58 protein-coding genes and 3 tRNA genes (2 of these 61 running past the window's edge) are annotated in these 57,216 nt (G+C 43.0%); 42 read left to right on the top strand and 19 right to left on the bottom strand.

Annotated features, from left to right (window positions below; translation table 11 throughout):
• On the bottom strand, positions 1-1,037 hold the 5' portion of the coding sequence (rsgA, locus tag J6836_RS15885) for a small ribosomal subunit biogenesis GTPase RsgA (RefSeq protein WP_219244930.1). Its footprint begins 16 nt before the window's first position; 1,037 of the gene's 1,053 nt are visible here — the first part of the coding sequence; its start codon is at positions 1,035-1,037; its stop codon lies beyond the left edge, outside the window.
• Positions 1,038-1,141: 104 nt separating this feature from the next.
• Here rsgA and orn point away from each other — a divergent pair, with 104 nt between their 5' ends.
• The 6 genes from orn to J6836_RS15855 all read left to right on the top strand — a co-directional run bounded on the left by orn (position 1,142) and on the right by J6836_RS15855 (position 2,882).
• Positions 1,142-1,687, top strand: coding sequence for an oligoribonuclease (gene orn, locus J6836_RS15880; RefSeq protein ID WP_219244929.1), 546 nt, complete (start codon positions 1,142-1,144; stop codon positions 1,685-1,687).
• 126 nt (positions 1,688-1,813) lie between these two features.
• Positions 1,814-2,068: a type II toxin-antitoxin system RelB/DinJ family antitoxin gene (locus J6836_RS15875; protein WP_219249535.1), complete on the top strand. Its 255-nt coding sequence runs from the start codon at positions 1,814-1,816 to the stop codon at positions 2,066-2,068.
• On the top strand, positions 2,058-2,348 hold the full coding sequence (locus J6836_RS15870; protein WP_219244928.1) for a type II toxin-antitoxin system RelE family toxin: 291 nt from the start codon (positions 2,058-2,060) through the stop codon (positions 2,346-2,348). Before J6836_RS15875 ends, J6836_RS15870 begins: the two co-directional genes overlap by 11 nt.
• 224 nt (positions 2,349-2,572) lie before the next feature.
• Positions 2,573-2,648, top strand: a tRNA-Gly gene (locus J6836_RS15865).
• A 40-nt stretch (positions 2,649-2,688) separates the two neighbouring features.
• Positions 2,689-2,764, top strand: a tRNA-Gly gene (locus J6836_RS15860).
• A 42-nt stretch (positions 2,765-2,806) separates the two neighbouring features.
• Positions 2,807-2,882 (top strand) — tRNA-Gly (locus J6836_RS15855).
• Between the two features lie 696 nt (positions 2,883-3,578).
• On the opposite strand, the gene queG is transcribed toward J6836_RS15855, so the two are convergent.
• Positions 3,579-4,760 (bottom strand): tRNA epoxyqueuosine(34) reductase QueG, encoded by a 1,182-nt coding sequence (queG, locus tag J6836_RS15850; protein ID WP_219244927.1) that lies wholly within the window; start codon positions 4,758-4,760, stop codon positions 3,579-3,581.
• Between the two features lie 279 nt (positions 4,761-5,039).
• On the opposite strand from queG, the gene tsaE reads away from it, so the two are divergent.
• The 16 genes from tsaE to rplI all read left to right on the top strand — a co-directional run bounded on the left by tsaE (position 5,040) and on the right by rplI (position 21,095).
• Positions 5,040-5,504 carry a tRNA (adenosine(37)-N6)-threonylcarbamoyltransferase complex ATPase subunit type 1 TsaE gene (gene tsaE / locus J6836_RS15845; protein WP_219244926.1) on the top strand — a complete coding sequence of 155 codons (465 nt, stop codon included), beginning with the start codon at positions 5,040-5,042 and terminating at the stop codon, positions 5,502-5,504.
• Positions 5,505-5,518: 14 nt separating this feature from the next.
• The gene (gene amiB / locus J6836_RS15840; RefSeq protein WP_219244925.1) at positions 5,519-6,811 is read left to right on the top strand and encodes an N-acetylmuramoyl-L-alanine amidase AmiB; all 1,293 of its coding nucleotides are present in this window, start codon (positions 5,519-5,521) and stop codon (positions 6,809-6,811) included.
• Between the two features lie 11 nt (positions 6,812-6,822).
• On the top strand, positions 6,823-8,772 hold the full coding sequence (gene mutL, locus J6836_RS15835; RefSeq protein ID WP_219244924.1) for a DNA mismatch repair endonuclease MutL: 1,950 nt from the start codon (positions 6,823-6,825) through the stop codon (positions 8,770-8,772).
• Positions 8,765-9,706 (top strand): tRNA (adenosine(37)-N6)-dimethylallyltransferase MiaA, encoded by a 942-nt coding sequence (gene miaA, locus J6836_RS15830; RefSeq protein WP_219244923.1) that lies wholly within the window; start codon positions 8,765-8,767, stop codon positions 9,704-9,706. The genes mutL and miaA overlap by 8 nt, the downstream gene beginning before the upstream one ends.
• Before the next feature lie 107 nt (positions 9,707-9,813).
• On the top strand, positions 9,814-10,110 hold the full coding sequence (gene hfq, locus J6836_RS15825) for an RNA chaperone Hfq (RefSeq protein ID WP_219244922.1): 297 nt from the start codon (positions 9,814-9,816) through the stop codon (positions 10,108-10,110).
• Positions 10,111-10,201: 91 nt separating this feature from the next.
• On the top strand, positions 10,202-11,482 hold the full coding sequence (gene hflX, locus J6836_RS15820; RefSeq protein ID WP_219244921.1) for a ribosome rescue GTPase HflX: 1,281 nt from the start codon (positions 10,202-10,204) through the stop codon (positions 11,480-11,482).
• Positions 11,483-11,597: 115 nt separating this feature from the next.
• Positions 11,598-12,806 (top strand): FtsH protease activity modulator HflK, encoded by a 1,209-nt coding sequence (hflK, locus tag J6836_RS15815; RefSeq protein ID WP_219244920.1) that lies wholly within the window; start codon positions 11,598-11,600, stop codon positions 12,804-12,806.
• Between the two features lie 2 nt (positions 12,807-12,808).
• The gene (hflC, locus tag J6836_RS15810; RefSeq protein WP_219244919.1) at positions 12,809-13,810 is read left to right on the top strand and encodes a protease modulator HflC; all 1,002 of its coding nucleotides are present in this window, start codon (positions 12,809-12,811) and stop codon (positions 13,808-13,810) included.
• 284 nt (positions 13,811-14,094) lie between these two features.
• Positions 14,095-15,396 carry an adenylosuccinate synthase gene (locus J6836_RS15805; RefSeq protein ID WP_219244918.1) on the top strand — a complete coding sequence of 434 codons (1,302 nt, stop codon included), beginning with the start codon at positions 14,095-14,097 and terminating at the stop codon, positions 15,394-15,396.
• A 333-nt stretch (positions 15,397-15,729) separates the two neighbouring features.
• Positions 15,730-16,152 (top strand): nitric oxide-sensing transcriptional repressor NsrR, encoded by a 423-nt coding sequence (gene nsrR / locus J6836_RS15800; protein ID WP_219244917.1) that lies wholly within the window; start codon positions 15,730-15,732, stop codon positions 16,150-16,152.
• Positions 16,153-16,194: 42 nt separating this feature from the next.
• Positions 16,195-18,663 (top strand): ribonuclease R, encoded by a 2,469-nt coding sequence (gene rnr / locus J6836_RS15795; RefSeq protein WP_219244916.1) that lies wholly within the window; start codon positions 16,195-16,197, stop codon positions 18,661-18,663.
• Between the two features lie 86 nt (positions 18,664-18,749).
• The gene (gene rlmB / locus J6836_RS15790; protein WP_219244915.1) at positions 18,750-19,499 is read left to right on the top strand and encodes a 23S rRNA (guanosine(2251)-2'-O)-methyltransferase RlmB; all 750 of its coding nucleotides are present in this window, start codon (positions 18,750-18,752) and stop codon (positions 19,497-19,499) included.
• A 154-nt stretch (positions 19,500-19,653) separates the two neighbouring features.
• Entirely contained in the window at positions 19,654-20,049 is a 396-nt protein-coding gene (gene rpsF / locus J6836_RS15785; protein ID WP_219249534.1) for a 30S ribosomal protein S6, read from the top strand.
• Between the two features lie 8 nt (positions 20,050-20,057).
• Complete coding sequence (gene priB / locus J6836_RS15780) at positions 20,058-20,375, top strand: primosomal replication protein N (protein WP_219244914.1); 318 nt, start codon at positions 20,058-20,060, stop codon at positions 20,373-20,375.
• Between the two features lie 4 nt (positions 20,376-20,379).
• Complete coding sequence (gene rpsR, locus J6836_RS15775; protein ID WP_000135199.1) at positions 20,380-20,607, top strand: 30S ribosomal protein S18; 228 nt, start codon at positions 20,380-20,382, stop codon at positions 20,605-20,607.
• Positions 20,608-20,645: 38 nt separating this feature from the next.
• Positions 20,646-21,095, top strand: a complete 450-nt coding sequence (gene rplI / locus J6836_RS15770) for a 50S ribosomal protein L9 (protein ID WP_206083173.1) — start codon at positions 20,646-20,648, stop codon at positions 21,093-21,095.
• Positions 21,096-21,206: 111 nt separating this feature from the next.
• Here the strand turns inward: rplI and J6836_RS15765 are convergent, their stop codons facing one another.
• The gene (locus tag J6836_RS15765) at positions 21,207-21,794 is read right to left on the bottom strand and encodes a LysM-like peptidoglycan-binding domain-containing protein (protein ID WP_219244913.1); all 588 of its coding nucleotides are present in this window, start codon (positions 21,792-21,794) and stop codon (positions 21,207-21,209) included.
• 220 nt (positions 21,795-22,014) lie between these two features.
• Between J6836_RS15765 and J6836_RS15760 the strand changes: the two genes are divergently transcribed.
• Entirely contained in the window at positions 22,015-22,635 is a 621-nt protein-coding gene (locus J6836_RS15760; RefSeq protein WP_219244912.1) for a peptidylprolyl isomerase, read from the top strand.
• A gap of 127 nt (positions 22,636-22,762) precedes the next feature.
• Complete coding sequence (gene cysQ / locus J6836_RS15755) at positions 22,763-23,503, top strand: 3'(2'),5'-bisphosphate nucleotidase CysQ (RefSeq protein WP_219244911.1); 741 nt, start codon at positions 22,763-22,765, stop codon at positions 23,501-23,503.
• Positions 23,504-23,547: 44 nt separating this feature from the next.
• Here the strand turns inward: cysQ and mqo are convergent, their stop codons facing one another.
• The 4 genes from mqo to J6836_RS15735 all read right to left on the bottom strand — a co-directional run bounded on the left by mqo (position 23,548) and on the right by J6836_RS15735 (position 26,931).
• The gene (mqo, locus tag J6836_RS15750) at positions 23,548-25,041 is read right to left on the bottom strand and encodes a malate dehydrogenase (quinone) (RefSeq protein ID WP_219244910.1); all 1,494 of its coding nucleotides are present in this window, start codon (positions 25,039-25,041) and stop codon (positions 23,548-23,550) included.
• Positions 25,042-25,051: 10 nt separating this feature from the next.
• Positions 25,052-25,441 (bottom strand): hypothetical protein, encoded by a 390-nt coding sequence (locus J6836_RS15745; protein WP_219244909.1) that lies wholly within the window; start codon positions 25,439-25,441, stop codon positions 25,052-25,054.
• Positions 25,442-25,805: 364 nt separating this feature from the next.
• Entirely contained in the window at positions 25,806-26,396 is a 591-nt protein-coding gene (locus tag J6836_RS15740; RefSeq protein ID WP_219244908.1) for an NUDIX domain-containing protein, read from the bottom strand.
• 130 nt (positions 26,397-26,526) lie between these two features.
• The gene (locus tag J6836_RS15735; protein ID WP_219244907.1) at positions 26,527-26,931 is read right to left on the bottom strand and encodes a YgiW/YdeI family stress tolerance OB fold protein; all 405 of its coding nucleotides are present in this window, start codon (positions 26,929-26,931) and stop codon (positions 26,527-26,529) included.
• A gap of 177 nt (positions 26,932-27,108) precedes the next feature.
• Between J6836_RS15735 and qseB the strand changes: the two genes are divergently transcribed.
• Positions 27,109-27,774, top strand: coding sequence for a quorum sensing response regulator transcription factor QseB (gene qseB, locus J6836_RS15730; RefSeq protein WP_219244906.1), 666 nt, complete (start codon positions 27,109-27,111; stop codon positions 27,772-27,774).
• Positions 27,771-29,123: a quorum sensing histidine kinase QseC gene (gene qseC, locus J6836_RS15725; RefSeq protein ID WP_219244905.1), complete on the top strand. Its 1,353-nt coding sequence runs from the start codon at positions 27,771-27,773 to the stop codon at positions 29,121-29,123. Before qseB ends, qseC begins: the two co-directional genes overlap by 4 nt.
• Before the next feature lie 157 nt (positions 29,124-29,280).
• On the opposite strand, the gene J6836_RS15720 is transcribed toward qseC, so the two are convergent.
• Complete coding sequence (locus tag J6836_RS15720) at positions 29,281-29,838, bottom strand: YtfJ family protein (protein WP_219244904.1); 558 nt, start codon at positions 29,836-29,838, stop codon at positions 29,281-29,283.
• Positions 29,839-30,134: 296 nt separating this feature from the next.
• On the opposite strand from J6836_RS15720, the gene J6836_RS15715 reads away from it, so the two are divergent.
• Positions 30,135-30,341, top strand: coding sequence for a DUF1107 domain-containing protein (locus tag J6836_RS15715; protein ID WP_219244903.1), 207 nt, complete (start codon positions 30,135-30,137; stop codon positions 30,339-30,341).
• 77 nt (positions 30,342-30,418) lie between these two features.
• On the opposite strand, the gene J6836_RS15710 is transcribed toward J6836_RS15715, so the two are convergent.
• Positions 30,419-31,786 carry a hemolysin family protein gene (locus J6836_RS15710; protein WP_219244902.1) on the bottom strand — a complete coding sequence of 456 codons (1,368 nt, stop codon included), beginning with the start codon at positions 31,784-31,786 and terminating at the stop codon, positions 30,419-30,421.
• A gap of 433 nt (positions 31,787-32,219) precedes the next feature.
• Complete coding sequence (gene msrA / locus J6836_RS15705; protein ID WP_219244901.1) at positions 32,220-32,861, bottom strand: peptide-methionine (S)-S-oxide reductase MsrA; 642 nt, start codon at positions 32,859-32,861, stop codon at positions 32,220-32,222.
• A gap of 133 nt (positions 32,862-32,994) precedes the next feature.
• Between msrA and tamA the strand changes: the two genes are divergently transcribed.
• Genes tamA through J6836_RS15690 form a run of 3 tightly spaced genes read left to right on the top strand, consistent with a single transcriptional unit; the run spans position 32,995 to position 38,861 of the window.
• Positions 32,995-34,737, top strand: coding sequence for an autotransporter assembly complex protein TamA (gene tamA / locus J6836_RS15700; protein WP_255586244.1), 1,743 nt, complete (start codon positions 32,995-32,997; stop codon positions 34,735-34,737).
• Positions 34,734-38,510: an autotransporter assembly complex protein TamB gene (gene tamB / locus J6836_RS15695; RefSeq protein ID WP_219244899.1), complete on the top strand. Its 3,777-nt coding sequence runs from the start codon at positions 34,734-34,736 to the stop codon at positions 38,508-38,510. Before tamA ends, tamB begins: the two co-directional genes overlap by 4 nt.
• 3 nt (positions 38,511-38,513) lie before the next feature.
• Positions 38,514-38,861, top strand: a complete 348-nt coding sequence (locus tag J6836_RS15690) for a gamma-glutamylcyclotransferase family protein (protein ID WP_206083200.1) — start codon at positions 38,514-38,516, stop codon at positions 38,859-38,861.
• 127 nt (positions 38,862-38,988) lie between these two features.
• Here the strand turns inward: J6836_RS15690 and ppa are convergent, their stop codons facing one another.
• Both ppa and fbp read right to left on the bottom strand, forming a co-directional pair.
• The gene (ppa, locus tag J6836_RS15685; protein ID WP_219244898.1) at positions 38,989-39,519 is read right to left on the bottom strand and encodes an inorganic diphosphatase; all 531 of its coding nucleotides are present in this window, start codon (positions 39,517-39,519) and stop codon (positions 38,989-38,991) included.
• Positions 39,520-39,730: 211 nt separating this feature from the next.
• Entirely contained in the window at positions 39,731-40,738 is a 1,008-nt protein-coding gene (fbp, locus tag J6836_RS15680; protein WP_047756321.1) for a class 1 fructose-bisphosphatase, read from the bottom strand.
• 165 nt (positions 40,739-40,903) lie between these two features.
• On the opposite strand from fbp, the gene mpl reads away from it, so the two are divergent.
• Positions 40,904-42,286, top strand: coding sequence for a UDP-N-acetylmuramate:L-alanyl-gamma-D-glutamyl-meso-diaminopimelate ligase (mpl, locus tag J6836_RS15675; protein ID WP_219244897.1), 1,383 nt, complete (start codon positions 40,904-40,906; stop codon positions 42,284-42,286).
• A 41-nt stretch (positions 42,287-42,327) separates the two neighbouring features.
• Here the strand turns inward: mpl and J6836_RS15670 are convergent, their stop codons facing one another.
• A complete protein-coding gene (locus J6836_RS15670; RefSeq protein ID WP_219244896.1) occupies positions 42,328-42,750 on the bottom strand; it encodes a DUF6122 family protein in 423 nt (140 codons plus the stop codon).
• Between the two features lie 87 nt (positions 42,751-42,837).
• On the bottom strand, positions 42,838-43,308 hold the full coding sequence (argR, locus tag J6836_RS15665) for a transcriptional regulator ArgR (protein ID WP_219244895.1): 471 nt from the start codon (positions 43,306-43,308) through the stop codon (positions 42,838-42,840).
• A 495-nt stretch (positions 43,309-43,803) separates the two neighbouring features.
• On the opposite strand from argR, the gene mdh reads away from it, so the two are divergent.
• Entirely contained in the window at positions 43,804-44,754 is a 951-nt protein-coding gene (gene mdh, locus J6836_RS15660) for a malate dehydrogenase (RefSeq protein WP_219244894.1), read from the top strand.
• Positions 44,755-44,830: 76 nt separating this feature from the next.
• Here the strand turns inward: mdh and J6836_RS15655 are convergent, their stop codons facing one another.
• Entirely contained in the window at positions 44,831-45,805 is a 975-nt protein-coding gene (locus J6836_RS15655) for a LysR family transcriptional regulator (RefSeq protein WP_219244893.1), read from the bottom strand.
• 172 nt (positions 45,806-45,977) lie between these two features.
• Here J6836_RS15655 and J6836_RS15650 point away from each other — a divergent pair, with 172 nt between their 5' ends.
• The gene (locus J6836_RS15650; RefSeq protein WP_219244892.1) at positions 45,978-47,264 is read left to right on the top strand and encodes an amino acid permease; all 1,287 of its coding nucleotides are present in this window, start codon (positions 45,978-45,980) and stop codon (positions 47,262-47,264) included.
• Positions 47,265-47,289: 25 nt separating this feature from the next.
• Positions 47,290-48,462, top strand: a complete 1,173-nt coding sequence (gene metC / locus J6836_RS15645) for a cystathionine beta-lyase (protein ID WP_219244891.1) — start codon at positions 47,290-47,292, stop codon at positions 48,460-48,462.
• 88 nt (positions 48,463-48,550) lie between these two features.
• On the opposite strand, the gene J6836_RS15640 is transcribed toward metC, so the two are convergent.
• Positions 48,551-48,823, bottom strand: a complete 273-nt coding sequence (locus tag J6836_RS15640) for a helix-turn-helix domain-containing protein (RefSeq protein WP_219244890.1) — start codon at positions 48,821-48,823, stop codon at positions 48,551-48,553.
• A 514-nt stretch (positions 48,824-49,337) separates the two neighbouring features.
• On the opposite strand from J6836_RS15640, the gene J6836_RS15635 reads away from it, so the two are divergent.
• Both J6836_RS15635 and J6836_RS15630 read left to right on the top strand, forming a co-directional pair.
• Positions 49,338-49,700, top strand: a complete 363-nt coding sequence (locus J6836_RS15635) for a DNA-binding protein (protein ID WP_219244889.1) — start codon at positions 49,338-49,340, stop codon at positions 49,698-49,700.
• A 119-nt stretch (positions 49,701-49,819) separates the two neighbouring features.
• Positions 49,820-50,182, top strand: coding sequence for a DNA-binding protein (locus J6836_RS15630; protein WP_219244888.1), 363 nt, complete (start codon positions 49,820-49,822; stop codon positions 50,180-50,182).
• A 34-nt stretch (positions 50,183-50,216) separates the two neighbouring features.
• Here J6836_RS15630 and ispB read toward each other — a convergent pair whose 3' ends face one another.
• Positions 50,217-51,188: an octaprenyl diphosphate synthase gene (gene ispB / locus J6836_RS15625; RefSeq protein ID WP_219244887.1), complete on the bottom strand. Its 972-nt coding sequence runs from the start codon at positions 51,186-51,188 to the stop codon at positions 50,217-50,219.
• A gap of 335 nt (positions 51,189-51,523) precedes the next feature.
• Here ispB and rplU point away from each other — a divergent pair, with 335 nt between their 5' ends.
• From rplU to cgtA, 3 genes are all read left to right on the top strand, one after another.
• The gene (rplU, locus tag J6836_RS15620) at positions 51,524-51,832 is read left to right on the top strand and encodes a 50S ribosomal protein L21 (RefSeq protein WP_004905925.1); all 309 of its coding nucleotides are present in this window, start codon (positions 51,524-51,526) and stop codon (positions 51,830-51,832) included.
• 19 nt (positions 51,833-51,851) lie between these two features.
• Complete coding sequence (gene rpmA / locus J6836_RS15615) at positions 51,852-52,109, top strand: 50S ribosomal protein L27 (protein WP_219244886.1); 258 nt, start codon at positions 51,852-51,854, stop codon at positions 52,107-52,109.
• Between the two features lie 164 nt (positions 52,110-52,273).
• Entirely contained in the window at positions 52,274-53,449 is a 1,176-nt protein-coding gene (gene cgtA, locus J6836_RS15610) for an Obg family GTPase CgtA (RefSeq protein ID WP_219244885.1), read from the top strand.
• A 60-nt stretch (positions 53,450-53,509) separates the two neighbouring features.
• Here cgtA and dacB read toward each other — a convergent pair whose 3' ends face one another.
• A complete protein-coding gene (dacB, locus tag J6836_RS15605) occupies positions 53,510-54,958 on the bottom strand; it encodes a serine-type D-Ala-D-Ala carboxypeptidase (RefSeq protein WP_219244884.1) in 1,449 nt (482 codons plus the stop codon).
• 245 nt (positions 54,959-55,203) lie between these two features.
• On the opposite strand from dacB, the gene greA reads away from it, so the two are divergent.
• The gene (gene greA / locus J6836_RS15600; RefSeq protein ID WP_219244883.1) at positions 55,204-55,680 is read left to right on the top strand and encodes a transcription elongation factor GreA; all 477 of its coding nucleotides are present in this window, start codon (positions 55,204-55,206) and stop codon (positions 55,678-55,680) included.
• Between the two features lie 118 nt (positions 55,681-55,798).
• Here the strand turns inward: greA and yhbY are convergent, their stop codons facing one another.
• The gene (gene yhbY, locus J6836_RS15595; protein WP_219244882.1) at positions 55,799-56,092 is read right to left on the bottom strand and encodes a ribosome assembly RNA-binding protein YhbY; all 294 of its coding nucleotides are present in this window, start codon (positions 56,090-56,092) and stop codon (positions 55,799-55,801) included.
• A gap of 135 nt (positions 56,093-56,227) precedes the next feature.
• On the opposite strand from yhbY, the gene rlmE reads away from it, so the two are divergent.
• Positions 56,228-56,857 carry a 23S rRNA (uridine(2552)-2'-O)-methyltransferase RlmE gene (gene rlmE / locus J6836_RS15590; protein ID WP_004905912.1) on the top strand — a complete coding sequence of 210 codons (630 nt, stop codon included), beginning with the start codon at positions 56,228-56,230 and terminating at the stop codon, positions 56,855-56,857.
• A 57-nt stretch (positions 56,858-56,914) separates the two neighbouring features.
• Positions 56,915-57,216, top strand: partial view of an ATP-dependent zinc metalloprotease FtsH gene (ftsH, locus tag J6836_RS15585; RefSeq protein WP_219249533.1) — the 5' end (the start) only. It continues 1,684 nt past the right edge of the window; only the first 302 of its 1,986 coding nucleotides appear in the window; the start codon lies at positions 56,915-56,917; its stop codon lies beyond the right edge, outside the window.

Genomic DNA, 57,216 nt, shown 5'->3' with positions numbered 1-57,216 from the left:
GTGAAATTGCCCCGTGGCTTCACTTGTTCCATGCTTTCTAAGATGCGATGGTAATTTTCAAAGCGCGATTCTGCAATTTTGTCTGTTTCTACGGCTTCACGTAACAGACAACCTGGATCATCTAAATGTTTACAGTCACGGAATTTACAACCGCCAAGGTAAGCTTTAAATTCGACAAATCCTTTCGTCACTTGTTCCGTGGTTAAATGCCACAAACCAAATTCACGAACACCAGGGGAGTCAATCACATCGCCACCGAGTGGGAAGTGGTATAAGCGGGCTGTGGTCGTGGTATGTTGTCCAAGACCTGAGTTATCGGAAATTTCGTTAACTAAAATGGCTTCTTCGTTATGTGGGAGCAATGCATTGAGCAAACTGGACTTACCGACACCGGATTGCCCTACAAACACAGACACTTTACCTGCTAGCGCGTTAGTAAGTGCTTCCATGCCTTCATTAGTATGACTGGAAACTTCTAACACTTGGTAGCCAATTTCACTGTAAATCGTCATCAAGTCACTCACCCACTCACGGTTTTCTTCATCAAGTAGGTCAACCTTGTTAAGGACGATAATGGGTTGAATGCCGATTGTTTCGCAGGCGACAAGATAACGGTCGATAATATTAAGCGAAAGTTCGGGTAAAATTGCAGAAACGACAACAATTTGGTCGATATTTGCAGCGATTGGTTTTAAACCATCGTAGTAATCAGGGCGTGTAAGTACCGAGTGGCGTTCATGAACAGCTTCGACAATGCCATTAACCTTGATATCTGCTTGTGTATTCAAGGCAGGGCGCCACACCACTTTATCCCCTGTAACGAGGGATGAAATGGTTCTGCGCAAATTACAGCGTTGAATAGAGCCGTCGTTCGCTTCAATATCAGCGTGTTGCCCAAAGCGGCTAATTACTAGACCTTCTTGTGCTTCACCTAATTGGCTGTCATCAATTTCGACTGTTTTTTGCTTTTTCAGTCTTTTTTGGTGATTTTCTTGAACTCGGCGCTGTTGGCCTTTCGAAAGTTTCTGTTTAGCCACCTGTCCTCTCTTCGCTATTGGCTGTCGTTGGAATAACACTCACGCATTAAGGCATGAAGAGTGCTATCATACCCTAACTTCACAGAATGCAGTTAGGGTATATCATGCAAAAGAATGAGAATAATTTAATTTGGATCGATTTAGAAATGACCGGCCTCGATCCCGTTCGTGATCGCATTATTGAAATTGCGACCATTGTAACAGATAGCCATCTTAATATTTTAGCAGAAGGCCCTGTGATTGCAGTACATCAGACGGATGAGCAACTGGCGCTGATGGATGAATGGAATGTGAATACGCATACAGGCAGCGGTTTAGTGGAACGTGTGCGTAAAAGCACCGTAAGCGAACGTGAAGCAGAGCTAGCTACGATTGAGTTCCTCGAAAAATGGGTACCTAAAGGAGCATCGCCAATTTGTGGTAATAGCGTTGGGCAAGATAGACGTTTCTTATTTAATTATATGCCTGAATTAGAAAGCTATTTTCATTATCGTTATTTAGATGTGAGCACGTTAAAAGAACTTGCTCGTCGCTGGAAGCCTGAAATTTTAGCGGGTTTTTCGAAGAAAAATACCCATCAAGCGCTTGATGATATTCGCGAATCAGTCGCTGAACTGGCTTATTATCGAGAAACATTTATCAAAGAATAAATGTTGAATTCACGAAGATGCCGCCCTTGAGGCGGTTTTTTTGTGTTTAAATATGATGTTGTATCACACATTGCATTACGTTTGTCATTACATTATCCTAACAGTAAATCCTGAAAGGAGATTATGATGAGTACTATACAAATTAGAGTTGATGAACAACTAAAAAAAGATGCGTATCAAGCATTTGATAAATTAAATCTTTCGCCTTCTGATGCGTTAAGGTTATTTCTCCGTTATGTTGCCGAGAATGAAAAGCTCCCATTTTCTGAAGTTTCTATTGTTGTGAGTGAGGCTGATGAAGATGAGGATATTTTAGCTGTTGTGCGTAATCGTTTAAAAAAACCAGCTAAACGAATAAGAGTGAATATTGATGATATTTGATATTGCATTTGATGAGCGTGCTCTAAGGGAATGGAAAAAGCTCGATTGCAGTATCCGAGAACAATTTAAAAAGAAGTTAAAAAAATTACAATTAAACCCTTACATAGAATCTTTGCGGTTACACGGTGAGTTATCGAATTGCTATAAAATCAAATTAAGGGCATCAGGGTTTCGCCTTGTGTACCAAGTTATCGATGATGAAATTGTTATTTTTGTTGTCGCAGTTGGTAAAAGGGAAGATGAAAAGGTTTATAAATCCGCGACCAATAGGCTGATATAAGTATTATCGTTGAGTAAGTTACCAATGTTAATGTATTGAAATCAGATTTTTACAACGTTTGTTGATAAAATCACCGTTGTGACTATTTTGTCGGCAAACGAACAAAAAAATAAAAAATTTGAGCGCAAAGGCTTGCTAGTCTCTGAATTTTTCGTATAATGCGCTCCCCGTACCGATGAAGTTTTTGTAATAGCGTCGGCACGGAAAACATCCAGAAATGGTATGCGGGAATAGCTCAGTTGGTAGAGCACGACCTTGCCAAGGTCGGGGTCGCGAGTTCGAGTCTCGTTTCCCGCTCCAAGCTTTCTTGATGTTTTAGCTAAAGCACTATTTTCGTGATGCGGGAATAGCTCAGTTGGTAGAGCACGACCTTGCCAAGGTCGGGGTCGCGAGTTCGAGTCTCGTTTCCCGCTCCAAACTTTCTTAGTGTTTTAGCCAAATAGTAATACCCACCAAATGCGGGAATAGCTCAGTTGGTAGAGCACGACCTTGCCAAGGTCGGGGTCGCGAGTTCGAGTCTCGTTTCCCGCTCCAATATCTTGTTTATATCATTTCAGTTTTATCTTCATAAATTCAATCCAATCAAACGATATTATATGGCTAAAGCGCTAAGTGAAATTACTTATTTCATCTAATAGGTTTTTGTACGCGACTTTATTGCCTACGCCTCAGCTAAGCTAGGATCCACGCGCCTTCGGCGATCTTTCTTGGATCTAATTTGGATTTTTGCTTGCATTCGACTTCGGGTCGCCATAGAATAGCCACCCCTTACAAATAGGGCACTCAAAAGGTATTTAGCGCCTGAAGAGCAATGTTTAAATAATAAACAAAAATATGTATTTTGTTTAATTCAGTCAAATTTCTATTTTAACCTGATCTTTTGACAACTTTTTTTTCGGTTAGTTAACGTAAAATCAGCGTTTTTCTTCACAATTCAGCATCAAAAAGTTATCCACAACCTATTGTGTTACTACCTATCTATATGCCAATTTGAAATAACTTATTGCACAGAGTTATCCACAGGATAAAATCACTATTTTTTTGTACTGTCTAGAAAAGATAGTCAGTGCATTTATCTATAACTCATTGATTTATAGTTGATGAATTTATTTTTTTAAAATGTGCTAAGCACAACTTGCAAATTCTTTACCTGTTGTCTGCAAAGCAGTTTTTTATTTTATTCACATCAATTTGACAATTATAGATTTCAGTTATATGGCAGGCCTTTTTTTAGGCGTCGCGAGGTAAACCTTTAGTAATGGCGCGTACAAGGCGTTTTTGTTGTGAAGTTTGAATTGTTACTTGGTTCTCATTGCGTCGGCTAAGCTGTTGTTGTATAGACCAATGAAAGTGTTCGTCTAACATTTCGTTGATCCCAAACCTATTTTGTAACGCAAGCACAATACTGTCTTGATAAGGCGCATTGCCCAGTGCAACACTGATGTTTCTTAACCATTTAATATAGCCAATACGGCGGATAGCAGAGCCTTCGGTTACCTTCAAAAATTTGTCTTCATCCCACGCAAATAATTCAAGAAGTTCTGGCGTATGCAGCGCTTGCCTTGGGCTAAAGTCGTCTTCGTCAGTCAGCTGTGAAAAACGGTTCCATGGGCAAATGAGTTGGCAATCATCACATCCATAAATTCGATTTCCCATTAAGGGGCGAAATTCTTCTGGTATCGCGCTATCAAGCTCAATTGTTAAGTAGGAAATACAGCGCCTTGCATCAACAGTATAAGGCTCAACAATGGCACCAGTTGGGCAGGTTGTCATACAAGCAACGCAGCGGCCGCAGTCGTCTTCAATGGGTTTATCGACAGGAACAGGTAGGTTGATCAGCAGTTCTCCAAGGAAAAACCACGACCCTGCTTCCCGATTTAGGACTAATGAGTGCTTTCCTGTCCACCCTAGTCCTGCTTTAACCGCAATAGGTCGCTCTAAGATAGGGGCAGAATCAACAAAGGGACGAAAGTTGAGATCCTCAACGGTTGTGCCGTCAGCAAGGAGCGCACCATCAAATTCACGGCAGTAAGCTAAGATACGATCAGCAAGGACTTTTAAGCGTTTTTTTAATAGCTTATGATAGTCACGGCCAAGGGCATAGCGGCTAACATAGCCGAGTTCAGGGTTATTCAGCGTGCTGGCAAACGCCGCTTTAGCTGGCAAATAATTCATGCGAACACTGATGGCTCGTAAAGTACCTGGATGGAGCTCATGGGGACGTGCTCGCATCATCCCGTGGCGGTTCATCCATTCCATTTCACCGTGGTACTGCTTATCAAGCCATGCTTGCAGTTTGGGTTCTTCCGCGGACAGGTCAGTATCGCAGATCCCCACTTGTTGGAAGCCTGCTTCAATGCCCCATTGTTTGATCAGTTGAGCGAGAAGGTCGAGATCGAGAAGTGCAGCCATCAGATCCTGTCACGGTAAAATAAAACGGCTGGCACTCTATCATGGAAGCGTTTTTTCTCAAAATGAATGAAAAGAGTGCCTTTAAATGTTTAGATCTATTATAAGATATTTCTGAACTGATCATTCCAGCAACGTTAATTAAGAAAAATGACGGCGCTTAGGTTAATATAGTGAATGATATCCGGAGGAACTGAAATGGACTTCCTACTGTATAAAAATAGCCGTCATTAGGCGATAAACTGGCAACACAGCCCAGCAATAATGTCATAAAAGAACACTATGAAAGAATGCACAATACAACTTGCTGATGAAGCGCAAACTGTTGCACTTGGTCGCACACTCGCGGGCGCTTGCCGCCAAGGCGCAGTAATCCACCTATATGGCGACCTTGGTGCAGGGAAAACCACGTTTAGTCGTGGCTTCTTACAAGCACTGGGCCATCAAGGCCATGTGAAGAGCCCAACTTATACATTGGTTGAGTCATATGAATTAGCGGATCGCCATGTTTTTCACTTCGATCTTTATCGCTTGTCTGATCCTGAAGAACTTGAATTTATGGGAATTCGCGACTATTTTTCTGAAAATTCGATCTGTTTGGTTGAATGGCCGCAGCAAGGTAAAGGATTTTTACCCAAAGCGGATCTTGAGCTCCATCTCACGTATCAAGATGAAGGGCGTCAGGCTCACATTGTTGCTTTGTCTGCAAATGGGGAGTCGTTGTTAGAAGCATTACCCCAATTCTAAGGAACTTATTGCTCATGTTGAATGCATCAATGCACAGAATAACAAGAAAGGGTTTTTTGGCAGCTTTTGTCCTTTTTATGCTTTCATTAGCATGGCTTTTTGCTGTGCAAGCACAAGCCGCAACACTGTCTAATATTCAAGTGAATAATAGCCCATCACAAGCTGAAGTCACACTAAGCTTTATTGATGGTAAGCCTGATTACTCTTATTTTCCATTGCATTCACCTGAGCGACTGGTTGTTGATGTTAAACAACGAGGTGAGATTCTTGGTTTACCGCTAAAAGTCCCTGCGGGCGATTTGGTAAAAGTCGTGCGTTCAAGCCAACCTTCTGACAACCAACACAAACGTTTGGTGATGGAGCTATCCCGCGCTGCAAAAACCAAAGCTGTTCTAAAGCAAGTGGGCGGGGAATACCAATTAGTTCTGACGATTTCAACAGGTAATTCAACCAGTTCAGCGTCATTTAATCGCACCAATAATAATGTTGCTCCTGTGGTGAATAACACACAGGACAAGCCGTTAAAAATGAATACCCCAGCGCCAGCGCCTGTTTCAACACCAGCCCCAGTAAAATACAAGAGCATGCCAAAAGGCAGTAAACAAGTGGTGATCGCCATTGATGCAGGGCATGGAGGGAAAGACCCGGGTGCGATTGGGAAAAACGGTTATAAAGAGAAAGACGTAACACTGAGTGTTGCAAAAAAACTCTATCAGCGCCTTGAAGCGGATCCTATGTTCAAACCTGCGATGACCCGTGATGGCGATTACTTTATTTCTGTTGGTGGGCGCTCCGAAGTTGCACGTAAAAAAGGTGCAAATATGTTGGTGTCCATCCATGCGGACTCAGCACCGAATAGCAGCGCCCGCGGTGCTTCTGTTTGGGTGTTATCAAATCGCCGTGCAAACAGTGAGTTAGGTAGCTGGTTAGAACAACGTGAAAAACAATCTGAATTATTAGGTGGTGCTGGTGATGCGCTCAGTGGTGCAGATCCGTACTTAAGCCAAGCAGTATTGGATTTACAGTTCGGTCATTCCCAGCGTGTGGGATACGATGTCGCTGTTCAAGTGATTCAACAATTAAGAAAAGTAGGTAATATCCATAAAAAAACGCCAGAGCATGCCAGCCTTGGGGTTCTGCGTTCTCCCGATATTCCTTCAATTCTCGTTGAAACAGGCTTCATCAGTAATGCGGCAGAAGAGCAATTGCTTAAATCTAATGAATTCCAAGATGCAGTGGCTGAAGCCATTCACTTAGGATTGCGCCAATATTTCCTTGCGAACCCGATTCAAGCAGCACCTAAATAAGGAATTGAGTGATGGCAATACATATTCTCTCTCCTCAATTAGCGAACCAAATTGCGGCGGGTGAAGTGGTTGAAAGACCTGCATCTGTCGTAAAAGAGCTGGTTGAGAACAGCCTTGATGCCAAGGCAACACGCATTGATATTGATATTGAGCGTGGAGGAGAGAAACTGATCCGTATTCGTGATAATGGCTGTGGGATCAACAAAGACGAATTGATCCTCGCCCTTGCGCGCCATGCGACCAGTAAAATTGCAACGCTTGATGACCTTGAAGCCATTATGAGTATGGGCTTTCGCGGGGAAGCATTAGCGAGTATTAGCTCTGTTTCACGGTTAACGTTGACGTCAAAACCTGCTGAGCAAACCGAAGCATGGCAATCCTATGCAGAAGGGCGGGACATGGAAGTGACGGTAAAGCCTGCAGCCCACCCCAATGGCACGACGGTTGAAGTGCTCGATTTATTCTATAACACCCCTGCGCGCCGCAAATTTATGCGCACCGAAAAAACCGAGTTTGGCCATATTGATGAGGTGGTTCGCCGCATTGCATTATCGCGCCCTGATGTGGCTATCAATTTGACTCATAACGGGAAACTGGTGAAACAGTACCGTGCCGCCCATGATGAAATTCAACAAGAAAGGCGGCTTGGGACTATTTGCGGAACGGGGTTTATGCAAGGCGCATTGGCGTTGGCTTGGGAGCATAGTGACCTCACAATTAAAGGCTGGGTAGTCTCCCCATCAAATACCCCTGTGAGCGAAACACAATATTGTTATGTGAATGGGCGAATGATGCGCGATAGGCTGATTAACCATGCTATCCGCCAAGCATTTGAAGGTTATTTAGAAGAAAACCAACAGCCTGCTTATGTATTGTATTTGACCATCGACCCAAAACAAGTGGATGTCAACGTCCATCCTGCTAAACATGAAGTGCGTTTTCACCAAGCTCGCTTAGTGCATGATTTTATTTATCAAGCGGTGCGCACCGTACTCCTTGAAGCCGCATCAATAGGTGAATTACCCGGAATAGAGCCTGCAAGTACAGAGCTCGAAAACCGCTCTTCAGCGGGGGATAATTATTTTTCTTCTCCTGTTCCTGCTTCGAAACCCAATTCTGCTGAATCACAGGCCGAGAGAACCGCACGTGAACCGCAGACCGCGTATAAGCCTACAAGCACGGCGACAACGAGTTTTTCCCAGCCGAAACCCACATCACAATTTTCAGGGAATGTGGAGCCAAAAAATTATGGCGCCAACTACGACAAAAAAGCGGGAGATCTTTATCAAAGCTTGATGTCTATCCCAGTTGCTGCGGAAGATAAAAAACCACTGTTTCCTGAACGCCAACCTGCGGATACGTTTCAAGTTTCTTCGCAACCTGTGGCAAAAAATGCGGATAACTACCTTTTTGGCAAAGTATTGACAATTTACTCAAAAAACTTTGCATTAATTGAGTCTTCGTTGGGACTAATCCTGTTATCCTTAACGGAAGCTAATTATTTATTGAAATTAGCGCAATTGTCGCCAGAGGGTGAAAACCTCAAGCCGCAGCCATTATTAATACCGCTAAAATTGTCACTTAAAAACGATGAAATAGAGGTTTTACAGCGGTACAAGGAACAATTGACAATATTTGGTATCGAAGCCACGATATTTCATGGAAAAGTGACAATTCATACGGTATCGTTACCATTAAGAACACAAAATTTATCGCAACTTTTTTCAGATTTGATCGGTTTTTTATCGACAAAAGAAAGCATCACACAACAAGATATCGCACAATGGCTAGCCAAAGCGGTTTCACAGGTGAAAACAGAAGAAAGTTGGAGTTTAGCACAGGCTGTTCAGTTGCTGGCTGATGTTGAGCGGATTTGTCCGCAGTGGGTAAAAAATCCCCCACCAACATTATTACAATTAATTAATTTACAATCCGTGGTAGCTACACTAACAAATGAGTGATTTAGTAACTCAGCAAAAACCTGATGCAATATTCCTAATGGGGCCAACAGCTTCAGGTAAAACCGCTTTAGCGATAGAACTTCGCAAGCATTTGCCTGTGGAAATTATTAGTGTCGATTCGGCGTTAATTTACCGTGGAATGGATATTGGTACTGCAAAGCCAACCGCCGAGGAACTCAGCCAAGCCCCTCATCGTTTGATTGATATTCTCGATCCATCTCTGCCGTATTCCGCTGCTGATTTTCGTCGTGACGCATTAAAAGTAATGAGTGAGATTACCGCACAAGGTAAAATACCGTTACTTGTTGGTGGCACAATGCTGTATTTCAAAGCATTGCTAGAAGGGCTTTCACCGTTGCCTTCTGCTGATGCAAGTGTGCGAGCACAAATAGAACAGATAGCACAAGAGCATGGTTGGAGTGAAGTTCATCGTCAATTAGCCGAGGTTGACCCTGTTGCGGCGGCGAGGATCCACCCAAATGATCCACAAAGATTATCCCGTGCTTTAGAGGTATATCTCATTTCAGGACAAACTTTGACTGAAATGACACAAACAGCAGGGGAAGAATTACCTTATAATGTGTTTCAGTTTGCTATTGCGCCACAAGATCGTAAAATTTTACATGAACGCATAGAACAACGTTTTCATCTGATGATAGACGCCGGTTTTGAAGAGGAAGTCCGCGCTCTTTACCACCGAGGTGATTTACATGTTGATCTTCCCGCTATTCGTTGTGTGGGTTATCGGCAAATGTGGTCATACTTGGACGGCGAAATTAGCCATGATGAAATGGTTTATCGGGGAATTTGTGCAACACGCCAATTGGCAAAACGCCAGATTACCTGGTTAAGAAGCTGGGAGAATGTTCACTGGTTAGATAGTGAGCAACCTCAGCAGGCGCTTGACACAGTTATGCAGGTAGTACGTGCATAGGACTGATGTTTGTGTACAATTAGAACGTTAAGCGCAATTTTTGAGTAGTTACTTTTTGGAATCTTAAAGATTCTCATTTAAAAACAACAAAATAAGGAAAACATAGAATGGCTAAGGGGCAATCTTTGCAAGATCCGTTCCTGAACGCATTACGTCGTGAAAGGGTTCCGGTCTCTATTTATCTCGTTAATGGCATCAAATTGCAGGGGCAAATTGAATCTTTTGACCAATTTGTCATTTTATTAAAAAACACAGTTAGTCAGATGGTTTATAAACACGCTATCTCTACTGTTGTCCCTGCTCGTCCTGTTTCTCACCACAGTGGTACAACGGGTGGTAGCGCAGGCAATGGTAATTACCATTCTGGTGCTCCTACATCGCAGGATGGCGAAGCAACTGAGTAAGTTTGTACGCTAAAGACAAGGAAAGCATGGGTAGGGAGACTATACCTGTGTTTTTCCTTTGCAATTATTGTTTAGCCTAAGAGGTTGCACCTTGTTTGATAGGTATGAAGGCGGTGAACTTGCTGTGTTAGTCCATGTCTTTTTTTCTCAAGAAAAAGACGTTGATAATCTGGCAGAGTTTGAGTCACTCGTGACATCTGCTGGGGTAAAACCCGTACAGATAGTCACAGGCAGTCGTAAGGCACCTCACCCAAAGTTTTTTGTTGGGGAAGGAAAAGCTGAAGAGATAGCCCAAGCCGTTGAGGAAAGTGGCGCAGATGTGGTGTTGTTTAATCACACGCTAAGCCCTGCTCAAGAACGTAATCTCGAAAGGATTTGCCAATGTAAGGTGGTTGACCGTACAGGGGTAATTTTAGATATATTTGCTCAACGAGCGCGTACACATGAAGGTAAACTTCAAGTCGAGTTGGCACAGTTACGTCATTTATCCACTCGCTTAGTGAGAGGATGGACACACCTTGAGCGCCAAAAAGGCGGGATTGGTTTACGTGGTCCTGGTGAAACTCAGCTTGAAACAGACCGTCGGTTATTAAGGGATAAAATCAAACAGATTTTATCGCGTCTTAGCCGAGTAGAAAAACAGCGTGAACAAGGGCGTCAAGCGAGAAGCAAAGCGGACATTCCGACAATTTCTCTCGTGGGTTACACCAATGCGGGTAAATCGAGTTTATTTAACCGTATGACGTCCGCGGATGTTTATGCTGCAGATCAGCTATTCGCGACACTCGACCCTACGCTTCGTCGTATTAATGTTGAGGATGTTGGTGTTGTCGTTTTAGCGGATACCGTAGGTTTTATCCGTCACTTGCCACATGATTTGGTTGCCGCATTTAAAGCAACCCTGCAAGAAACACGTGAGGCAACGTTATTGTTGCACGTTATCGATGCAGCAGATGCTCGCTTGGATGAAAATATCCATGCGGTTGAAAGCGTGTTGGAAGAAATTGAAGCGGATGAAATACCAGCACTTTTAGTGATGAACAAAGTTGATATGCTGGAGGATTTTGTCCCGCGTATTGACAGAGATGAGGATAACAAACCCGTTCGCGTCTGGGTTTCAGCGCAAACAGGTGAAGGTATCCCATTGCTGTTACAAGCATTGACGGAACGCCTTTCTGGTGAGATCGCACATTATGAATTGCGTTTACCACCGAACGAAGGTCGTTTGCGTAGCCGTTTTTATCAACTCCAGTCAATCGAACGTGAATGGTTGGAAGATGACGGCTCAATCGGCCTTGAGGTGCGTATGCCAATGGTGGATTGGCGACGTTTGTGCAAACAAGAGCAGCAATTACCTGACTACGTGGTTTAACAACGTAGTCAGGCAATGGAATTGATATTAAGAGACACACAAACTCATCATGCTTTCAGTGCATTGAGTGAAGCTCTTAGCCCTGAAAATCAATCATAAAGAATGGAGCTAAAACATGGCGTGGAATCAGCCCGGTAATGACGGACAAGACCGCGATCCGTGGGGAAGCGGCAATAAAGGCGGCAACTCTGGCGGGAACAAAGGTGGTCGAAAACGTGGGGCTTATGATCTCGACGATCTCTTTCGTAAAATAGGTAGCAAGCTGGGTGGAAATAAAGGCGGCAATGGTGGTGATGGCGAGAATAAACAGCCTTCACAAATCAGTGGCCGTTTAGGTATGCTAGCACTTGCAGCTATCGTAGTTGTCTGGGCAGGCTCTGGCTTCTACACCATCAAAGAAAGTGACCGCGGCGTAGTGTTACGTTTTGGTGAATACAGTGGTGTTGTTGGACCGGGTCTGAACTGGAAACCAACATTCATCGATAGAGTCGTGCCTGTCAACGTAGAAACTGTACGTGAACAAGCAACGAACGGCATGATGTTGACGTCAGATGAAAACGTGATCCGCGTTGAAATGAACGTTCAATACCGTGTGACAGACCCTGCGCAATACTTATTTAGCGTGACGAACCCAGACAACAGTCTGCGTCAGGCGTTAGACAGTGCTGTGCGTGGTGTTATTGGTCAATCCGCCATGGAGCAAGTATTGACTACGAATCGAGCCTTTATCCGTGATGTGACGCAAAAAGAGCTTGAAGCGACAATCGCACCATACAAAATGGGTATCACACTGCTGGACGTCAACTTCCAAGCAGCGCGTCCACCTGAAGATGTTAAAGCGGCATTCGATGACGTAATCTCAGCAAGGGAAGAAGAACAAAAAACGATTCGTGAAGCGCATGCTTATCGAAATGAAGTTCTTCCACTGGCGAAAGGTAACGCACAACGTCTGATTGAAGAAGCGGAAGCTTATAAAGCGAGTGTGGTCTTCAAAGCAGAGGGTGAGGTAGCAAGCTTTGCGAAAATGTTACCTGAATACCGTGCAGCGCCAGAGATTACGCGTGAGCGTCTTTACATCGATACGATGGAGCGTGTGTTAAGTAATACACGTAAAGTTATTGCGAATGATAAGAGCAACAGCATGTTAGTGCTACCGCTTGACCAAATCATGCGCGGTACAAACTCAGATGCGGCTTCAACGTCAAAAGTTAATCCGTCAGCAAGAATGGCGACGCCAAGTAACAGTGCGTCATCTTCTGCTGCAACGCCTGCACAGCCAAACAGCGCTGTTCGTGGTGATGCTGTTAGAGTAGGGAGACAATAATCATGCGTAAATCGCTAATTGTTATCGTTATTGCCATCTTGGCAGTTGCATACGCATCTATCTTTATTGTTCCTCAAACTGACCGCGGTATCGTATTGCGTTTTGGTAAGGTTCTGCGTGATTCTGAAAACAAACCGATCATTTATGAGCCGGGTCTGCATTTTAAAGTTCCATTTATTGAAACTGTAAAAATGCTAGATGCACGTATTCAGACACTGGAAATCCAAGCTGACCGTTATCTGACAAGCGAAAACAAAGACTTAATGGTGGACTCCTACCTGAAATGGCGTGTTACTGACTTCAGCCGCTACTATGTGGCAACTGGCGGTGGTAATCCATATCAAGCGGAAACCCTGTTAAAACGTAAGTTTAGTGACCGTTTACGTTCTGAGTTTGGTCGTTTAAGCGTTAAAGACATCATCACGGATTCACGTGGTCGTTTAACTGTTGATGTGCGTGATGCCTTGAACAAAGGTACTGCAGTTGATGACGCAACAAAAGAAGCGGATGCAGCGATTGCTGATGCTGCAAAACGTGTTGAAGAAGAAACTAATCTAAAACCACTGGTTGTGAATGCAAACAGTATGGCGGCGTTAGGTATCGAAGTTGTCGACGTACGTATTAAACGTATTGAACTGCCAAATGAAGTTTCTGAAGCTATCTATGCACGTATGCGTGCAGAGCGTGAAGCGGTAGCGCGTCAGCACCGTTCACAAGGCCAAGAAGAAGCCACGAAAATTCGTGCGGTTGCAGATAAAACTGTAACTGAAACACTGGCAGAAGCAGAGCGTACCGCACTGACTTACCGAGGTGAAGGTGATGCGATGGCAACAAAACTGTTTGCTGATGCATTCAACCAAGACCCAGAGTTCTATGCGTTTATTCGTAGCTTGCGTGCCTATGAGCAAAGCTTTAAGAGTGGTGAGGACATAATGGTATTAAGTCCAGACACTGATTTCTTCCGCTTTATGAAAGCACCAACTAAGCTTCGTGCAACAGATTAATAAATAATCAGACTAAGTTGCGTGCAACCTAGCAAAATAACTGTTAATCTATTAAAGAAAAGCCCGCTTCGGTGGGCTTTTTTTCGCCTGTCGTTTTAAGTATAGGATTTTTCAGGGAAAATTTAAGCTGCTCAACTGATTACATTCATTTTGGGTTTACGGCAGAAATAAAAATACCATTTAACTTGCTTTCCAGAAAAAAATTTTAGTAATGCCAAAATATCACTGGAACAGTTCATTTTTGATGGTAGAATTCATTTTTAAGCAACCGAGTGTATTTCGAAATGGGTAAGAACGTTGTCGTACTGGGCACCCAATGGGGTGACGAAGGGAAGGGCAAGATCGTCGACTTGCTGACAGAGCGCGCTAAATATGTAGTTCGCTATCAGGGCGGCCATAATGCTGGCCATACGCTTGTTGTAAACGGTGAAAAAACCGTTCTCCACTTAATTCCATCCGGTATTCTTCGTGAAAATGTCATCAGCATCATTGCTAATGGTGTTGTTCTTGCGCCAGACGCATTAATGAAAGAGATGAAAGAATTGGAAGACCGCGGTGTTCCTGTTCGCGAACGTTTACGTCTTTCAGAAGCATGTCCACTGATCCTGCCTTATCATGTTGCATTAGATAACGCGCGTGAAAAAGCACGTGGTTCCAAAGCAATTGGAACAACTGGTCGTGGTATTGGTCCTGCTTACGAAGACAAAGTTGCTCGTCGTGGTTTACGTGTTGGTGATTTATTCGATAAAGCAACTTTTGCAGAAAAATTAAAAGAAATCGTCGAATATCATAACTTCCAGCTCGTTAACTACTATAAAGAACCTGCTGTTGATTACCAAAAAACGCTGGATGATATCATGGCAGTTGCCGATATCCTGACTGGCATGGTAATCGATGTATCTGATCTGCTGTATAAAGCAAGCCAGAACAACGAATTCGTGATGTTTGAAGGTGCACAAGGCACATTACTGGACATCGACCACGGTACTTATCCGTATGTAACCTCTTCAAATACCACTGCGGGTGGTGTTGCAACAGGTTCTGGTTTAGGTCCACGTTATGTTAACTACGTACTGGGTATCATCAAAGCTTACTCAACACGTGTTGGTGCGGGTCCATTCCCAACTGAACTGTTTGACGAAGTGGGTGAATTCCTGCGTGAAAAAGGTCAAGAGTTTGGTGCTACCACCGGTCGTAAACGTCGTACTGGTTGGTTAGATATCGTTGCAATCAACCGCGCAGTACAAATCAACTCACTGTCAGGTTTCTGCATGACTAAACTGGATGTTTTAGACGGTTTAGAAGAAGTGAAAATCTGTGTGGGCTACTGTCGTCCAGATGGCAAAGTGCTTGAAACAACGCCTTTAGCTGCGGATGAGTGGGATGGTTTAGAGCCAGTTTACGAATCAATGCCAGGTTGGAAAGAAACCACTTTTGGTGTGAAACAAAGAGAATTACTGCCACAAGCAGCTCTGGATTACATCAAACGCGTTGAAGACTTAACGGGTATCCCTGTTGATATTATTTCAACTGGTCCAGATCGTTCTGAAACAATGATCCTGCGTGACCCGTTTGACGCTGAGTAATAATACTGACTGCGCCTAATACAGGCGCAGTTTTTTTTACAGCTTTACCTCCCTCCGTGATGCAACTTCTTTGATAAAACAGTCAAAATTCCCCATAATGATTGAACTAAGTCACTTTTGTGTGCAGATTCTGTGCAATAAGATGCATATTTGCGATACGTAATACGCTAAACTGTATTTATGAACACATAATTTATTTGCATGCTATATTTTGTGCATAACCTAGCGGAATTTAGGTTCAAATTAGGTTATTTGCATTTTAAAATACGTGAGAAAATTTTCGACCAACCCATTTTTGGTCGTATGAGTAAAAGCCAAAATTTTGAGGTGATTGTGCAACTGACGAGTTTTACCGACTATGGATTACGAGCTCTTATTTATCTGGCTTCTCTGGGTGAAGGGAAGATGACCAGTATTACAGAGGTGACGGACGTTTATGGCGTCTCACGTAACCACATGGTTAAAATTATCAATCAGCTCAGTCATTTAGGTTATATAAAAGCCACTCGTGGCAAAAATGGCGGGATTACACTAGGGCAACCAGCAGAATCAATACGTATAGGGGATGTTGTTAGAGCATTAGAACCCCTAACCCTTGTTAATTGTAGTGGCGAGTTTTGCCACATAACACCTGCGTGTCGTTTAAAAGGTGTGCTACACCAAGCAATACAGCAGTTTTTACAAGAACTTGATCAATATACGCTGGCGGACATGGTGAAAGATAACAGCCCGCTCTATCAATTACTGCTTGATTAATATTCGCAGTGGTTATGAATTCTGATGACAACGGAGGTAACGATGTCACAAGATCCTTTTCAGGAAAGAGAAGCAGAAAAATACGAGTCCCCAATTCCGAGTAGAGAATTCATTCTCGACTTAATCTCGAAGCGTACTGCCCCAGCGAATCGCGAAGAAATCGCCCAGTTACTTAATCTTTCTACGGAAGATGAATTAGAAGCTTTACGCCGTCGATTAAGAGCCATGGAGCGTGATGGTCAACTCGTGTTTACACGCCGTCAATGCTATGCATTGCCAGAGCGTTTGGATTTATTAAAAGGGAAAGTGATTGGCCATCGTGATGGCTATGGTTTCCTGCGTGTTGAGGGTAAAAAGGAAGATTATTATTTATCTCAAGATGAGATGAAACGTGCTCTGCACGGCGACGTAATTTTAGCGCAGCCATACGGGCAAGACCGTAAAGGTCGTACTGAAGTTCGTGTGGTTCGCGTACTTGAGCCAAGAAATAACCAAATAGTGGGTCGCTATTTTATTGAGTCTGGCATGGGGTTTGTGGTGCCAGATGATAGCCGCCTTAGTTTTGATATCTTAATCCCGAAAGACCGCATTTGCGGCGCTCGCATGGGTAACGTCGTGGTTGTTGAGTTAGTCACTCGTCCACAGCGCCGTTCTCAAGCGGTGGGAAATATTATTGAAGTACTTGGGGAAACCATGGGAACGGGCATGGCGGTTGAAATCGCTCTGCGTACCCATGAAATTCCGCATTCATGGCCGCCACAAGTTGAAAAGCAAGTTGCTGATTTAAGTGAACATGTACCTGAGTCTGCGAAAAAAGGGCGTATGGATTTACGCGATTTGCCGCTAGTGACTATCGATGGTGAAGATGCCCGTGACTTTGATGATGCTGTTCACTGTGCGCCGAAAAAAGGTGGTGGTTGGCGTTTATGGGTGGCCATTGCGGATGTGAGCTATTATGTGCGCCCGCAAACAGCGTTGGATACTGAGGCACGCGGCCGCGGTAACTCAGTGTATTTCCCATCTCAAGTTGTACCAATGTTGCCAGAAGTCCTTTCTAATGGCCTATGCTCATTGAACCCAGGGGTAGACCGCCTGTGTATGGTGTGCGAAATGACGGTATCAGCTTCAGGGAAGCTGTCTTCATATAAATTCTATGAAGCGGTGATGAATTCCCATGCAAGGTTGACCTATACAAAAGTGTGGAAAATCTTGGAAGGTGATGAAGAACTGCGTGAACATTATAAAGCGCTGGTTCCTCACATTGAACATTTACATCAGTTATATAAAGCGTTAGATGCGGCGCGCATTGAGCGCGGTGCGATTTCCTTTGAATCGGAAGAAGCGAAATTTATTTTTAACGCTGAGCGTCGTATTGAAAGTATTGAGCCTGTCGAGCGAAATGATGCACACAAATTAATTGAAGAATGCATGATTTTAGCTAACATTGCGGCGGCAAGGTTTGTTGAGAAAAATGAAGAGCCTGCGTTGTACCGTGTGCATGATCGTCCAAAAGAAGAAAGCGTAATGAATTTACGCTCAGTCTTCAGTGAGTTAGGACTGACATTGCCAGGTGGTATGAAGCCTGAGCCAAAAGATTATGCTCAAGTCATGAATGAAGTGGCAGAGCGCCCTGATCATGAATTACTGCAAACCATGATCTTGCGTTCGATGAAACAAGCAATTTATGACCCTGAAAACCGTGGTCACTTTGGTTTAGGGCTGAAATCATACGCGCACTTTACCTCGCCAATTCGTCGTTACCCTGACTTAACGCTGCACCGTGGTATTAAATACCTGTTGGCAAAAGAGTACGGCCATTCAGATAAGCGTTGGACAGAAACAGGTGGCTGGCACTCCGACATGGACAGTATGCTGCAACTGGGTGAGCACTGTTCGATGACGGAACGCCGCGCGGATGAAGCAACGCGGGATGTCGCTGACTGGTTGAAGTGTGACTTTATGCAAGACCAAGTCGGGCAGGTTTTCAAAGGCTTGATTACTAGCGTGACGGGTTTTGGCTTCTTTGTTCGCCTCAATGATTTATTTATTGATGGTTTAGTGCATATTTCTACTCTTGATAACGATTATTATCGTTATGATGCGGTTGGTCAGCGCTTAATCGGCGAATCATCAGGCACAACTTATCGTCTTGGTGATGAAGTGGAAATTCGCGTGGAAGCGGTGCATATGGATGAACGCACCATTGATTTCGCGTTAATTTCAACTACCCGTAAAGCGAAAGCACCGGGTAAAACTGCACGGGACAAAATGAAGCAAGAAGTGAAAAATGCAGCGCGCCCAGCCCGTCGAAAAGCGCAAGCGAGCAAAGATAAAAACTTCGAGCCAGATTCTGCATTTCGCCGTTCCGAGAAAAAAGGGAAAAACAGCGAAGCAAAACCCGATGCAAAAGGTAAAGGAAAGGGAAAAAAACCTTCCGATAAAACCAAGAAAATTACGGCAAAAATAAAAGCAAAACGCGTGGCGAAGAAATCCTCAAAACAAGAGGGATAATTTTTTATTAGCGTAATGCATTGTTAATTAACGAAAGTGGCGTAAAAACGCCACTTTTCTCATTTTGACTAAAACATAAGACTGTTATGAGCGAAATTATTTACGGCATTCACGCAGTGAAAGCCTTACTTGAGCGTTCACCGCAACGCATTAAAGAAGTGTATATCCTAAAAGGCCGTGAAGATCGCCGATTAATGCCTATCGTGCATGAAATTGAAGCGTTAGGTGTTGTCGTCCAAGTTGCAAATCGCCAGTGGATGGATAGCCAAACTGAAGGGGCAGTTCACCAAGGGATCATTGCGAAAGTGTTACCTGGTAAGCAATACCAAGAGGGTGATTTGCCTGATTTACTCGAAAGCACACCATCACCATTCTTACTGGTGCTTGATGGTGTAACGGATCCGCACAACTTAGGTGCTTGCTTACGTAGTGCAGATGCCGCAGGTGTACATGCAGTGATTGTACCGAAAGATAAATCAGCCCAATTGAACGCAACCGCAAAAAAAGTGGCGTGTGGCGCCGCAGAAAATGTGCCGCTGATCCGTGTTACGAATCTGGCCAGAACATTGCGCTTATTACAAGAATACAATGTTTGGATTGTGGGCACAGCGGGTGAGGCAGACCATAATTTATACCAAAGCAAACTGACGGGCTCTGTGGCATTAGTGATGGGCGCTGAAGGGGAAGGCATGCGCCGTTTAACGCGTGAACATTGTGACGAGTTAATCAGCATCCCGATGGCAGGTTCAGTCTCTTCACTGAATGTGTCAGTAGCGACAGGCGTTTGCTTATTCGAAGCCGTGCGCCAGCGCTTGCCTGTTTCGGGCGAAAAATAATATTTGTATAAAACTGCATCCATCACTTGAGTTTTATCTCAGGGATGGGTATAGTTACGCGTCAATTTTTTAGCCGCACTCAACAAGTTCCTTGCCTCCGCGGGCCGCGGTTAACCCAGACAGGAGGCTAATAATCCGTAAGGAGCAACTACTAATGCGTCATTACGAAATCGTTTTTATGGTCCATCCTGACCAAAGCGAACAGGTTCCGGGCATGATCGAGCGTTACAGTGCAGTAATCACTAACGCACAAGGTCAGATTCACCGTCTGGAAGACTGGGGCCGCCGTCAACTGGCTTACCCAATCAACAAACTGCACAAAGCTCACTATGTTCTTCTGAACGTAGAAGCACCGCAGGAAGCGATTGATGAGCTGGAAACTAACTTCCGCTTCAACGATGCCGTTATCCGCAGCATGGTTATGCGCTTAAAACACGCAGTAACAGAAGCTTCTCCAATGGTTAAAGCTAAAGACGAACGTCGTGGCCGTGACCTTTCTGATGATTATCAGGATGAAGAAGTAGAAGAAACTGGGGATTCTGAAGAGTAATTGCGCAGGTGTCCACTAATCGTTTGGTGCTGACAGGCACAGTCTGTAAAGCATTGATTCGAAAAGTGAGTCCGTCAGGCATTCCTCACTGCCAGTTTGTTTTAGAACATCGTTCACAACAACAGGAAGCGGGATTGTCAAGGCAAGCATGGTGCAGAATGCCCATAATCGCTAGCGGACAAACCTTACAAGCTCATACTCACAGTTTAACGGTCGGCAGTTGGATTACAGTAAGCGGTTTCATTAGTACCCATCAAGGGCGCAATGGGATCAGCAAGATAGTCCTCCATGCCGAGCAGATTGATTTGATAGATTCTGGAGACTAGCCATATGGCACGTTATTTCCGTCGTCGCAAGTTCTGCCGTTTCACAGCGGAAGGCGTTCAAGAGATCGACTATAAAGATATCGCAACGCTGAAAAACTATATCACTGAAAGTGGTAAAATTGTACCAAGCCGTATCACCGGTACTCGTGCAAAATATCAACGCCAGCTCGCTCGTGCTATCAAGCGCGCTCGCTACCTGTCTCTGTTACCATATACTGATCGTCATCAGTAATTGGTACAGTCCATTAACGACTAATAGAGGATAAGGTAATGCAAGTTATTCTGCTTGATAAAGTAGCTAACCTAGGTAGCCTGGGTGATCAGGTTAACGTTAAATCGGGCTATGCTCGTAACTTCTTAGTTCCACAGGGCAAAGCTGTTCCTGCGACTAAGAAAAACATCGAATTCTTCGAAGCACGCCGCGCTGAACTGGAAGCTAAATTAGCTGACGTTCTGGCAGCAGCACAGGCTCGTGCAGCAGCTGTTACTGCACTGGGTTCTGTAACTTTAGCTTCTAAAGCTGGTGACGAAGGTAAACTGTTCGGTTCAATCGGTACTCGTGACATCGCTGATGCAGTAACTGCAGCTGGCGTTAAAATCGCGAAAAGCGAAGTTCGCCTGCCAAACGGCGTTCTGCGTACTACTGGTGACCACGAAGTTCACTTCCAGTTACACAGCGATGTTTTCGCAGAGCTGAACGTTATCATCGTTGCTGAGTAATCAATAATGATGATAGGTGTTGCCGATTTATCGGCAATGCCAATAAAAAAACACCGGCTAAGTCCGGTGTTTTTTATTTTCTCGCATTCCATATTGGCGATCCATTAGTGACTACGGTGTACGGTAGTAACTTCCATCGCTAAGCCTTGCAAAACTATAGGTTTTTCCATCAGAAGCCGTAGTTTCCAGCAACTGAACTTCCCCTTTCCCATTAGCTTTTAGGCGAATTTTTTGTCCTTGACGTAAATTACTCAGCGGTTTTTCAGCACCTTCTACACGAGCCATGATAAAGGCATCGTTAGCCTGTAAATTATTATCACGGAATAGTTGTGCCAGAGTTTTCCCTTTTTGAACGCGGTAATTTTGCCACTCATCTGCCGATGGGCGTGTGGCCTGCGGTTCTTGCGGCTGTGTTGGTGGTGTTACCGCTGGCGGTTCTGTTGGTACGGTCTCGATGGGTTCAGGCACAATTTCGGGCTCTGTTGGTATTCCTTCCTCATTACCTTCGGGCTCTTGAACAGGTGGTGTTTGAATCGGATCAGGTGTGATATCGGGTATTGTTGGTGGTGGGATCACAATTGGCTGGTTTTGTGGTGCGTTATTCAATGGCTTATCACCCGTTGGCCAAAACAGTGCAACCACGACAATCAGCGCTAATACAGCAATGCTATAGAGATGAAATTTCGATAGTTTAACCATCACTCCTCCTTGACGAGGCAATGTACTAATTAAGGCGTATTTATACGCATACTAACACTGTTTTTGGGTAATTTAAGCGCTTGATACGATTTTTCGGAGAACACTGAGCAAATTAATACGTCATCGATGCGTTTTATTATTTAGATTGACGGTTTGGGTTTACCCATAGCAGGGGGACTGCTATTCTTGTTTTTTTATCAAAAACCATATGGGTATTTTCATGGCAAACCAAAATTTTGATTCAGTAGAAGCTCAAGCAAGCTACGGTATTGGTCTACAAGTTGGGCAGCAATTATTAGAGTCTGGTCTAGAAGGTCTAGTACCAAACGCAATTTTAGCCGGTTTGGTTGATGCATTAGAAGGCAATATGCCATCTGTACCTGTTGAAACCTTGCACAAGGCATTACGTGAAATTCATGAACGTGCAGATGAAGTTCGTGTTGCTCGCCAAGCTGCAATGGCAGAAGAAGGCCAAAAATTCCTCGATGAAAACCAAAAACGTGATGGTGTTTCAACGACTGAATCTGGTTTGCAATTCTCTGTGATCAACCAAGGTGAAGGCGCAATCCCATCTCGCTCTGACCGCGTTCGCGTTCACTACACCGGCCGTTTAATTGATGGTTCTGTGTTTGATAGCTCTGTTCAACGTGGTCAGCCAGCTGAGTTCCCAGTCAGTGGCGTGATCCCAGGTTGGATTGAAGCATTGACGCTGATGCCTGTTGGTTCTAAATGGGAATTGTATATTCCTCATGAATTAGCTTATGGTGAGCGCGGTGCAGGTGCATCAATTCCACCATTTAGCACACTTGTTTTTGAAGTTGAACTGTTAGAAATCTTATAAGAATAGCGGTTTTAATCACTATTTGAATCGATGCCTTGGTGTTTTTATTCGCCAAGGCATTTTTTATGGCGTAATTTTTATGCACTTGCTACTCTTGCTGTAAAGGTCAACGGGAGAGGTGAATAAAATGCTACAACAAATTTGCGAACTGGCTCAAGAAGCGGGTTATGTCATTATGGAAACCTACAATGCGCAAGAGCCGTTGCGGGTTGATCATAAAAGTGACAACTCCCCTGTCACAGAGGCAGATATTGCCGCACACCATATTATTGCCGCGGGTCTCACACGCATTGCCCCTGATATTCCACAGCTTTCAGAAGAAGATCCCCCGGAGTGGTCAATTAGGCAGCACTGGCAACGCTATTGGTTGATTGACCCTCTTGATGGAACCAAAGAATTCATTAACCGAAATGGGGACTTTACCGTCAATATTGCGTTAATTGAAAACGGTGTACCCGTTATGGGAGTCGTGTATGCCCCAGCAAAAGGCTTACTTTACTATGCAGAGGGAAACCAAGCATGGAAAGAAGAAGGCGGGCATAAGCAGCAGATCCATGTGTATGACGGAAAACCACCTGTGATTGTAATCAGCCGTTCCCATCAAGATAACGAATTAATGGATTACTTAGCTCAAATGGGCGAGCACACGACAGCTGAAATTGGTTCATCACTAAAATTCTGCCTTGTCGCGGAAGGAAAAGCGCAGCTTTACCCACGGTTTGGGCCGACGAATATTTGGGATACCGCCGCAGGCCATGCAGTTGCGATTGGTGCGGGGGCGAAAGTGGTTGATTGGAACGGAAAAACGTTAGATTACACACCGAGGGAGTCGTTCTTGAACCCAGGTTTTCGCGTGATTTTATTCTAATATTCAATAAAGGTTGGGAAGTGGTTTCCCAACCTTATTAATAATTAATTGTCTAATTGCAGCACTTTAGCAGTTGCGGTACGAATATCTAAGCACGCTTTTGCATCTTGTTTTAAATCAATGCCATAGGTTGGAATAATCGCTTTTAACTTCGCTTCCCAGCCATCGGCTTTCAGTTGATTCGCAAAACAGTCTTTGAGTACGTTTAAGGCAATAAAGGCAGCAGTTGATGCGCCTGGTGATGCCCCCATCAGTACGGTAAATGATTTATCTGCGCTGGTAATCAGCTCAGTACCAAACTCCAAAACCCCTTTTTTATCGTGATCTGGCTTGATAATTTGCACGCGTTGGCCAGCGACAACCTCTTTCCAATCTTCATGCTGTGCATCTGGGTAGAACTTTTGCAGTGTGGCAAATTGGTGTGCGGAAGTTTGCAGAACTTGCCCCACTAGGTATTCCGCTAATGACCAGTTATCTTTTGCGATAGCCAACATCGGTTCAATATTATTAAGGCGGATAGACTCAAATAGGTCTAAATAAGAGCCGTGTTTTAAAAACTTACTGGAGAATCCTGCATATGGACCAAACAGTAAGGAACGTTTGCCGCCAATAATACGCGTATCTAAATGCGGAACAGACATCGGCGGAGAACCTTTGTCTGCTTTGCCATATACTTTGGCATGATGTCGTGCGGCCACTTTTTCATCATCACAACGTAGCCAAATACCACTGACAGGGAAGCCACCATAGCCTTTTCCTTCAGGGATACCTGATTTTTGTAGCAATTCAATAGCACGCCCACCAGCGCCAACAAACACAAATTTTGCCGACGTAATGTGCTTTTCATGGGTCAGTAAATTTTTGACTTCCACATTCCAACGTCCATCAGGGGTTTGTGTGACATCAACGACTTCATGCTTATAGTGAAGTGAAAAACCTGATTGTTCACTGAGTTGCGCCATTAATAAATGCGTCAGTGCACCATAATCAACGTCTGCACCTGTTACCACACGTGTGACGGCAATATTTTTGTCGTCTTCACGGCCTTCTATTAACAATGGTGCCCAATCATTAATTTGTTTTGGATCATCGCTGTATTCCATATTGTGGTAGCAGTGGTGAGCAGACATTTGTTTAAAGCGTTGTTGTAAGAATTTGACATTGTCGGCGCCCCAAACAAAACTCATATGGGGGCAAGGGTGAATAAAATCGCGTGGACTTTTGATTTTCCCTTTCGTGACAAGGTATGACCATAACTGGCGGGACAAATCAAATTCTGTATTCACTTCAAGGGCTTTGCTGATATCGACAGTGCCATCAGGATTTGGCGGGGTGTAGTTCATCTCACAGTTGGCTGCGTGGCCTGTTCCCGCATTATTCCACGGATGTGAACTTTCCTGCGCACAATCATTTAAGCGCTCAAAAACCGCAACTGTTAGTGATGGTTCAAGTTCTTTTAAGAAAGTGCCGAGTGTCGCACTCATGATCCCTGCACCGATGAGCGCAATATCAACGTTTTCTGCTATAGGTTTCGTCATAAAAAAGCCTCTATTTTTTGGTCGGCGTGAAGCACAGCTCGGTGCCTTCTTGATAAACAACATAAGCACGTCGCCACGGGTCATCACCAATCAACCGCCACTTATGGCCTGTTCCTGTATTATCCTGTGCGAGTAAAATATCACCTGGATTAATTATAAATTTAGAACCATCTTTGGTTTCAAATTCTAAGGTGCCAGAGAGTGTGATCACATAGCGAGGAACGGGATCTTTATGCCAATCCCAAGATCCACCTGAGACGGTTTCACGAAAAGTCAGTTCGCTGACTGAAATGGTTGGGGTTTGACTATCCCCACGGGCAACACTATCCAGTTCCAGTGTGCCTTCTTCAAACAGGGAATTTCCATCTTCACCTGTCCACATACGAACACAACGTATCATCTTATTTAGCTCCTTAATGAAAATGGTATGGCTTGAAAATTAATTTAAATTCATTAGTGATAAAATAGGGTTCGTAAAATGACAATATTAAAATGGCGAAAATATATAATGTTTTTAATCTAAGGTTTTTTAAGAGGGAGGTCAAAGCGAAAGTGTCTTTATTTATAGTAAAGATGATGTATTTGTATTTAATTGAATTATAAGATTTATTTTAATCTTGTTTCGATTGTCGTTTGTTGACTGGCATGAATTAAGTACCTCTTTTAATGAGTGAGATATATAAACAATCATGACACTAAAATAGAGGGGTATAAGATAAAGCTCACAACAATGTATTTAAATTACTGTGAGCCGATAAAAATAATTAACTTTTCAGAATTGAATTCAGGGCAATGTGTTGTATTAGCATAATTGTCTTACCATCAACGATTTCCCCTGTTTTGATAGCCTCAAGTGCTTTAGGAAATGGCCACTCTAGTACTTCAATATCTTCACCTTCTTCTGCAAGTCCGCCACCTGCATTGCTGCGGTTATTATCACTATATTCGGCGATATAAAAATGCAGTTTTTCTGTGACAGAGCCAGGGCTCATAAAGGCTTCAAACACTTTTTCTAGTTTATCAACTTTGAAGCCCGTTTCTTCTTCGGCTTCGGCAATAATTCGTGCCTCTGGCGAAGCATTCTCAAGTAAGCCTGCGGCAGCTTCAATTAAAAAGTGAGGGTAACCACTCACATACATTGGCATGCGAAATTGGCGGATGAGAATAATGCTATTTTTAACTTTGTTGTACAACAAAATAACGGCGCCGTTTCCTCTGTCATACACTTCACGCTCTTGTTGTTGCCAACTTCCATCGCGCCTTTGTAGTTCGTAAGTATATTTCTTTAAAATATACCAATTATCTGAGAGGAGTTTTTCTTGGATATTACGCAGTTTCGGTTGTTTAACGGTCATGGCATGGCCTTAGCGAACAAGTATATTTAAGGCTAATTTAGCACCGTTAAAAACAGCAAGAAATAAGATTTTGAGGAAAGCCAGCTTTCTACTGAGGGCTGAAAGCTGGCGATATAACAGCTGGGCTTAATTATTTGATTAACTGAATTTGTTTAACTTCAACTTCCCTTGAATTCCAATCTTTATCGATTTTACCGCGAATTTCGATTTTATCTTTTGGTGTGATATTAATACCATTCCAGCGTTTTTCGCTGATCTCAAGGTTAATGGTGCCTGTACCGTCAGTGAATTCATAATGTTTATTGTCAAGCTGCTTAACAATATTACCGCGCAAGATAACCCAGCTATCATCTGACATATCAAGTGCTTTTGCGACGGTCATTTCACCGCTATTTGGGCCAATAAAACCACCGGCTTGGGTATTTTGTGTTGCTGTATTGGCAACAGCACCCGGGCCATCAAAACCGCCATTAGCAGCAAAAACTGGCGCGGAAGCAAGGGCGGCAACTAAAGCAATTAAAGGTAATTTTTTCATCGTCGTTATCTCCAAATAAAACATTAACGGGTTCGTATGGAGGGTATTAAAACAGGTAAATCTTAACAGGATCTTAAGGAATTAGCATAATGCATTATATTTTTAATTTGCTTAATAATAGCTAGTCATCTTATTGAGTATAAGATAAATATAATAATATTCCGATATGGGGGGGTTATGCGTATTTTATTAATTGAAGATGACAGACTGATTGGTGACGGATTAAAAGTGGGTTTAACGCAGCTTGGGTTTACTGTTGACTGGTTTATGGATGGTAAACAGGGGCAGCGAGCACTATTTGATGCGCCCTATGATGCAGTCGTTCTGGATTTATCCCTGCCAAATATTGATGGTATGGATATTTTAAAGCACTGGCGCACTGAAGGGCGGGATGAACCCGTGTTAATTTTGACGGCGCGGGATGCCCTTGACCAGCGAGTTCAAGGTTTACAACAAGGCGCTGATGACTACTTGTGTAAACCTTTTGCATTGATGGAAGTGATGGCTCGTTTGCATGCGTTGATCCGCCGTAGAAGTGGGCAGCTCACTCCCAAACTCAGTCATGGTGAGGTTGAAATGGATCCTGTGGCCATGACAGTGACGGTACACGGCGAACCTGTTCAACTCAAAGGTAAAGAATTAGCGTTGCTTTCCCTATTTTTGCATAACCCAAACAAAGTATTATCCCGCGCGCTGATTGAAGAAAAGCTTTATAACTGGGATGAAGAAGTCTCAAGTAACTCTGTTGAAGTCCATATTCACCATTTAAGGCGAAAATTGGGGAATAAATTTATTCGAACAATCCACGGTGTAGGTTATCGATTAGGTGATAATGAACAATGAAAACGTTTAGTTTGCGGCTAAAGCTCACCTTAACATTATTATTTCTTGCGTTACTGACGTGGGGAATTGCCAGCTCATTAGCATGGTACCAAACCTATAATACTATCAATGAGTTATTTGATACGCAGCAGATGGCTTTTGCTAAGCGGCTATCGGTATTGCCTTCAGATCTTGAGTTAACAAAGCCCTCACTGACAAAAACAAAAAAATTATTGCGTAAGAACCGTGGCCATCAAGACGATGATGCACTCGCATTTGCTGTATTTACCCTAGAAGGGGAAATGATGCTCAATGATGGTGATAATGGCCGTGATATTGGTTTTAATTTTACGCGAGAAGGTTTTACGGATGGTGCGATGAAAGGGAGTGATGATCCTTGGCGGTTTGTATGGCTAAAGTCTCAGGATGGTCAATATGTGATTGCAGTAGGGCAGGAGTGGGAATATCGCCAAGAAATGGCGACAGATATTATGGTTGCGCAATTTATGCCATGGCTGGTGGCTTTACCTGTGATGCTATTGATATTTTTATGGTTATTGACTCGTGCATTACGCCCCCTTAAAGATGTTGCAAACCAGCTGTATCGTCGAAAGCCCAATGAGCTAACACCAATACGAGTGACACGGATCCCCAGTGAAGCGAGGCCTATTATCGACTCTGTTAATGGGCTATTTGGTCGCATTAACCAAATGTTTGTGCGTGAAAGGCAATTTACGTCTGATGCTGCCCATGAGTTACGTAGCCCCCTTGCGGCATTAAAAGTGCAGGCGGAAGTCGTTCAAATTGCAGGAGATGACCGTGAAATTCGTCGCCATGCAGTCGCAAATTTAACGGAAGGTATTGATAGAGCAACCCGACTTGTTGACCAATTACTGACATTATCACGGTTAGAGTCTTCAGCTCAGTTGGAAGATACCAGCGAACTCACGTGGGAAGCATTAATTAATGCGGCTGTGAAAGAGATTGAGCCGGAGGCGATAAGCCAACAAACAACGATTATTCAAACAGTTGTTTCAACACCAAAACCTTTTCAAGGACAAGCACTGTTACTTAGCGTGTTATTGCGCAATTTACTTCACAATGCCATTCGCTATGGTAAAGAAAAGGGGGAAGTAAAAATTACATTGTATGCGGAACACCTTGAAATCCAAGATAATGGCGAAGGAGTAAGTCCTGAGGTATTACAGCGTCTAGGTGAGCGTTTTTATCGACCGCCAGGACAAGAAAAAACAGGTAGCGGTTTGGGGTTGTCTATTGTTAAACGTATTGCGCAATTACATAACCTGCAAGTGGTTTTTACGCATGGCGATGAAGGTGGCTTTTGCGTCAACATTATTTGGCTACATTAAATACCCTTAGTGACAGTGATTGATTATTAGAAAAATGAAGATAATTATGCATATTGACTATAAGGGAATTTTAGAATAACTCACTATTTTTGAAAAATACCGCGATAAGTTAATCCCTTCATTTACTGTTAATTGAATGAAGGGATTGATGACGTCACTATTTTAAAGCGGAAATGAGCGAGCCAATGACTTTTTCAATTTCTTGTGAATTTAGCTCGCCATCTTTGAAAAATAGCACTTTTCCTTGGTTATCCAGTACGATAATCGCAGAGCTTTCAGGTTTTAACCCCCACGCGGCTTTCACTACGCCATCACTATCGACAATAAACTGTGAGTAAGGAAACTCTTTTTTGCTGTCCTCAACGCTGTTTTTAACAAAAACCCCTGTCCCAAAAATTGCATCATCCGTATTAATAATTGTGGTGGTTTGATAGGTATCATGCGGGAATCTAGCGTTTTTAATGGCTTCTATGAGCGGTGCATTGAGTTCTTTTGCGGATGAACGCCCCGCAATGTGTTGGATAGTGCGTACTTTCCCGACTAATTGCTGGCTTTTCCATGGTTTGTAATCAAGTTTATTGTCGTTATTGAGAATTAACTCGCCTTTATCGGTAACAGAAACGGCAGGAACAGGTTGATTTATCTGAATATTAGCCGCTGTTGCAACCGCGGATAAGCTGAATAAGCAAATGGAGATGAAGACGTTTCTAAACATAAAAGCCCCTTGAATTGTAATGTGAATATATGAGCCCGAAGATTATTTGTTTCTCCGTGTATTTATAGCATAGCTCATCGGATGAGTTTCAATAGGGAATTTAACATTTTTTTAAAATTCAGAATAAATACACTGTTTAGCAGTAATTTAACAGTTATTTGACAGTGTCATGTTATGTCAGCAAATTGAATAAAACTGCAATTTTAGAACCAAAGTCGAAATTTCTGGTCTATGATTATTGTACGGTATGCATTATGAGGTGCCGTACGTAAGAACAAAGGGGAGGATAAGTTCTAATGAAAATTTTTAACCGTTATAACCCATCTAAAATTGCTCTTTATGTTAAAACACTTTTCAGTGGTCGGCTCTATATAAAGGATTTTGGAGCATTTGAGTTTAATTATGGGAAGATTTTACCACCAAAAGTCAGTGATAAACGCCATTACAGTGTGATGAGCGAGGTGAACAAACAAGTTTTATTATTACAGGCTGAATTAGGGTAGGTTAATCAAAATTGGTTTTGATGAGTAACGCGCCACACAAGGTGGCGCATTGAAAGAAACGGCTTCGCTAGCAAGCACTAATGTTCAGTATCTTTTGTTTGCTGTTTTGCGTCAGCCGTTTCAACGGTGTTTTTACCTGGCTGTACAACAACTGGTGAAGGTGCAGCAGTAATCCGTGTAACAAGCAACTGGTCAATTTTATAGTTGTCGATATCCACCACTTCAAACTTATAGCCCGCATATTTAACAAAATCTGTACGTTTTGGCATCCTTCTGAGTCGATACATCATAAAGCCTGCAATCGTTTCATAATTGCTAAAATCTGGGAATTCATCGATATCTAAAATACGTTGTACATCTTCAATCGGTGTGCCGCCTTCAACTAACCAAGAGTTCTCATCACGTACGACAATTTGTTCTTCTTGCCCTGCACCGACTAAATCCCCCATTAACGTAATCATGACATCATTGATAGTAATAATTCCCATCACTAAGCCATACTCGTTGAGGATCACGGCAAAATCAACGCCATTATGTTTAAAGGCTTCTAGAGTATCCGATAACGAAAGCGTATCGGGTACCATTAGAGTGCTACGGATATGCACGCCGTCATTTAAGCTTAAGCTTTGTCCATTCAGTACGCGATTCAGTAATTCTTTGGAATCGACATAACCAATAACATGGTCAATATCCCCTTCACAAACGAGGAACTTCGAGTGAGGTTGGGTGGAAATTTTATGTTTAATACTTTCTTCTGATTCGGTTTTATCAAAATAAATAATGCTTTCACGCGGTGTCATTGCAGAAGGCACAGTACGTGACTCTAATTCGAATACATTTTCAATTAATTCATGTTCTTGTTTGCGTAAAACACCTGCAACGGCCCCCGCTTCTACCACCGCAAAAATATCATCAGAAGTGATATCTTCATTACGAGATACAGGTAATTTGAATAGTTTAAAAAATAGGTTGGCAAGGCCATTAAAGAACCAAACAAGAGGGCTTAATACCACTAAACAAAAACGCATTGGGTTGACGATGCGAATAGCAATAGCCTCAGGCTTCACCATACCAACACGTTTTGGCGTTAAGTCAGCCACTAAAATAAATAAGCTCGTTACGATGGTAAAAGAGAGAACAAACGCGATTTTTTGCGCCCATTCAGGAGATAAAAACTGAATGAAAACATCATATAAAGCCGGGGAAAAAGCAGACTCGCCGACAATACCCGCAAGGATGGCAACGGCATTTAAACCAATTTGTACCACGGTAAAAAACATACCGGGCATTTCTTGTAATTTCAGAACACGAGCCGCGTTAATGTTGCCTTCATCGGCCATTAGCTTGAGTTTTATGCGGCGGGAAGCTGCCAGTGAAATTTCTGACAAAGAGAAAAATGCACTAATAGCACATAATAAAAGGACGATCAGTAAACTGTTGAGCATAAGTTATCCAGCCTTTCAAAGGGTGAATTTATAAAATTCAAAAATCTTTAAAGGCATAGTCTCGAATATTAAATATATTGAGTAAGCAAATATATGGAGCGCAACATGCGCAAATTGTTGATATGTGTCGTTAGTATAGATGGGTGGCGAGATATTCGTCAATATTCTTCATTCTTCGCGCTGTAGGGGTGTTGGCTTCATTGTGTATGCTCCCCGAGATATCTTCGTTTGCCGCCCACCTACAGCACGAATAATTTTGAATATTTATATACTTCATTCTTCGCGCTATAGGGGTGTTGGCTTCACTCAGCTACTCGGGTCACATACTTATGTATGCTTCCCGATATATCTTCGTTACAGCACAAATAATTTTGAATATATTTATTGCTGAAATATTAATTAAAGAATAAATAAAAGATGAATCAGTTATGTGCTAAATAGTTAAAGACGGTGGCATGCAAACACCAATACCGCCTAAGCCGCAGTAGCCATTTGGATTTTTATACAGGTATTGCTGGTGGTAATCCTCCGCAAAATAAAAGGTTTCCAATGGCGTGATTTCGGTGGTGATTGGACGAACATCGCTTTGTGCCTTCATGGCTTCTTGGTAGGCCTGCAACGTTTTCATTGCTTGTTGGTCTTGTTCTTCCGTTAATGTATAAATGCCAGAACGGTACTGACTACCGATATCGCCACCCTGACGCATGCCTTGGGCAGGGTCGTGGTTTTCCCAAAATAGCGTTAATAGTTGAGCGTAACTGATAACTTGTGGGTCAAAGACAACGCGTACGGCTTCTGCGTGGCCTGTTCGCCCTGAACAAACTTCTTCATAGGTTGGGTTAGGTGTTACACCACCGCAATAACCCGCAGAAGTTGTGTGAACTCCTGGTTGCTGCCAAAATAATCGCTCAACCCCCCAGAAACAACCCATTGCAAAATAAGCACTTTCCATATTCTTAGGAATAATCTCAATCGAATGATGGCTAACAGCGTGATATGGTGAATAAGAAATTGCGTTGGTTCTGCCAGGCAGAAGCTGTGAAATATTTGCAGAGTGAAATTTATTAAAAGCCATAATGATTCCTATTGGTCTTGACCACACAAATAAGCTAAAAATTAGGATAAAAACTTGTGTCTCGCGTTAATTTTACTCAAAATAAATTGATATGAAGTCTTTAGTCAATCGTTCTACCACCTTAGGAGCAGGCGTGTCGAAATACCCTTTAATCTGTTTTCTCTGCTTAACTGCGGCTGTGCCAGTTGTGCATGCAGCTAATCTTCGTCTTAATATAGAAGGACTTGAAGGACAACTTAACCAAAACGTTCGAGTACAGCTTTCTAATATATCCCAAGACGAAGTGGTGCCCAATGGCCGTTTTAGAGCGCGTGTCGAGAAAGCAATTCAAGAAGGTTTAAAGCCGCTGGGTTATTACGAACCGACTGTTGAATTTAGCTATGAAGAAAAAACACCGCCCGCACGCTCGATATTAACGGCAAAGGTGAACCCAGGTGAGCCTATCTTACTAAAAGGCGTGAAGGTCGAACTTCAAGGTGGGGCAAAAACAGATCCAGATTTTAAAGAGATGGTGTGGAAATTTACACCAAGGCTCGATATCGTGCAAAACGATGGTCACTATGAAGATTTTAAAGGCCGCTTTGGTAGCTTAGCGATCCGTAAAGGCTATTTTGACGCGGTGATGGAAAAGAGCCAGCTAGGAATTTCGCTTGATCACCATGCAGCTTATTGGGATTTTGATTTTAATAGTGGTGAACGTTACCGGTTTGGCTCTATTTCTTATCAAGGTTCGCAAATTCGTTCAGACTATCTTAATAACCTTGCCCCCTTTAAAGAAGGGGAATATTACACGTCAGAGCAACTTGCTGAATTTAACCGACGTTTAGCGGAAACGGGTTGGTTCACTTCCGCGATTGTGACGCCAAATATTGCTAAAGCACGTGGCGACGGCACAGACGTGCTACCAATGGAAGGGGTGATGGTGCCACGGGCGAGGAACTTTATTGAGCTTGGTGGCGGCTACGCAACGGATGTTGGCCCTCGCGTGAAAGCGACATGGAACAAACCGTGGGTAAATTCACGAGGCCAAAGCTTAACCTCCAGTATCAGCTTATCTCAGCCAGAGCAAGTGATTGATGCGAGTTATAAAATCCCCTTAAAAGCCAATCCCCTTGAGCAATATTATGCGGTACAAGGCGGGTTTAAGCGTACCGATTTGAATGATACCCAAGCAAATACAACGACGCTAAATGTGTCTCGTAACTGGGAATATTCATCGGGTTGGCAATATGGCGTCAATATGCGTTGGATGTTGAGTAACTTTACCCAAGCTAACGTCACGAATACCACGATGTTGTTATATCCAGGTGCCTATGTCAGCCGTATTCGCCAACGTGGTGGAGTGATGCCAACATGGGGGGATAGTCAACGTTATTCCATTGATTACTCAAATAAAATTTGGGGTTCTGATATCGACTTTGCCGTTGTACAAGCCAAAAACGTATGGATCCGAACGCCGTGGGAAGGGCATCGTTTCATTGTACGAGGTAATGTTGGCTGGATTGAAACCAACGATTTTGACAAAGTCCCTCCTGACTTGCGTTTCTTCGCAGGGGGCGATGGCAGTGTGCGCGGTTATGGTTACCAAAAAATCTCGCCAGAGGATAGCCGTGGCAAACTCACTGGGGCCTCAAAACTGGCAGTTGGCTCAATCGAATACCAATATAATTTCACCGGAAACTGGTGGGGAGCGACCTTCGTAGATAGCGGTGAAGCCGTCAATGATATCAAAACCAGTGACTTCAAAACGGGTGCAGGTGTTGGTGTGCGTTGGGTTTCCCCTGTTGGGCCGATTAAATTTGACCTAGCGACACCGATTGGTGATTCCAATAATGACAAAATTCAGTTTTATATCGGTTTGGGGACAGAGTTATGAGGTGGTTGAAGTGGTTAAAATGGGTCAGCCTTGCCATTTTATTGATTCTGGTTCTGGTGATTGGCGCGCTTAGCTGGGTAATTGGCACAAAATCAGGTTTTCACTTTGCCTTAAATTCGGTAACACGTTTTGTCCCTGAATTAACCATTGATGGAATTGATGGCGATATTCGTGATCTCACCTTAACGGGTGTGAAATACCAAATGCCAGGTGTGGATGTGAATGCAGGGAAACTGCATTTGGCCGTGAAATTAGGGTGCTTAACCAGCCGTGAACTGTGTATTGATGCATTAGGCACGGAAAATGTCACGGTTAACGTTGATACCTCACAATTTCCGCCATCGGAAGAAACCCCGCCTTCTGAGCCCCTGACAGAGCTAAACGCGCCTTTAACGATTCGTTTAAGCCAACTGTCATTGATAGAAACACATGTCACTGTAGATGGCATGGCTATCGATTTAGCAAAATTTACCACTGGGGCGACGTGGGAAGGGAAAGCGATTACCCTTACGCCGACGGATATTATTGATTTAGCAATAAACTTGCCTGAAGACCCACAAGCACAGCCTGTTGAAGAAAAACAGCCAGACCCGACACCAATCAATGAGCAAAAATCCCTTGGTGATGAGCTTAAGGCTTTATTTTCAAAACCATTATTAGCCGAGTTGCCAGAAGTCATTCTCCCTGTTGATTTAAATGTAGAAGGGATCAATGCCTCGAATTTCCAATTAACGGGCGGTACTGACGTTAAAATCAACCAATTACACCTCAGTTTGTCCAATCAAGGGCAGCAAGTGTTGGTTAAACAGCTCAAAGTGGATGCACCGCAAGGCAATGTGTCGTTATCTGGGACTGCAACGCTGCAAGATAAATGGCCCGTTTCATTGTCGGTGATTGGGGAAAGTCGTTTAGAGGATTTAGATGGGCAAAAAGTTGATTTATCCCTCAAAGGTGGTCTGATTGATGAATTGAAATTGGCACTTAATTTACAAGGGCCAATTAACGCTACGCTTGATGCAGAAACGGATTTATCCCAAGCCGATTTGCCGATTTTACTCACCCTTGAAAGCGATAAATTAACGTGGCCGCTAGTCGGTGATGCGCAGTATCAATTAGATGGCACACGCTTGCGCTTGAATGGTCGTCCATCGGCCTATGATTTGTCGTTGCGTTCAGCTATCACGGGGCAAGACTTACCGCCATCGACCTTGATGCTGGATGCAAAAGGTAACGAAGAGCAAATTAATTTAACGCGTTTACGCCTTGCTGCATTGCAAGGGAATGCGGATATCACCGGTGTGGCTGATTGGAGCAAGGCGATTAGCTGGAATGCGGTACTGACTTTGTCAGGGATCAATACCGCAAAACAGTACCCAGAATGGCCGGCAAAAGTGGACGGTAAGATTGCCACTCGCGGTAGCTTATACGGCGGTAGCTGGCAGTTAGATATCCCTGAAATTATGCTCGATGGTAATGTTAAAAATAACTTACTCAAAGCGCGTGGACAGGCGAAAGGTAACGCTGCTGGTCAATGGGATATCCCGCATTTTAATTTAGCGTTAGGCAAGAATAATGTGGATGTTAAGGGCTCTCTCGCCGAGAAATGGAACCTTGATGCCAAAATTAGTGCACCTGCACTTAATGGATTATTGCCAGGGCTTGGTGGGGTGATTGCTGGGGATGTGAAATTACGCGGTAATTTGCAGACGCCAGAAGCCTTAGTTGACCTCACTGCCCGAGGCGTGAAATGGCAAAATGACCTTGCTATCGAAAATGTTGCTATCAAAGGTAATGTTGCGACCGGTGAGCAAATTAAAGGGGATTTATCCGTTGTTTTACGTCAGTTAAGGCAAGGGGATTTAGTCGTTAGCAACTTGACGTTAGATGCCAAAGGTAGCGAAAAACAGCATACCCTGAAATTAAACATGAAAGGCGAGCCTGTTTCCGGCCAATTGGCGTTGGCGGGTGGGTTTGATCGCCAAACTGAGGTGTGGAAAGGCACGCTATCAAATACGTTATTTGATACGGTAGTGGGCGAATGGCGCTTAAACCAAGCCATGTCACTCAACTATGCTAATCAAACGCAAGAAGTGACGATTGGTAGTCATTGCTGGGTGAATCCAAACGCGCGTTTATGTGTGCCAAAACCCATTAAAGCAGGGAAAAGCGGCAGCGCAGATATTGTGTTAGAGCGTTTCGACTTAGCGATGATAAAACCGTTTATGCCAAAAGATACCCGTGTTAGCGGTGTATTTAGTGGTAAAGCGAACGCGAGCTGGAAAGCTGATGGTAGCATGCCGCAAGTGCAGGTCGATTTACGTGGTAATGATGTCAAAGCGACTCAGTTTGTTGAAGGAACGCGTTTACCTATCGCATTTGATACGCTAACACTCAGTGCTGCCTTGAAAAACGGCAAAGCAGACCTTAATTGGTTATTTGGCCTCGCCAATAACGGGCAGATGCGCGGAAACCTACAAGTTTCAGATATCGAAAAACGCCGTTTGTTATCAGGTAATGTTGAAATTAACGCCATTACTTTGGACTTAATCAAACCGTTACTAGGCCAAAAAGAAGTGGCTAACGGACGTTTAAATGCCAATTTACGCTTAGGTGGGTCTGCGAATAACCCACTATTAAATGGGAACTTATCGCTTTCCAATTTAGAAATTAAGTCTGCGATGATCCCATTTGATATTAAAAGTGGTCATTTAGGCGTTAATTTCAATGGCACAAGCTCGGTGATGAATGGGCAGATCAACACACCGGAAGGCTACCTGAACATTGATGGTGATGCGGATTGGCGTAATATCAATGCATGGCGGGCGAAAGTGATGGCGCGAGGGAATAACTTGCGTGTGTCCATGCCACCGATGATTAAAATCGATGTGCAGCCCGATATCGTGTTTGATGCTTCGCCATCGCTCTTAACGTTAAGTGGCTCTGTGACTATTCCATGGGCGAGAATTACGGTTCAAGAGTTACCTGAGTCAGCGGTTAGCGCATCGTCCGATGTGGTGATGTTAGACAGTAACTTGAAGCCGATTGAGGAAAAAGCGCCTTCGATTCCAATTCAAACCAATTTGGATATTAAAATTGGTAATGATGTGCAGTTAGATGCGTTTGGCCTAAAAGCGCGCTTAACAGGGTTACTGAAGGTGTTACAGAACAAACAAGGGCTAAGCTTGAATGGTCAAATTGACATTCCGGCAGGGCGTTTTCGTGCTTATGGCCAGGACTTGATTGTCCGTAAAGGGCAAATTCAGTTCTCAGGGCCTGCGGACCAACCGTTCTTAAATTTAGAAGCGATTCGTAACCCAGAGAACACGGCGGATGATGTCATTGCAGGTGTTAAGGTCACAGGGCTTGCAGACAAACCGAAAGTCGAGATATTCTCTGAGCCAGCCAAGACGCAACAAGAAGCGCTTTCTTATCTGTTAAGAGGGGAAGGCTTAGAAAGTGGTGACGCAAATGGCTCCCAAATGACATCGATGATTATCGGCCTAGGCGTGGCTCAAAGTGGGCAACTGGTGGGTAAAATCGGTGAAACATTCGGGGTTTCTGATCTGGCTCTCGATACGCAAGGTGTGGGAGACGGTTCCCAAGTTGTGGTGAGCGGTAAGATAACTAATGATTTACAAGTGAAGTATGGTGTTGGTATCTTTGACTCCCTGGCAACTTTGACCTTACGTTATCGATTAATGCCAAAATTGTATTTAGAAGCTGTGTCTGGTGTGAACCAGGCCTTGGATCTCCTTTACCAATTTGAGTTTTAGATTATGCGTGTAATTGTTTATGGCAGCTTAAGACAAAAGCAAGGAAATCATCACTGGATGACTTATGCTCAATTGTTAGGCGAGCACAAGCTAGAAGGCTATGAACTGTATGATCTTGGATTTTATCCCGCTGTGGTGAAAGGCGATGGCGCAATTGAGTGCGAAGTGTATCGCATTAATCCATCGATTTTAACCGAGCTAGATGAGCTAAAGAAAAACTCTCAGGATTATGTAAGAGAGTTAATCCCAACGCCATATGGCAACGCTTGGATTTATCTGTATAAGCATTCGGTTGATGGCCTGCGCCAAATTAAAAGCGGCGACTGGCTCAAACGTGATGAAGAAAAATAACCACACACTATTTTGTTGTGTGAACAATGTGCAGTACGCCGGCAATATTGCCGGCGTTTTTAATTTAAAGGCATAAAAAAAGCTCTGGGGTTAGCCAGAGCCTTCAATAATATTCCCTGAGAGGAAATTATTTTTTTGCAGCGCGTTCGAAAGAGGCAACGATTTCCGCTTTCGCAGCTTCTACGTCATCCCAACCGTCAACTTTAACCCACTTACCTTTTTCTAAGTCTTTGTAATGTTCAAAGAAGTGAGTGATTTGTGCTTTCAGTAGCTCAGGGATATCGTTCACATCTTTAATGTGATCGTATTCTTTGCTCAGTTTAGTGTGTGGAACCGCCACTAATTTTGCATCTTCACCTGATTCGTCGGTCATTTTCAGAACGCCAACTGGGCGGCAACGAATAACAGAACCTGGTTGTAATGGGTATGGTGTTGGGACTAACACGTCAACTGGGTCACCATCTAAAGACAGTGTGTTGTTGATGTAACCGTAGTTGCACGGATAGAACATCGCTGTTGACATGAAACGGTCTACAAACAGAGCGCCAGATTCTTTATCAACTTCGTATTTGATAGGATCTGCGTTAGCTGGAATTTCGATGATAACGTAGATATCTTCTGGCAGATCTTTACCTGCCGGTACATTGTTCAGGCCCATTTAAATGCATCCTTTGTGTGAATAATGAATTTACCCGCTGACTATTAACGTATTGATTAAATAGTGTTAGTTATCGACTTTCAAGTCACTAACTTTTTCGGGTAGATAGCGTGGGGGACATTATAGCCGCAAAAAGGGGCAAAACTCACTAGTTGGCGAAAAAAAGGAACAAAAAAGGCGGGATACCCCGCCTTTAGATAAGTGAAGCGTATTATTCAGCGTCTGGAAATTCACGCATGAATGATTCAGCTTTCTCCACCATGGACTCAGTTCCGACGAAGAACGGAGCACGTTGGTGTAATTCACTTGGGATGATATCTAAAATACGGTTCGCACCATCGCTTGCTTTACCACCAGCTTGTTCAGCTAAGAATGCAATTGGGTTGCACTCATACAGTAGACGCAGTTTTCCATTTGGGTGACTTGCTGTGCTTGGGTAGATGTAGATACCCCCTTTGAGCAAGTTACGGTGGAAGTCTGCCACTAAAGAGCCAATATAGCGTGTGGTATAAGGGCGGTTAGTTGCTTTATCTTCTTCTTGGCAGTATTTAATGTACTTTTTAACACCCATAGGGAACTTGATGTAGTTACCTTCGTTAATGGAGTACATTTTGCCTTCCGATGGGAACATGACTTTCTCATGAGATAAGCAGAACACGCCTAAAGATGGGTCGTAAGTAAACGCATGTACGCCAACACCTGTGGTATAAACCAACATGGTTGATGAACCGTAAACAACGTAACCCGCAGCAACTTGGCGGTTACCTGGTTGCAGGAAGTCTGCTTCAGTCACAGGTTGGCCAATTGGCGTAATACGGTGGTAAATTGAGAAAATTGTCCCGACGGAAACGTTTACATCGATATTCGAAGAACCATCAAGTGGGTCCATTAATACGACATATTTTGCGTTTTCTGCACGGTCTCCTTCGAAAATGACAATTTCGTCTTCTTCTTCAGAGGCGATACCGGCGACTTCTCCGCGTGCTTTTAGGGCCGCTTTCAGTTTTTCGTTTGCATACAGGTCAAGCTTCATCTGGACTTCACCTTGAATATTCGACACACCATTAGTGCCAAGAATATCGACGAGTCCAGCTTTGTTAATATCACGATGGATAATTTTAGCGCCCAGTTTAATCGCTGACAGTAATGACGTCAGCTCACCTGTTGCATGAGGAAAATCTTGTTGCTTTTCGACGATGAATTCGCCTAATGTTTTCATGACGAAGGTCCTGAATAAAATTGACAAAGGTTTTGCGGGGCGATTATACCCCGCGCGGGGGAGAGTTTAACTAAATAAAAAAAAGATTAATAGGTTAATGCATTTATAAACCTGCTATTGATGGGTAGAATAGTGACAAACCTCATGCTAATTGGATGAAAAAGAATGCACATACATATTTTAGGTATATGCGGTACCTTTATGGGAAGCTTAGCGATATTGGCACGATCTTTAGGCCATAAAGTGACGGGCTCGGATGCGAATGTTTACCCACCGATGAGTACATTGCTTGAAAATCAAGGTATTGAACTTATTCAAGGTTATGATCCGGCGCAGCTCGAACCGATTCCGGATATGGTGGTGATTGGCAATGCCATGACACGCGGGAACCCCTGTGTTGAAGCCGTATTAGAACGAGGTTTACCTTATACTTCAGGCCCTCAGTGGTTACATGACCACGTATTGCCTGAGCGTTGGGTACTGGCTGTGGCAGGAACGCACGGTAAAACCACAACCGCAGGAATGCTTGCGTGGATTTTAGAAGATTGTGGCTACAAACCAGGCTTCTTGATTGGTGGTGTACCGGGTAATTTTGATGTGTCCGCCAAACTGGGTGAAAGCCCATTCTTTGTCATTGAAGCCGATGAATATGATTGTGCTTTCTTTGATAAACGCTCGAAATTTGTGCATTACAGCCCGAAAACGTTGGTCTTAAACAACCTTGAATTCGACCATGCAGATATTTTCGAAAACCTCGAAGCAATCCAAAAACAATTTCATCATCTTGTGCGTATCGTGCCTGCGAGTGGCAAAATCTTCACTCCAGACAATGACAATCATTTAAAACAAGTGATTGGCATGGGCTGTTGGAGTGAGCAAGAGCTGGTGGGTGGAGAACATGGCGAATGGCAAGCGGTGAAGCTAAACCACGATGGCAGCCAATTTGAAGTGTATTACCAACAAGAAAAGGTGGGCGAAGTTTCTTGGCAGCAAGTGGGTAACCACAATATCCAAAATGGTTTGATGGCAATTGCAGCTGCTCACCATGTTGGTGTGCCAGCGAAAGAAGCTTGTATTGCATTAGATAAATTTATTAATGCGCGTCGTCGTCTGGAACTGCGTGGTGTGGAAAATGGCGTGAGTGTGTATGATGATTTTGCTCACCACCCAACGGCAATTTTGGCAACACTCGAAGCACTACGCAGCAAAGTGGGCGGGACTTCTCGCATTATTGCTGTATTAGAGCCTCGTTCCAATACCATGAAACTGGGGGTGAATAAAAATGATATCGCGCCAGCTTTAGGCCGTGCAGATGAAGTCTTTTTATTCCAACCAGCCAATATTCCGTGGATGGTGACTGATATCGCTGAAAAATGCGTACAGCCTGCTCGCTGGAGTGCGGATATTGAGGCCCTGACCAATATGGTGATTGAGACAGCGCAACCTGGTGACCATATTCTTGTGATGAGCAACGGTGGCTTTGAAGGCATCCATGGGAAACTGTTGGCAGGGTTAAAAGCCAAAGCAGAAATTGAAGTGGATGATTAATTAAGCCTACTGGTAATGGGTTAGATAGACCCCAGCGTTCATTAAGACTGCTGGGGTTTTTTTATGCCTGATGTCTCAAATGGGCATTGGTCTATCACCCAGCTCAATGTTATTGGGCTATTCATTTCTTTTTTTAAGCTGCCCATATAGCAATCGAGGGAATCGGTAAAAAGATGGAATAAGCAACCGACCGCCACCGCTTTCAGTTTCCACGATGGCATAAACAGTAGGACAACGTAGGCGATTGCAGCCCAAAGGGAATGAAGAGGGTGGAAGCCAATACCACAACGCTCAGGGTCGAAAATAGGGTTTGCCAAGAGGTGGTCTAAATCGATAGCCATCGTCGCAATCATAATCAATGCGGCTAGTTTCCAATTTTTTCGCCAAAATAGATAAGCGAACAAAATGGGCATCAAAAAGTGAAAGCCGTAATGCACAATATTGCGAAAAATGTCGAATAGCACGGTAGAGCCCCTAATCTTTTGCTTAAATAAAAAGAGGGAAAGTCGATGCTTTTCCCTCTTAGTGTTACATCAAGCGATTGATGTAAATTAGAGCTCTTGTTCGAATAACGCTAAAATTGCTTCGTATAGCTCTTTTGTCGTGAAGTTATTTGCAGGTGTAGAGAAAATCGTATCATCCCCTGCAATGCTTCCTAAAATACCTTCTGCTTTACCTAATGAATCCAGTAAGCGAGCAATTAATTGGGCTGCGCCTGGGCTGGTTCTAATCACTACAACTGATGGGTTGTAATCGATATCCAAAACGAGGTTTTTCAATGGGCTGGTTGCAGTTGGTACACCAGGCTCAGTTGGTAGGCAATACACCATTTCCATTTTCGCATTACGAGTGCGAACTGCCCCAAATTTGGTGAGCATTCTGGAAATTTTAGATTGATTAATGTTTTCGTAGCCTTCTTCCTGCAAAGCCGTGACAATTTCAGCCTGAGAGCTAAATTTTTCTTCTTTGAGTAGGGCTTTAAAAGCCTTAACTAAGTCTTCTTGTTTAGACGGAGTGCGCATAATTAACCCATTCATCGGCATTAAACTAAGTTGTATTATCCGTAAAAGTGCATTTTTATGCAACAAAATTGCGTTATGATGATTTAATAATCAATGATAACGGAACCTTTAAGGTTTTATGTTATTCCGTTTTCAGCGTGAATGGTTAATTTATCTTAAATAGTTAGTATTAAACATTAGCATAATAGATCAATGAATTTAGCTTATAAAAGTTGTAAGTTTATTGTTAACAAAATGGTTTTTGCTTGAATAATGAACAGTAAAAACAACTTATTGTGCGAAAAGCAATAGTGAGAAAAACTATTTGTTAAAAAAGTGCCCGTTATCTCATTAACAGATAAGGAATTTGTTTAGAATGGTGGCAATTAGTCAACAAATTCTCTAGCGTTAAACTCTCTCTCTATCTGTTAAGAAATTGTTTTTTATACGTAATGTATTGAGTGTATAAACAAATAAAGTGATATCTTTTTAAAGTACAAATTAAGGAGTTTCAGAATGAAAGTTGCAGTCCTAGGTGCAGCAGGTGGTATCGGTCAGGCTCTCGCCCTTCTTCTCAAAAACCAGCTTCCAGCCGGTTCAGAACTCTCCCTCTACGACATCGCACCGGTTACTCCAGGTGTTGCTGCTGACTTAAGTCACATCCCAACGGATGTTAAAGTGACTGGTTTTGCAGGTGAAGATGCGAAACCTGCTCTTAAAGGTGCAGATATTGTTCTTATCTCTGCGGGTGTTGCGCGTAAACCAGGCATGGATCGTTCAGACCTGTTTAACATCAACGCTGGCATCGTTCGTAACCTGGTTCAACAAATTGCAGAAACTTGCCCGAAAGCATTAATCGGTATCATCACTAACCCAGTGAACACCACCGTTGCAATCGCTGCTGAAGTTCTGAAAAAAGCTGGCGTATACGACAAAAACCGTTTATTCGGTGTGACCACATTAGATATCATCCGTTCTAATACTTTTGTTGCTGAATTAAAAGGCAAAAACGTCAACGATGTCGAAGTGCCAGTTATTGGTGGCCACTCTGGCGTGACAATTCTTCCTCTGTTATCACAAATTGAAGGCGTAAGCTTCTCTGATGACGAAATCGCAGCGCTGACAAAACGTATCCAAAACGCGGGTACTGAAGTTGTTGAAGCAAAAGCTGGTGGCGGATCAGCGACTCTGTCTATGGGCCAAGCAGCAGCACGTTTAGGTTTATCTTTAATTCGTGGTCTGCAAGGTGAAAGCAACGTGGTTGAGTGTGTTTACACTGAAGGCGAAGGCCAACACGCACGTTTCTTCGCACAACCGGTTGTTTTAGGTAAAAACGGTATCGAAAAACACCTGCCAATCGGCAAATTAAGTGCATTTGAAGAAAAAGCGCTGAAAGATATGTTAGATGTCCTGAAAGCGGATATCGAATTAGGTGAAAAATTCATTAATGGGGCTAATACCCATTAATTTTTCCTAATCGAAAAGGTTGAGTTTTTATAAAACTCAACCTTTTTAGTTTCGACATTATTATTACGAAGCATCACTACGAGGCATGTTGGCGCATCCAATGATCCCAATGTGGGTCTGATGGTATTTTTTCTACTAAAAAATCAATAAACGTTCTGATTTTCGGCGAATGCGTATGCGCAGGGTGATATAAAGCGTACAGCGCAAATGGGGTTGATTTCGGGTCGTAATCCAGCAAAACAGGGAGCAATTCCCCATTTTCAATATAATTGCCTAACATATACGTGGGCAAACAAACAATACCTTGGTGGCAACGCGCGGCCTCTAATAAACCTAAGCTGCTGTTCACCTCAATCATATTATTAATTTCCAAAGGATAAGCGCTACCGTCTTTATCCGTCATTCGCCATGTATCAGGGATATTCGGGTTAATTAAGCAATTATGTGATGCGATATCGGCAGGGGATTGCGGAATACCATAACGGTCGAAATAGGTTCGGCTACCACAATATACCCAATTAATGTTGCAAATTTTCCGTAATGCGAAATTCTCAGGTGGGTGGCTGGTAATACGTAACGCAATATCAAAATCCACTTCATTTAAATTAATCAGTTCATCATTAAGGTCAACGGATAAACTAACTTTGGGATTGGTTTCGCGATATTCGCTATATATTTGCATTAAATGGCAGACACCAAATGCAATGGAACAAGTGATCTTTAATTGCCCTTGAGCGTGTTGATAAAAGCTGGCGGTATTAATCAGTGAGTCATCAAGATCAGCCAATAAGTTTTGCGATCGTTGCAATAAATAGCGCCCTGCATCAGTCAAAATAAAATTTCGGGTTGTACGCTTTAGCAAGACGACGCCCAGTTGATCCTCTAGCTGCTGTAGCCCTCGACTGACGGATGATGGCGTTACATTCAGCTTTTTTGCAGCTAGACTAAAGCTATTACATTCGACAATTTTGATGAATAACTCCAAATGTCGAAAAATCGCGTAGCTGTCAATTTTTGCTTTGAACGCAAAAGTGTTTTTATTTATTAGCATTGTCCTGCCCTATCAAACCCGTTTATTCCAGCATACTATAATTGTGAATTTATCGCAGTTTGCTCGTGCCACACCAGTATTAAAAAATGGCGAAAATAAAGAATTAACGCCAACAAATAACGTTGTTCCTAACTTTTTTAATAATTAAATCTATAACGTTGAGGAATAGACTATGTCTAATAGTATTCAGGCAAGTGCAGGTAATCCGATTGATACCAAAAAAATCCCTTTTACAAAATATGATGTGGGTTGGGTAATTTTATGTATTGGAATGGCGATTGGCTCAGGAATTGTATTTATGCCTGTGCAAATCGGTATTAAAGGTATTTGGGTGTTTATTGCCGCCACTATGCTTTCTTATCCAGCCATTTATTGGTTACAGAATTTATATCTCAGAACTTTATCAGAATCTGAAGAATGTAATGACTATGCGAGTGTTATTACACAATATTTAGGAAAAAATTGGGGGATAGCATTAGGGATCGCGTATTTTTTAATGTTATTACACGGCATGTTCTCTTATTCATTAGCCGTGACCTTCGACAGCGCCTCATATATTAAAACCTTTGGATTAACCGAGGGGTTATTATCCGATTCGGTTTGGTATGGTTTGATTATTATTACAGTATTAGTGGCGATAGCGGCACAAGGGGAAAGGCTGCTGTTTAAAGTGTCTGGCCCAATGGTTATCGTGAAATTTGGTATCATTGTGCTGCTTGGTGTTGTGATGGTGCCATATTGGAACTTTGCCAATATCACTGCGTTTCCTGATTTTTTTCCATTTATGCGAGATGTTTTCTTAACGCTGCCATTTACGTTATTTTCTATATTATTTGTGCAAATCTTAAGCCCAATGAACATTGCCTATCGTAAGGTTGAAAGTGATAAGCGCATTGCCACGTATCGTGCAATACGAGCTAATCGAGTGGCATATATTATTTTAGCGGTTGCTGTCTTGTTCTTTGCATTTTCTTTTACTTTCTCAATCAGCCATGAACAAGCGGTCTCTGCTTTTGAGCAAAATATCTCTGCATTAGCGATTGCTGCACAGGTTATACCCGGTGCCGTGGTGAAAGTGATGACGGCATTGCTGAATATTTTTGCTATCTTAACGGCATTCTTAGGGATTTATTTGGGCTTTCAAGAAGCGATAAAAGGCATTGTGGTGAATATCCTCACTCGATTCATGCCTGAAGAGCGTATTAACCAAACGGTATTACACTATGGTGTATGCTTAGGGGTGATCATCGCACTGTGGTTCTGGGTTTCAACACGGTTCTCCATCCTGTTCTTTATGCAATTAGGTGGCCCACTGTTTGGTATCGTTTCTTGCCTGATCCCTTGCTATCTGGTTTACAAAGTGCCCGCACTACACAAATTTAAAGGCCCAACAGTGTGGTTCATCATCTTCTTTGGTGTGCTGTTATGCCTATCGCCATTCTTTAAGTTTTTCGAATAAATAATGATGTTGATGAGAGGATCTCATGAAGAAAAAAGCAGTTTCTGAGTTTCATGTTGATACACAAGTGACCCAGCTTGGAAGAGACCCTGCGAAACAAGCAGGGTTCGTAAACGCCCCGGTTTATCGTGGTTCGACGGTGGTGTTCCCAACGGTTGATGCCTTAATCAACGATAGAGCAGAATTTAACTACGGTACTGCGGGTACACCAACGATTAAACAGCTTGAGCAAGCGTGGTCTGTTCTTGCTGGCGCTGAAGGTACAGTGTTATCACCGTCAGGGTTAGGGGCAATTGTCTTAGCCTTGTTGACGACACTAAAAACGGGTGACCACCTACTGATGCCTGATAGCGTTTATCGGCCAACCCGCAAGTTTTGCCATGGGTTATTGGACAAAATGGGGATTGAGACCACCTATTATGATCCGATGATTGGTGCAGAGATTGAAACGCTCGTGCGGACAAATACCAGCACCATTTTTTTAGAGTCTCCGGGTTCTCAAAGTTTTGAAATTCAAGATGTCCCTGCAATTGTCGATGTGGCGAAAAGGCATAATATTGCCACTATCATCGACAACACATGGGCGACGCCTCTGTTTTTTAAAGCGCATGAACTGGGCTGTGATATTTCACTCGAAGCCGGAACTAAATATTTAGGCGGTCACTCTGACTTGTTGATGGGGATTGTTTCTGCAAATCAAGCATGGTGGCCAAAACTACGTGAAACGTATGATTACATGGCGATGTTGCCGGGAGCAGAAGACTGTTTTCTGGCTTTACGCGGCATGAGAACGTTGCCGATTCGCTTAAAAGAAGCTCAAGAAAGAGCGCTAAACATCGCTCACTGGCTACAAGAACGCCCAGAAGTGACCCGCATTTTGCACCCTGCATTTCCCGATTGTCCAGGGCATGAAATTTGGAAAAGGGATTTCACAGGGTCATCAGGGTTATTTTCCATCGTGTTAGACCCGAAATACACTCAAACCGATATTGCAAAAATGCTCGATGGGCTATCAATTTTTGGTATGGGTTATTCATGGGGCGGCTTTGAAAGCTTAATTATTCCATTCAATTGCGCTGAATACCGTACCGTTACCCATTGGGATCCGGGCGGCCCAACATTGCGACTTCAAATTGGTTTAGAAAATCTGGATGACTTAAAACAAGATTTGGCTGATGGTTTTGCGCGTATGAAATAATATTTTCTTTATTGAATAATGATAAAAAGATAAAGCCGTGAATAAATACATCTTTTATTCACGGCTTTATAGTTATTTTCATTCGATTTTAGTCTTCCACTGGCGTTTTTTCTCTTACTTTCCTTTCTAATAAACTCCCCGTAATCGGGTCATAATAGCGGCTTGGCCAAATTTCAGATGGGTGGATCCCTAAAAAATTGGCAATGATCCATTCCCCTTTAGGCCATGGGCGTGAAAGTGCATTCGCAAGTGTTGAAGAGCTCAGCCCTGCTTCACGTGAAATTGCAGCAAGTGTCGTCCCGCGCTTGCGTAATGCAGCGATGATGTCTGCTGGGTGCCAGTCTGACTTCCGTAAAATCATTTTTTAGTCCTTTTTTCATTCATAATCATGTAGAGTTAATGGTACGAGTAACGGGATATTGTGATACATTCAATACAATCGCCCTGTTATTGGAAATAAAATAACAGAAATTTCCCAAAATAATTTCTGATTTTTTCTAAAAATTCTATTTTATGAAACTATCGTGGTTTTTGTGAAATTAAATGGAAAGTTAGAATTAATAACTGTGAATTAAGATAAAACTTTGAAAATAAAACTAACTCTTTCTAGTTAGTATTGGGAATGGCGTATTTACTGCTACTCGTTACTCGTATTGGTAATATATCTAAATTACTCAACAAAATTACTTAAATTATTAGCGAGTAAATTATTTAATTATCTGTTATTAAAAGAAATTAGAATGCAAATAACATATATCATTTGCATATTATTATTTCCTGTTATTAATAAAATGAATGAGTTAACTGTTTTTAAGAAAATATAGATAGTTTTCAGCAACTGTAAATACATTGTCATCAGGACTAGGAGGGTCAGTATGTACAAGGAATGGCTAACAGCAAAAGAGTTAGTTGGGTTGCAAGGGCTTCCTATGACGACTCAGGGCATTAATGCTATGGCTAGGCGTGAAAATTGGATTTGTCGCAAAAGGAAAGGCATTCAAGGAAAAGCATTGGAATACCACATTAGCTCGATACCTATTGATATTTTTGAAGGCCAATTTGTAAGCGAAGCGTCGGCAAACTATCAGGTAAAACGAAATGACAATTCGTTTATTTGGCAAGAGGCTTACAACCAACTTTCCAATGATGAACGTGAGGTGATCTTAGCATTCATTATACGTGAAGGGGCCTTAGCACTAATTGATTTAATTAATAAAAAATCGTTTACAAATACTTAAGTTGTAAATAACTAATTATATAAAAATAATATTATATTTAGTCTAAATCTTTTTTAACAGATGACGATTTGGTAAAGCTGCAATAGCAGGTTTCATAATATAAGCGTGAAAGTGAAGATATGAAAAAATTGTGGTTCACTGCGAAAGAGCTCGCAGGGCTAGAAGGTCTGCCAACTTCGCCACAGGGCGTTAACCTGATGGCAAGACGAGAGGGCTGGAAAAACCGGCGAAAGCGGGGTGTCCAGGGTAAAGCCGTTGAGTATTATATTGAAAGCCTACCCAGTGAGATTCAAGGCCAATTAAGCTTATACGAGCCATCAGCGCCTTACCAAAGCCAACGAACAGATGCACTACAAATCTGGTCAGAGGCGTACTATCAACTGACAGAAACTGAACGCAATAAAATCGTAAAATACATTTTGCGTTATGGTCTATCTTCACTACTTGCCCAGATAGATGAAGACGAAAAAGGGGAAAAATAATTTTCCCCTTTTCTTAAACAGCGTATAGCGAGCTTTAGGAATGACGCTGGATAGCGATATGTGCAAGCCCAATTAAAGCTTCTTTATAAATAGAATCATCAATGGCATTTAGTGCATTAATCGCTTTTTGCGCTTCCTCTTGCGCACGTGCATACGTGTACTCAAGTGAACCACAGCGCTTCATCGTAGCTAAAACGGTCTCTAACAAATGACGGCCGTTACCCTGCTCAATGGCTTGGCGAATCAATGTAGACTCTTCTTCATTTCCATTTTGCATGGCGTGAAGAAGAGGAAGCGTTGGTTTACCTTCGTCGAGGTCATCACCCGTATTTTTACCTAATTGAGCGTTATCAGCATCGTAATCCAGTAAATCATCAATTAACTGGAACGCGGTACCGATATAACGACCATAATCCTGTAATGCTTTTTCTTGCTCAGGTGTTGCACTCGCTAAAATAGCTGACGCATGAGCCGCAGCTTCGAATAAACGTGCCGTTTTACTGTAGATCACTTGCATGTAGTTTTCTTCAGTAATATTCGGATCATTACAGTTCATGAGCTGTAAAACTTCGCCTTCAGCGATCACATTAGTGGCTTCAGACATAAGTTTGAGAACGCGCATTGAATCAAGATCCGTCATCATTTGGAAGGATCGTGTATAAATAAAGTCACCCACTAGCACACTTGCAGCGTTACCAAACACCGCATTTGCTGTTTGTTTTCCACGACGCATGTCCGATTCATCAACAACATCATCATGCAATAATGTTGCGGTATGGATGAACTCGATCAATGCAGCAACTTGGGTATGTTTATGCCCAGAGTAGCCTAAGGATCTTCCTGCCAGTATCGCGATCATTGGGCGGATCCTTTTGCCTCCACCACTGACAATGTAATAACCAAGCTGGTTAATTAGCGCAACATCTGAATTCAATTGACTGAGGATGGCTTCGTTTACCGCTGACATATCCTCAGTTGTTAGTTCAATAATAGATTCTAAATTCATCGTAATTTATTCATATTATTAGTTTTTGGTTCATTCCCTGAATAGCAAAATGGGAGACCGATTAGAACACTTATACCATTAGCATAACATTATTAATAATAAGATTATCAGGTGTGATGCAAAAAATGTTTAAATAAGTAACAATTTGAGTTATTGGCACTAAATCAGTACTAAAAAGAGGTTGTTGAGAAAAAAGTCGTATTTTTTGTCATCTAACCGCATTATTGGCTTGTGTTCTGATGCTTTTTTGCGTAGAATTCGCGCCCTATTGTGAATATTTTATAGCGTGCTCTGGAATTGAAATATTTAGCGAGTACGCGGAAAGCGGAGTTAATATGTACGCGGTTTTCCAAAGTGGTGGTAAACAACACCGAGTTAGCGAAGGTCAAACTGTCCGCCTAGAAAAGCTGGACATCGCAACAGGTGAAACTGTTGAATTTGATCAAGTTTTAATGGTTGCTAATGGCGATGAGATCCAAATCGGCGCTCCTGTCGTTGAAGGCGTTAAAGTGAAAGCGGAAGTGGTTGCACACGGTCGTGGCGAGAAAGTTAAAATCGTCAAATTCCGTCGTCGTAAACATAGCCGTAAACAACAGGGTCATCGTCAGTGGTTCACTGATGTTAAGATCACTGTCATCGCTTAAGATTTAGGAGAGCAGATTAATGGCACATAAAAAGGCTGGTGGTTCGACTCGTAACGGTCGTGACTCAGAAGCAAAACGTTTAGGTGTTAAACGTTTTGGTGGTGAAGCGGTATTAGCAGGCAGCATCATCGTTCGTCAACGTGGTACTAAGTTCCACGCAGGCAGCAACGTAGGTTGTGGCCGTGACCACACTCTGTTCGCATTAGCGGATGGTAAAGTGAAATTTGAAGTTAAAGGTCCAAACAATCGTAAATTTATCAGCATCGAAGCTGAATAAGTTTTCTGATCTTTAATTCAGACTTAAAGCCCTGCAAAACTTTTTGCGGGGCTTTTTATATTCAGATATTTGATCTTTAATGAACTACACACGTATTAAAGATGCACCATCTCTGAGTAGAACAGCCATCCAGCGTTATGCGGCTCAGAAGCGGAGAAAGAGTTATGAAATTTGTAGATGAAGCCAAAATATTGGTCGTGGCAGGAGATGGTGGCAATGGTTGTGTCAGCTTCCGCCGTGAAAAATATATCCCGAAAGGGGGACCTGACGGTGGTGACGGTGGCGATGGTGGGGACGTTTACTTACAAGCAGACGAAAACCTCAACACGTTAATCGATTACCGCTTTGAAAAATCATTCCGTGCAGAACGTGGTCAAAATGGCCAAAGCCGTGAATGTACAGGTAAGCGTGGTCAAGATATCACGGTTAAAGTGCCAATAGGAACGCGTGTACGCGATCTTGGCACTAACGAAGTACTTTGTGACATGACGCGCCATGAACAGCGCCATATGGTCGCTAAGGGCGGTTTCCATGGCCTTGGAAATACCCGCTTTAAATCATCAGTAAACCGCGCTCCACGCCAACGTACCATGGGTACGAAAGGTGAGACACGCGAAATACTGTTAGAATTGATGCTGTTAGCAGATGTTGGGATGCTGGGAATGCCTAATGCAGGTAAATCCACATTCATTCGTTCTGTCTCTGCGGCAAAACCAAAAGTAGCAGACTATCCGTTTACCACATTAGTGCCAAGCTTAGGTGTGGTGCGTATGGACAACGAACAAAGCTTCGTTGTGGCGGATATCCCAGGGTTGATCGAAGGGGCTGCGGAAGGTGCGGGTCTTGGGATCCAATTCCTGAAACACTTAGAGCGTTGCCGAGTCTTGCTGCATCTGATCGACATTTGCCCGATCGATGAATCTGATCCTGTTGAAAATGCGAAGATCATTATCAGCGAATTAGAAAAATACAGTGAAAAACTGGCAGCGAAACCACGTTGGTTAGTCTTCAACAAGATTGATATCTTAGGTGAAGAAGAATCTGCGGCACGTGCAGCTGAAATTGCCAAAGCAATGGGCTGGGAAGATAAATTCTATATGATTTCAGCAGTTAACCATGAAGGTGTGAAAGCACTATGCTGGGATATCATGGAGTTTATGAATACTCAACCACGAGATATGGCAACAACTGAAGATGTACAGCAACCAGAGAAAGTAGAATTTATGTGGGATGATTACCACAAAGAGCAACTTTCAGGTGCTGAAGATGTTGACGATGACTGGGATGATGATTGGGATGAAGATGACGACGAAGGCGTCGAAATCATTTACCAAAAATAATTTATCTTAGAAATACAAAAAGGCGCAAAAGCGCCTTTTTTAATGGGTGAAACTTAGTAATTAGTTGTTTTTATACAGGTCTTTATATAACCGGCTTTCGAAACGAACTAATGGTACTCGGCGGCTACGTTGTTGGCTTTGTGGAACTGCATAAGCAGAGATAAACTGCACAAATGCAACGCGCTGCCCGCTCGCGGTGGTAATAAAGCCGGCGAGGTTATACACCCCTTGCAATGCCCCCGTTTTTGCTGAAACTTTCCCGTTTACACCCGCTTCGTCGAAGCCACCGCGGTAGCGCAATGTACCGTCATGACCTGCAAGGGGGAGCATGGAAATAAAATCAAGCTGTTGATCATTTTTAGCAATAAACTGGAGGATCTCCATCATCGTTGCTGGCGTGATCAAGTTGTGGCGAGAAAGCCCGGATCCATCCACCATTACCGTATTACCAAGATCGATCCCCGCTTTTTGTTTCAGCACTTGCCTAACGGCATCGGATCCTGATCGCCAAGTTCCCGGAACACCATAATATTCACGACCAATTGTCCGAAAAACAGTATCGGCGATCATATTGTCGGATTTTTTCAGCATCACTTTAAGCAAGTCATGGAGTGGCTTGGATTCCGTTTTAACCAACACTTGTGATTGCGCGGTTGGCTGTGTGCGTTTTTTCACATTGCCAGTAAGCTCAATACCCGCTGTTTTTAATTCATTTTTGACAATTGCCCCTGAGTAGCTCGCACCATTTTGCACTGCAAAAGCGAGTGGAAGCGGCTCACTGCGCTGGGTCAAGCAGCCTGTTAAGGTATAGCGGTTTAATTCCCCTGGCACGACGTCTAATTCACAGTAACGTGCTTCTGGTGAGCCCTTAGCGAGTGTTTTAACTTCGCTGAACATATTCACCGGGTAAAAATTAGCAGTTTTGATAAACGCCATATCCCCAGCGCGTTCGGCAGAGTAAAGCGAAACTGAAAAACAATTTCGGTCAATGATTGCAGCAGCTGGTGGGGCACTAAAGCACTGGGTCATATCATTCCACACCCAACCCGGTGCTTTATCGTGGCTGGCAAATGCAGAAATATCGACAATTAAGTCACCATCGACTTTGTGGATGCCAATTTGCTTTAGTGCATTTGCCATATTACGAATTTGTTGGCGGGTCAGTGTTGGGTCGCCACTAAAGCGAATCACTAAATCCCCCGATAACGTATTATTATTCAGTTTGGCGCTCGTTTCGAAATTGGTGACAAAACGGTAGTCTGGCCCCAGTTGCAACAAGGCGGCAAGAGCAGTAACGACTTTTTGTGTACTTGCAGGAAGCGCCATTTGTTGTGCATTATAATCAATCAATGGGGTATTACTTCCCACTTTTTGCGCGACCAGAGCGAGGTTGGTGCCGTCTGGCAGGTGTTGCTTGTACTCATCAATGGGAATAGCAAAAACTTGGCTACTGGCTAAGGTAATCCCGAAAGTGAGTATCCATTTTCTGGTTAAGTTAAGTAATGACATAGATTTCACGCATTAAAGTGGACATACTGCACATACTAAAGTGTAATGCCTTATAAAGTAAACGATGACCCGTTATTAAGTCTCAGTTAAAATAACGTACATTATGATAAGATAAATGAGTACATGAGTCTGATTGAGTTATTTACTTAGAGCCCCCCTGATTTTCAGAGGTGTTCGGTGTACTGTTGTTACAAAATCAGGAAGATACTTGTTTTTAGATAGGATTGAAACCGAGGTATTTATTAATGAAACAGATCCCGATGACGGTATTTGGTGCGGACAAACTAAGAGAGGAACTTGAGTTCCTGAAATCTGTCCGCCGCCCAGAAATCATTGCGTCAATCGCCGAAGCGCGTGAACACGGTGATTTAAAAGAAAATGCGGAATATCATGCAGCTCGTGAGCAGCAAGGCTTTTGTGAAGGCCGTATTCAAGAAATCGAAGGGAAACTTTCACACGCACAAGTCATTGATGTGACCAAAATGGTCAACAATGGTCGTGTAATTTTCGGTGCAACAGTGACGGTATTGAATGTTGATACTGATGAAGAGCTGACGTATCGTATTGTGGGTGATGACGAAGCGGATATCAAAGTGAATTTAATTTCTGTTAACTCACCGATAGCACGTGGTTTGATTGGGAAAGAGGTCGATGATGCGGTCTCAATCAAAACCCCAGGCGGAGATGTTGAGTTCGAAATTCTTAAAGTTGAGTATATCTGATTCCTATTTCCCTGAATTAGCTATATTATTTCCCTGATTTAAAGAAAAAGGCCGCAGGCGGCCTTTTTCTTCATATAAAACATGCTTTCAATGGCATTTTTATATAAATGATGGGTTATTATTTAGGTAAAATGATTTTGCGATCTGCCGACGGGCGATAGATGACAAGAATTTTACCAATAATTTGTACATTTACTGCACCAGTTTCGCGAACAATCGCATCAGCGATCAAATTTTTAGTATCACGATCTTCGCCTGCGATTTTGACTTTGATAAGCTCATGATGTGTTAATGAAAGTTCAATCTCGGCTAAGACACCTTCGGTTAAGCCGTTGTTGCCAATCATAACAACAGGGTTTAAGTGGTGAGCGAGACTTTTTAGGTGCTGAATTTGTTTTTTATTAAGATTCATCGATTTTTTGCTTGGTTAGTATTGAAAATGGCTTATTCTACCGCCATCTGATATCTATCACCATCAATTATATCTGTTCGATGGTAAAGAAGCAGCAATATCGTTGTAGATCTTTTAGTATAGTTGGAAAGCACAATGGCCAATAAAAAACGTTCGGCAAGCTCAAGTCGCTGGTTGCAAGAGCATTTTAGTGATAAATATGTTCAGCAAGCACAAAAGAAAGGGTTGCGCTCACGTGCATGGTTTAAGCTGGAAGAAATCCAGCAAGGTGATAAAATTTTTAAACCAGGTATGACCGTTGTTGATTTAGGTGCCGCCCCGGGGGGCTGGTCACAATACGTTGTTAGTCAAATAGGTCATAATGGTCGAGTGATTGCATGTGACTTATTACCGATGGACCCAATCGTTGGCGTTGACTTCCTACAAGGGGATTTTCGCGACGAAGCAGTGCTCGCCGCTTTGCTAGAACGAGTTGGCGATAAAAAAGTACAGGTGGTCATGTCTGACATGGCGCCAAATATGAGTGGGACACCGGCTGTTGATATACCTCGCTCTATGTATCTAGTTGAATTAGCATTGGATATGTGCCGTGCAGTATTGGCACCTGGGGGAAGTTTCATTGTTAAAGTGTTTCAGGGAGAAGGCTTTGACGACTACCTTAGGGATATCCGTTCCCTGTTTACGAAAGTAAAAGTTCGTAAACCTGAATCTTCGCGGGCTCGATCGCGTGAAGTATACATTGTAGCGACAGGACTAAAACTATAGTACCCTGAGCGTTATTTGTTAACACAGTTGTAATATGAGGTTAATCCCTTGAGTGACATGGCGAAAAACCTGATTCTCTGGTTAGTCATCGCAGTTGTTCTGATGTCCTTGTTCCAGAGTTTTGGCCCAAGCGATTCGAATAGTCGCAGAGTTGATTATTCAACGTTTATCAATGAGTTAGCCCAGGATCAGGTACGTGAAGTTCGTATCACAGGTCGTGAATTGAACGTCAGAAAGGCTGATAATAGCCGCTATACAACTTATCTTCCTATGCAGGACGAGAAGCTGTTAGACACCATGCTGAACAAGCATGTAACTGTCGTTGGTGAACCACCAGAAGAACCTAGCTTACTGACATC

This window comes from Providencia sp. R33 (assembly GCF_019343475.1).
GTDB lineage: Bacteria > Pseudomonadota > Gammaproteobacteria > Enterobacterales > Enterobacteriaceae > Providencia.
This window is presented reverse-complemented; position numbering and strand designations above follow the sequence as displayed.

Bases quoted from the DNA above. Each gene is read 5' to 3' on its own strand.
- orn (WP_219244929.1), top strand. From the start codon at position 1,142: ATGCAAAAGAATGAGAATAATTTAATTTGGATCGATTTAGAAATGACC.
- J6836_RS15875 (WP_219249535.1), top strand. From the start codon at position 1,814: ATGAGTACTATACAAATTAGAGTTGATGAACAACTAAAAAAAGATGCG.
- J6836_RS15870 (WP_219244928.1), top strand. From the start codon at position 2,058: ATGATATTTGATATTGCATTTGATGAGCGTGCTCTAAGGGAATGGAAA.
- queG (WP_219244927.1), bottom strand. From the start codon at position 4,760: ATGGCTGCACTTCTCGATCTCGACCTTCTCGCTCAACTGATCAAACAA.
- tsaE (WP_219244926.1), top strand. From the start codon at position 5,040: ATGAAAGAATGCACAATACAACTTGCTGATGAAGCGCAAACTGTTGCA.
- amiB (WP_219244925.1), top strand. From the start codon at position 5,519: ATGTTGAATGCATCAATGCACAGAATAACAAGAAAGGGTTTTTTGGCA.
- mutL (WP_219244924.1), top strand. From the start codon at position 6,823: ATGGCAATACATATTCTCTCTCCTCAATTAGCGAACCAAATTGCGGCG.
- miaA (WP_219244923.1), top strand. From the start codon at position 8,765: ATGAGTGATTTAGTAACTCAGCAAAAACCTGATGCAATATTCCTAATG.
- hfq (WP_219244922.1), top strand. From the start codon at position 9,814: ATGGCTAAGGGGCAATCTTTGCAAGATCCGTTCCTGAACGCATTACGT.
- hflK (WP_219244920.1), top strand. From the start codon at position 11,598: ATGGCGTGGAATCAGCCCGGTAATGACGGACAAGACCGCGATCCGTGG.
- hflC (WP_219244919.1), top strand. From the start codon at position 12,809: ATGCGTAAATCGCTAATTGTTATCGTTATTGCCATCTTGGCAGTTGCA.
- J6836_RS15805 (WP_219244918.1), top strand. From the start codon at position 14,095: ATGGGTAAGAACGTTGTCGTACTGGGCACCCAATGGGGTGACGAAGGG.
- rnr (WP_219244916.1), top strand. From the start codon at position 16,195: ATGTCACAAGATCCTTTTCAGGAAAGAGAAGCAGAAAAATACGAGTCC.
- rlmB (WP_219244915.1), top strand. From the start codon at position 18,750: ATGAGCGAAATTATTTACGGCATTCACGCAGTGAAAGCCTTACTTGAG.
- rpsF (WP_219249534.1), top strand. From the start codon at position 19,654: ATGCGTCATTACGAAATCGTTTTTATGGTCCATCCTGACCAAAGCGAA.
- rpsR (WP_000135199.1), top strand. From the start codon at position 20,380: ATGGCACGTTATTTCCGTCGTCGCAAGTTCTGCCGTTTCACAGCGGAA.
- rplI (WP_206083173.1), top strand. From the start codon at position 20,646: ATGCAAGTTATTCTGCTTGATAAAGTAGCTAACCTAGGTAGCCTGGGT.
- J6836_RS15765 (WP_219244913.1), bottom strand. From the start codon at position 21,794: ATGGTTAAACTATCGAAATTTCATCTCTATAGCATTGCTGTATTAGCG.
- J6836_RS15760 (WP_219244912.1), top strand. From the start codon at position 22,015: ATGGCAAACCAAAATTTTGATTCAGTAGAAGCTCAAGCAAGCTACGGT.
- cysQ (WP_219244911.1), top strand. From the start codon at position 22,763: ATGCTACAACAAATTTGCGAACTGGCTCAAGAAGCGGGTTATGTCATT.
- mqo (WP_219244910.1), bottom strand. From the start codon at position 25,041: ATGACGAAACCTATAGCAGAAAACGTTGATATTGCGCTCATCGGTGCA.
- J6836_RS15745 (WP_219244909.1), bottom strand. From the start codon at position 25,441: ATGATACGTTGTGTTCGTATGTGGACAGGTGAAGATGGAAATTCCCTG.
- J6836_RS15740 (WP_219244908.1), bottom strand. From the start codon at position 26,396: ATGACCGTTAAACAACCGAAACTGCGTAATATCCAAGAAAAACTCCTC.
- J6836_RS15735 (WP_219244907.1), bottom strand. From the start codon at position 26,931: ATGAAAAAATTACCTTTAATTGCTTTAGTTGCCGCCCTTGCTTCCGCG.
- qseB (WP_219244906.1), top strand. From the start codon at position 27,109: ATGCGTATTTTATTAATTGAAGATGACAGACTGATTGGTGACGGATTA.
- qseC (WP_219244905.1), top strand. From the start codon at position 27,771: ATGAAAACGTTTAGTTTGCGGCTAAAGCTCACCTTAACATTATTATTT.
- J6836_RS15720 (WP_219244904.1), bottom strand. From the start codon at position 29,838: ATGTTTAGAAACGTCTTCATCTCCATTTGCTTATTCAGCTTATCCGCG.
- J6836_RS15715 (WP_219244903.1), top strand. From the start codon at position 30,135: ATGAAAATTTTTAACCGTTATAACCCATCTAAAATTGCTCTTTATGTT.
- J6836_RS15710 (WP_219244902.1), bottom strand. From the start codon at position 31,786: ATGCTCAACAGTTTACTGATCGTCCTTTTATTATGTGCTATTAGTGCA.
- msrA (WP_219244901.1), bottom strand. From the start codon at position 32,861: ATGGCTTTTAATAAATTTCACTCTGCAAATATTTCACAGCTTCTGCCT.
- tamB (WP_219244899.1), top strand. From the start codon at position 34,734: ATGAGGTGGTTGAAGTGGTTAAAATGGGTCAGCCTTGCCATTTTATTG.
- J6836_RS15690 (WP_206083200.1), top strand. From the start codon at position 38,514: ATGCGTGTAATTGTTTATGGCAGCTTAAGACAAAAGCAAGGAAATCAT.
- ppa (WP_219244898.1), bottom strand. From the start codon at position 39,519: ATGGGCCTGAACAATGTACCGGCAGGTAAAGATCTGCCAGAAGATATC.
- fbp (WP_047756321.1), bottom strand. From the start codon at position 40,738: ATGAAAACATTAGGCGAATTCATCGTCGAAAAGCAACAAGATTTTCCT.
- mpl (WP_219244897.1), top strand. From the start codon at position 40,904: ATGCACATACATATTTTAGGTATATGCGGTACCTTTATGGGAAGCTTA.
- argR (WP_219244895.1), bottom strand. From the start codon at position 43,308: ATGCGCACTCCGTCTAAACAAGAAGACTTAGTTAAGGCTTTTAAAGCC.
- mdh (WP_219244894.1), top strand. From the start codon at position 43,804: ATGAAAGTTGCAGTCCTAGGTGCAGCAGGTGGTATCGGTCAGGCTCTC.
- J6836_RS15655 (WP_219244893.1), bottom strand. From the start codon at position 45,805: ATGCTAATAAATAAAAACACTTTTGCGTTCAAAGCAAAAATTGACAGC.
- J6836_RS15650 (WP_219244892.1), top strand. From the start codon at position 45,978: ATGTCTAATAGTATTCAGGCAAGTGCAGGTAATCCGATTGATACCAAA.
- metC (WP_219244891.1), top strand. From the start codon at position 47,290: ATGAAGAAAAAAGCAGTTTCTGAGTTTCATGTTGATACACAAGTGACC.
- J6836_RS15640 (WP_219244890.1), bottom strand. From the start codon at position 48,823: ATGATTTTACGGAAGTCAGACTGGCACCCAGCAGACATCATCGCTGCA.
- J6836_RS15635 (WP_219244889.1), top strand. From the start codon at position 49,338: ATGTACAAGGAATGGCTAACAGCAAAAGAGTTAGTTGGGTTGCAAGGG.
- J6836_RS15630 (WP_219244888.1), top strand. From the start codon at position 49,820: ATGAAAAAATTGTGGTTCACTGCGAAAGAGCTCGCAGGGCTAGAAGGT.
- ispB (WP_219244887.1), bottom strand. From the start codon at position 51,188: ATGAATTTAGAATCTATTATTGAACTAACAACTGAGGATATGTCAGCG.
- rplU (WP_004905925.1), top strand. From the start codon at position 51,524: ATGTACGCGGTTTTCCAAAGTGGTGGTAAACAACACCGAGTTAGCGAA.
- rpmA (WP_219244886.1), top strand. From the start codon at position 51,852: ATGGCACATAAAAAGGCTGGTGGTTCGACTCGTAACGGTCGTGACTCA.
- cgtA (WP_219244885.1), top strand. From the start codon at position 52,274: ATGAAATTTGTAGATGAAGCCAAAATATTGGTCGTGGCAGGAGATGGT.
- dacB (WP_219244884.1), bottom strand. From the start codon at position 54,958: ATGTCATTACTTAACTTAACCAGAAAATGGATACTCACTTTCGGGATT.
- greA (WP_219244883.1), top strand. From the start codon at position 55,204: ATGAAACAGATCCCGATGACGGTATTTGGTGCGGACAAACTAAGAGAG.
- yhbY (WP_219244882.1), bottom strand. From the start codon at position 56,092: ATGAATCTTAATAAAAAACAAATTCAGCACCTAAAAAGTCTCGCTCAC.
- rlmE (WP_004905912.1), top strand. From the start codon at position 56,228: ATGGCCAATAAAAAACGTTCGGCAAGCTCAAGTCGCTGGTTGCAAGAG.